This window comes from Janthinobacterium sp. UMAB-60, from assembly GCF_900095235.1.
Classification (GTDB): Bacteria; Pseudomonadota; Gammaproteobacteria; order Burkholderiales; family Burkholderiaceae_D; genus Janthinobacterium.
Genome location: NZ_LT607483.1, coordinates 1 through 50,084 on the forward strand (window position 1 = coordinate 1; position 50,084 = coordinate 50,084).

The window sequence follows — 50,084 nt, forward strand, 5'->3', positions numbered from 1 at the left end:
GCTTGTTATACGCAGTAGAGAAAAACCCCGCCAGCAATGGTGGGGTTTTTTTTCGTCTGGCGGTTTGAGTGTTAGCCCCAAGCGAAGGCTGGGGTCAGACCCGGCGGGTCTGACCCCGATATCAGCTACCGCGATAGGTCGAGTATGACCACGGCGACACCACCAGCGGTACATGGTAGTTTTCATCCGTATGCGCGATACCGAAGGACAGGGTAACCAGGTCGATGAAGCGGGGCGAGGGCAGTTCCACGCCCTGGGCGGCGAAATAGTCGCCGGCGTTGAATACCAGTTCGTACTGGCCCGCCTTCATGCTGTCGCCTTCCAGCAAGGGTGAACTGCAGCGGCCGTCGCTGTTGGTCATATCCATCTTCAATAACACTTTGCCTTCCGACGTGACTGAAAACAGGGCCACCTTGACGCCGGCTCCCGGCCTGCCGTGGGCGATATCGAGTACATGCGTGCTGAGTTTTCCCATTTGCTATCCTGTATATAGGGTGAGTGAATGTGCTTATCGTGCAAATCATATACCGGTGACTGCGCCTGGCTATATGATTGGGCATATAGCCAACATTGTCCTCCTATAGGCGCGCCTCCGCATGAACAATTACGAACATTATCCACGCGACTTGATCGGCTATGGCCGCACGCCACCGCATCCGCAATGGCCGGGCAAGGCCCGCATCGCCCTGCAATTCGTCCTCAATTACGAGGAGGGGGCGGAAAACAATGTGCTGCATGGCGATGCCGCCTCGGAAACGTTTTTATCGGAAATGATCGGTGCGGCCGCATTCCCTGCGCGCCACCTGAGCATGGAGTCGATTTATGAATACGGTTCGCGTGCCGGATTATGGCGCTTGCTGCGCATGTTCGAGGAGCGGCGCCTGCCATTGACCGTGTTTGGCGTATCGATGGCCCTGAAACGCAATCCGGAAGCGGTCGCCGCCTTCCAGCAACTGGGGCATGAAATCGCCTGTCATGGCCTGCGCTGGATTTCCTATCAAAACATGGATGAAGCGACGGAACGCGAACACATGCGCGAAGCCGTGCAGATCATCCGCGAATTGACGGGTTCCGCCCCGCAAGGCTGGTATACGGGGCGCGATTCACCGAATACGCGCAAACTGGTGGTCGAGCATGGCGGTTTTCGCTACGATGCCGATTATTACGGCGACGATCTGCCATTCTGGGAGAAAGTGGCGTACACGGATGCCGCCGGCATGCCGGCCGTGCAGCCGCAACTGATCGTGCCCTACACCCTGGACACGAATGACATGCGCTTTGCCGCCATGCAAGGCTTTAATTCAGGCACGCAATTTTTTGATTATCTGAAGGATGCCTTCGATGTGCTGTATGCGGAAGGCGATCCGAACGGCTTGAACCAGCCGAAGATGTTGTCCGTGGGCTTGCATTGCCGTCTGGTGGGGCGTCCGGGACGGGCTGCGGCACTGGCGCGCTTTCTCGACTATGTGCAGGGCCATGAGCAGGTGTGGATCACGCGCCGCATCGATATTGCCGAGCATTGGCATGCGACGCATCCCTATACTGTCTGACAGTGCCTTATAAGTATTGATATTGGATGATAAGTAAAATCAGTCTTTGCATATAGTTGTCGCATATGCCGGTGTTAATCTCCTATACTGGGACTATACCGAGGCCAGCATGTCAGAACCGATCCGCTTTTATTACCGTGGCGCCGTACAGGAAGTACGCAACGCCGCCCCTACGCAGACTGTGTTGCAGCACCTGCGCGAGGACTTGCATTGCACGGGTACCAAGGAGGGTTGCGCCGAGGGCGATTGTGGCGCCTGCACGGTGGTCATCGGCAGCCTGGTTGACGGCCAGGTCGAGATGAAGGCCGTCAACGCCTGCATCCAGCTCACGCCTACCCTCGATGGCAAGGCCCTGTTTTCCGTGGAAGACTTGCAACAGCCCGATGGCGCCTTGCATCCGGTGCAGCAGGCGATGGTCGAGTGCCACGGTTCCCAGTGCGGCTTTTGCACGCCCGGTTTTGTCATGTCGCTGTGGGGCATGTATCTGGAGAAAAATGGCGCCACGCCCACGCGCTGCGAAATCGACGACACGCTGTCTGGCAATCTGTGCCGCTGCACGGGCTACCGGCCCATCATCGATGCGGCCAGGCGCATGGGCGAATTGCCGCGTGTCACGTTCGATCGCGATGCCCTGGTGCAGCAATTGCAGGCGCTGCAGCGCGGCAGCCTGAGCACCTATGAACACGGCGGCCAGCACTTCCACGCGCCGCGCACCATTGATGAACTGGTGGCGCTGCGCGCGGCAAAGCCGCAAGCGTGCCTGCTGGCCGGTTCCACCGATATCGGCTTGTGGGTGACCAAGCAACTGCGCGACCTGGGCGACATCATTTATCTGGGCAACGTGGCCGCCCTGAAAACCATCGCCATCGTTGACGGCAAGCTGCAGATTGGCGCCGGCGCCAGCCTCAACGATGCGTATGCGGCGCTGTGCCAGCACTATCCTCAAGAATTGTCGGAACTGTGGCAGCGCTTTGCTTCCTTGCCGATTCGCAACGCCGGCACTTTGGGCGGCAATGTCGCCAATGGTTCGCCCATCGGCGACTCGATGCCGTGGCTGATTGCGCTGGGCAGCGAGATCGTACTGCGCGGGCCCGGCGGCCAGCGCATCATGCCGCTGGAAAATTTTTATCTCGGTTACCAAAAGAAAGATCTGCAGCCAGGCGAATTCGTCGAAGCCGTGCGCGTGCCCTTGTCCCGTACCGACGTGCAATTCCGCACGTATAAACTGGCCAAGCGCTTCGACCAGGATATCTCGGCCGTGTGCGCAGCATTTGCCTTCCAGCTCGACGGCGAGCGCATCGTCGATGCGCGCATCGCTTTTGGCGGCATGGCGGCCACGCCGCAGCGTGCCGCGCAAACGGAAGCGTTTCTGCGCGGACAAGCCTGGACGGAAGACAATTTGCTCATTGCCATGCGCTTGCTGGCCGACGATTACGCACCGCTGTCGGATATGCGCGCCTCGAATACCTATCGCATGACGACGGCGCAAAACCTGCTGCGCCGTTTCTGGCTGGAAACACGCCCCGGTGCGCCTTTGCTGCGCACCGCCGTCAACGCCTACGCTTGCCGCGCCTGAAAGGACCAGCATGAATCATCCTGTCACGCCCGAACTGCAAGCGGCCGCCTGGGCCGCCGTGGGCAAACCCAGCCCCCATGAATCGGCGCAATTGCATGTGCTGGGGCAAGCGACGTACACGGACGATATCGCCGAATTGCAAGGTACCTTGCACGCGGCACTGGGCCTGTCGCAAAAGCCGCATGCACGCATCACGGCCATGGATTTATCGGCCGTGCGCGCCGCTACCGGTGTTGTCGCCGTCTACACGGCGCAGGACATTCCCGGCACCAATGATTGCGGTCCCATCATCCATGACGATCCCATCCTGGCTGCGGAACTGGTGCAATACGTGGGCCAGCCTATCTTCATCGTCGTGGCCGATACGCATGACCATGCGCGCCGCGCCGCCCGCCTGGCGCAAGTGTCGTACGAGGAATTACCTGCCATCATGACGCCGCAAGCGGCCAAGGCGGCGCAATCGTATGTGCTGCCGCCCATGCAACTGACGCGCGGTAACTACCAGGCCGCGTTCGAGGGCGCGCCGCATGTGGTCAAGGGCCAGCTGTATGTGGGCGGGCAAGAACAGTTTTATCTGGAAGGACAGATTTCCTACGCCATCCCGAAGGAAGCGCAGGGCATGCTGGTGCTGTGTTCGACCCAGCATCCGAGCGAGATGCAGCACGTGGTGGCGCATGCGTTGGGCGTGCATTCACATAACATCACGGTCGAATGCCGGCGCATGGGCGGTGGTTTCGGCGGCAAGGAGTCGCAGTCGGCCCTATGGGCGGCGGCGGCATCGATTGCGGCGGCCAAACTCAAGCGTCCCGTCAAATTGCGCGCCGACCGCGACGACGATATGCTGGTAACGGGCAAGCGCCACTGTTTTTACTATGAATACGAAGTGGGCTACGACGCCGATGGCCGGATCCTGGCCGCCAGGGTCGACATGACCACGCGCGCGGGCTACTCGGTCGACTTGTCCGGCCCCGTCGCCACGCGCGCCGTCTGCCACTTCGACAACACCTACTATTTGTCCGACGTGGATATCCGCGCCGCCTGCGGCAAGACGAATACGCAGTCGAACACGGCTTTTCGTGGCTTCGGCGGGCCGCAGGGTGCCATTGCCATCGAGTACGTGATCGATGAAATCGCCCGCCATTTGCAACGCGATGCGCTCGATATCCGCCTGCTTAATTTCTATGGCCGCAACGATGCGGAAGGGCGCAATGTCACGCCGTACGGCCAGAAAATCGTCGACAACGTGATCCATGAACTCGTCGCTGAACTGGAAGACAGCAGCGATTACCGCGCGCGCCGCCGCGCCATCGATGCGTTCAACGAAGCCAGCCCGATCCTGAAGAAGGGCCTGGCATTCACGCCCTTGAAATTCGGCATCGCCTTCAACGTCACGCATCTGAACCAGGCGGGTGCCTTGGTCCACGTGTACGTGGATGGCTCCGTGCTGGTCAACCATGGCGGCACGGAAATGGGGCAGGGCATCAATACCAAGGTCATGCAGGTGGTGGCGCACGAGCTGGGCCTGGACCTGGACAAAGTGCGCGCCACCGCCACCGATACCAGCAAGGTGGCGAACACGTCGGCCACGGCGGCGTCCACCGGCGCCGACCTGAACGGCAAGGCGGCGCAGGATGCGGCGCGCCAGATCCGTGAACGCCTGGCCGATTACGCGGTCAAACTGTACGGCGGCGAGGTGGCTTGCGTGCGCTTCTTCGATAACCATATCCACGTGAATGGCCATGTCGTCGCGTTTGCCGAGCTCGTGCAGAAGGCGTATCTGGCGCGCGTGCAACTGTGGTCGGACGGTTTTTATGCCACGCCCGGCTTGTCGTGGGATGCGAAGACGATGACGGGCCATCCGTTTTCGTACTACGCGTATGGCGCGGCCGTGGCTGAAGTGGTGGTCGATACCCTGACGGGCGAGTGGAAATTGCTGCGCGCGGACGCCTTGTATGATGCGGGCCAGTCGCTCAATCCCGCGATTGATCTGGGTCAGGTAGAAGGTGCGTTTATCCAGGGCATGGGCTGGCTGACGACGGAGCAGCTGTGGTGGAATGCGGCGGGCAAGCTGATGACGCATGCGCCATCGACGTACAAGATTCCCGGCATTTCCGATTGCCCCGAGGATTTTCGCGTCAAGCTGTTCCAGAACCGCAATGTGGAAGACAGCATCCACCGCTCCAAAGCCGTGGGCGAGCCACCTTTATTGTTGCCGTTTTCCGTGTTCTTCGCCATCCGCGACGCCATCTCCAGCGTTGGCCATCACGCCGTGCAGCCACCGTTGAATGCGCCCGCCACCAGCGAGGAAATCCTCAAGGCGGTCATGGCCGTGCAAGCGGCGCATGCCGGCGCCTAGGAGCAGACGATGAGCGACTGGCTGGCAGCGATCGAGAATGACACGCAGGCATCCGTGCTGGTGACGGTCGCCCTGGTGGAAGGTTCCGGGCCGCGCGAGGCGGGCGCGAAGATGCGCGTCACCCTCGATGGCCAGGTCGACACCATCGGCGGCGGTCACCTGGAATTGCGCGCCGTGGAAATCGCCAAGACCATGCTGGCGACAGCAGACACGCATACGCGGCTCGAGCGTTTTGCACTGGGCCCCAGCCTGGGACAATGCTGCGGCGGCGTCGTCCACCTGGCGTTTGAGTATGTCGATGCCAGCTTGAAAACATTGCTGGCCGCCTTGCGCGAACGGCGCCAGCAAGACAGCTGGAAGGTAACGGCGCTCGATGGCGAGAGCGCGTCGGCGCTGTTCGATACCGCCGGTAGCTTGATTGCCGGCACGCCAAGCCAGGCGCCCGACACGTTTTCACGCGAGCGCGCAACCCATGTCGCGCAGGGGAGTGAAGGGCGGCGCTGGCTGGTCGACCCCTGCCTGGCGCCGCGCGCGCACCTGACCCTGTTTGGCGCCGGCCACGTGGGCGCGGCCATCGTGCGCGCGCTGGCCGATTTGCCCTGCACTATCACCTGGGTCGATGAGCGCGAAGACATGTTTCCCCTACAAATGCCAGATAATGTGTGCATCGCCGCCACCGACACGCCCGAGGAATTTGTCGCCATGGCGCCGCCGGGCGGCAGTTTTCTCGTCATGACGCATAGTCATGCACTCGATCAACGCCTGACGCAAGCCATCATGGCGCGCGAGGATGTGGGCTGGTTCGGACTAATCGGGTCGCAAACGAAACGCAAGCAATTCGAGCACCGCCTGCAGGCGCGCGGCGTGCCGGACCAGCGCATTGCCGCCATGGTGTGCCCGATCGGCATGCCCGGCATCCGCAACAAGGCGCCGGCCGTGATCGCCGCTTCCGTTGCCTGTCAATTATTGATGGTGTGGGAGCAAGCCGCCAGCGCGGCCCTGGCCGCACCGCTGCGGCTGGCCTCTGCCAGCGCGCCACCGCGCCGCCCGACACGCGCCGCCATTCACCCGTTATAGAAAGAAGTCATGCCGATTGTTCCCGCCACATTGCAAGCTTACCGTGCCAGCTTGCTGCACTTCCACGCCGATCCCGCTGTCACCGAGGAGGCGCACGCCTGGCATGCCGATGGCTTGCTGATCGTGGTCGATGGGAAAATCGTGGCGGCTGGCGATTACGCACAGCTGCAAGCGACTTTGCCGCCCGGCACCGAGATCGTCGACTACCGGGGCAAGCTGATCGTGCCCGGCTTCATCGATACGCATCTGCACTTCCCGCAGACGGAAATGATCGCCTCGCCCGCGCCCGGTTTGTTGCCGTGGCTGGAGACGTACACGTTTCCCACCGAGCGCGCATTTGAAGACCCTGTGCATGCGCGCGATGTCGCCGAGTTTTTCCTTGATGAACTGCTGCGCTGCGGCACCACCACGGCCATGGTGTATGGCAGCGTGCATCCGCAATCGGTCGACGCCTTCTTCGGCGCCAGCGAGGCGCGCGGCTTGCGTATGGTGGCGGGCAAGGTCATGATGGACCGCAATTGTCCCGAGTTCCTGCGTGACACAGCCGAGTCGGGCGCGCGCGAAAGCGAAGAGCTGATCCGGCGCTGGCACAAGCACGGCCGCTCGCTGTATGCGATCACGCCCCGTTTCGTGCCGACGTCGACGAATGAGCAGATGCACCTGGCGGGTGAACTGGCGCGCGCGTATCCGGATACGTATCTGCAGACGCACGTATCGGAAAACGAGGATGAATGCCGCTGGGTGCGCGAACTGCACCCGCAGGCGCGCAGCTACCTCGATGTGTATGACCAGTACGGCATGCTGCGCCCGCGCGCCATGTTCGGCCATTGCATCTGGCTCGATGAGCGCGACCGTGCGCGCATGGCGGAAACATCCTCGGCGGCCGCCATTTGCCCCACCTCCAACTTGTTCCTCGGTAGCGGCCTGTTCGATTTCGAGCGGGCCGACGCGGCGAAAGTGCTGCTGTCGCTGGCCACCGATGTGGGTGGCGGCACCTCGTTCTCGATGTTGCAAACCATGAACGAAGCCTATAAAGTAGCACGCTTGAAAGGCAGCTATCTGCCCGCCTTGCGCATGTTTTACCTGGCAACTTTGGGTGCGGCGCGGGCCATGCAACTGGAAGGCACTTTGGGCAATTTCGCGGCAGGCACGGAAGCGGATTTTATTGTGCTCGACAAGCAATCGACGCCGCTGCTGGCGCGCCGCACGGCGGGCTGTCAAAGCCTGGAGGAATTGCTGTTTGCCTTTGCGCTGCTGGGCGACGACCGCGCCGTGGCCGCCACCTATTCAGGCGGGCAATGCGTGCATGTGCGGGGGCAGGGCTGACCTACCCGTTGTTCAACACGAATTATCCTGAGCGAGAACGCGAATGCACAAGAAACTCACTGGCCTGGCGCTTGGCGCCGCGCTGGCATTGACCGGAACGGCGCAGGCCACCCCGTCTTCCAACGAAGCGGCCACCGCGCGTCATTTTGCCGCCCTGGTTACCGGCGCGCAGCCGAAGACAGCCGAGTTGAGCCTGTTCTTTTCCATGATGCCCAAGGGCGGCGATTTGCATCACCATTACTCGGGCGCCATTTACGCCGAGCAATTCCTTGACTGGGTCGACAAGGAAAACTATTGCGTCAACAAGACAACCTACCGCATCGAAAGCAACAAGGACGTCGTGGCGGCCGAGCGCGCCAAGCCGGCCGCGCAGCGTGGCTGCCTGTCGTCCACGGAAGTGTTCGCCGACGCGGGCCTGTATGCGGAATTGCTGCAGCGCTGGTCGACCAAGGATTTTTATAACCACGGCGCCATCCAGACGCCGCCGGACCGTACCTTCTTTGATACCTTCGGCTACTTCGGTCCCGTGGCATCGAGCAACACGGCCGATGGCCTGAACACCCTGAAGCAGCGCGCCATCGCGGAAAACCTCAGCTACATCGAGACGATTTTCGAACTGTCGCCGTTCGTACAAAACGCGCAGTTCGACCAGCAAGTGCTGGCGCCGGGTTTGCCGCCAGCAGCGTTGCAAGCCGTGCTGGCCAAGTGGACAAGCAGCCTGGAACAGGATGCCAGCTTCCAGAAAAGCATCACCGCCTATAACGATAACGTGAACGCCAGCAGCGCCGGCATCGACGATGCGAACTTCACCATGCGTTACCAGGCGTATGTACTGCGTTTCCTGTCGCCATCGCAAGTTTTTTCCTCGATGGTGGCCGCGTTCAAGGCAGCCAGCCTGAATCCACTGCTGGTGGGCGTGAACATCGTGGGCCAGGAAAGCGTGAATGTGTCCATGCGCGACTACAGCCTGCACATGGAAATGTTCAAGTTCCTCAAGGCAAAATATCCGAACGTCAAGATCGCCCTGCACGCGGGTGAGCTGGCGCTGGGCATGGTGCCGCCGGAAGGCATGGCTTTCCATATCGCCGAAGCCGTCGATGTGGCCGGCGCGGACCGGATTGGCCATGGCATGGATATCGCTTACGAGCACAATGCGCTGGTGACCATGCAGAAGATGCGCGAACGCAATATTCCCGTGGAAGTGAACCTGACCAGCAACGATTACATACTCGGCATCAAGGGACAGGCCCATCCGATCACCCTGTACCGCAAATATGGCGTGCCGTTCGTCATCTCCACCGATGATGCGGGCGTGTCGCGCAATACCCTGTCGAATGAGTACGTGCTGTTTGCCAGCCAGTACAAGACCGATTATGCGGAAATCAAAAAGCTGTCATACAACAGCCTGCGCTATTCCTTCCTGGCCGAAGCGGACAAGCAACGTTTGCTGAAAGCGCTCGATGCCCGTTTCACCCGTTTTGAAGCGCAAATTGCCGCTGCCGACAAGGCAGGCAAGAGCGGAAAACCGTAAGTTGCGCGACGTTCACAACTAATACTGTCAAGACGGCCGGATTCTCCGGCCGTTTTCCATTTTTCTTCCAAATTTCCCATGCTGTTGTTTTGTTAATTTTGTGGCGGCCATGCGACACAATTAACGGCAGATGCACGACTTTATCCAAATTCATGGATGAATCAATTTCAAGTACATATTGCTCATTTATAATCTCGCGCCATAAGCCCGGACGCTGTCAGCACGATATCAATCCAGCTAGTTACCACATGCTATTTATACTTTAAATATATAAATATGTAAAAAAAAACGTATTTGTCATCCATTTTTTGATGATGCATAGTGGGATGAGTGTGATATTAAAAAGTCACAATTCATATGGCTGATAGCGTATGAAGATGGGTATTTGCAGTAAATAAAGGTGAGATGCAGGGTGAAAACGCACAGTCAATGGAATAAATGACGACATTTTCCTGCTTCTTGCCGCCGTGTCACAGTCTTGAAATATTTAACAATTACACTCGCGGCTTGCCATGTTAGCCGGGTAGGCATGTCGGGTGAATGACACAGGTGCTAGCGCCCTGGGTCGTACGGATCGGTCGCTATTTTCCGCCGTTATTGTCTGGATAAGAATAGTTGTGATGTGTGGAGCGGCGTTTTGTAATGGTCTTGTCAGGACCACAGCCAGTCCAGCCGGCGTAACAGTTGCAGTATCGTAAAGAGGAAATGTTGTGTTTGTGTTGCTGTGCGGCGCAGCCGGACAGTGGGGCAATCCAGGATTTTCAAAAAATAATAGTCTTTTCTGGGGTTAAAGATGATCAATCACAAGCGACTTCGGCTAACGCAAATCGCGTTCAGCCTGTCTATTGCACTGGCGGCGGCACCATCGTTCGCACAGAACACTACGTCTTCCATCGGCGGCCGTATCTCGGCCACCGACGGCAAGCCGGCAGCTGGTGCCACCGTTACCATCGTGCATACCGAATCGGGTTCCGTGAATAACGTGACGACCGATGCGGAAGGCCGCTACGTCGCCCGCGGCTTGCGCGCTGGCGGTCCTTACACCATCACCATCACCAAGAATGGTGAAGTGGAAAAACGCGAAGGCGTGTACGTGTTGTTGGCGGAAACGGCCAACGTGGACGCCACCCTGGGCGCACCAATGCAAACCGTGAACGTAACAGGTTCCGGCGCGCGCGCGCAGATATTTAATCGCAGCAATATGGGTGCCGGCACCAATCTCGGTCCGACGGAATTGGCTACTCTGGCATCGGTTTCGCGCAGCTTGCAAGATTATGCCCGTATCGATCCACGTATTTCGCAAACCGACAAAGGCCGTAGCGAAATTTCGATGGGTGGTCAAAACTCCCGCTATAATTCGATGACGATTGACGGCGTGGCAGTGAACGATACTTTCGGACTGGAAGCTTCTGGTACCGCTACCGGCAAACAGCCTATCTCGATCGAAGCGATCCAGTCGGTGCAAGTGAACGTTGCGAACTATGACGTAACGCAAAAAGGTTACACGGGCGCCAACATTAATGCCGTCACCAAATCGGGCACCAATACGGTCAAGGGCAGTGCGTATTTCGCATTCCGTAATGACAAGATGTCCGGTGACCGCTATAACGACACCTCCAATAGCTACTACGCACCGCCACCGTCGAAAGATACTACCAAGGGCGTCACGTTGGGCGGACCGCTGATCAAGGACAAACTGTTCTTGTTCGCTAACTACGAAGAAACGTCGAGTTCGCGTAGTACCCCGACGTTTGGTCCGATTGGCAGTGCATTGACGAACGTTGCCATTTCGCAGCCCGCAATCGACGGTATTGCAGCTATTGCTAAAGATAAATATAACCTGGATATCGGTACGTCGGCGATCCCCGCTGGTACCAAATTCACGTCCAAGGATAAACTGCTCAAGGCTGACTGGAACTTGACGGACAGCCAGCGCCTGATGTTGCGTTATGCAAAGACTGAACAGGCGGAGCCATTCTTCACAGGCTTCTCGTCTACGGGCCTTTCCCTGAGCTCCTACTGGTATAACCAGAAGAAAAATCTGGAAACCGTGGTTGCCCAATGGACCGCAGAGTGGACACCAACGTTTTCGACCGAGTTGAAATTGTCGACGCGTAAGTATGACAGCATCCCTGAAACTAGTTCCAAGATGCCATCGATCGGCTTCCGCTTCTTCGGCGCCTTGCCGGATGGCGCGCCATCGAGCTTGGCGACTGGCAGTCGATACCTCAATTTCGGTACCGAAGCCAGCCGTCAAATGAACGTGCTGCGCACGGACACGAAAGATATTTACGCAGGTGCTAACTGGAGTCTGGGCGATCACGATATCAAGTTCGGTACGGATTACAGCGAAAACAAGATTTACAATGCATTCCTGCAAAACGTCAACGGCACTTACACCTTCGCTTGCCTGGACAAGATTTCGTATACGTTTGATACAACGGGCAATTTCACCTGCAGCGGCAAAACCGCTGCCGTGATCCAAGCCGCGACACTGGAAAACTTCAGCCGTGGACGCCCTGATGTCTATAATTTGCAAGCTCCAATCGATGGCAAATCTTTGGATGATGCCGTTGCTCGCTTTACGCTGAAAAACATCGGCTTGTTTGTCCAGGATACCTGGAACGTGAACAAGCAATTGACCGTTAGCGCCGGTTTGCGTATTGATGGTACCCGCGTCGGTGACTCGCCACTGAAAAATGAGGCGGCAGCATTGCCGGTCGGTCCACTGGTAAAAGGTCGCCAAACGGGTGGTTTTGGTGTTGATAATACGCATACCGTTGACGGTCAAAACCTGTATCAGCCACGCGTGGGCTTCAACTACAAGATGGACACCGCACGTCCGACGCAGATCCGCGGTGGTGCAGGCTTGTTCCAGGGTGCAGCATTGGCCGTGTGGCTGGGTAACCCATACCAAAACACTGGCGTGGTCATGCGTAACATCAGCTGCACGTTCACCGCACGTACTTGCCCAACCAATGGTGGTTTCTTCAGCCCGGATCCGACAAATCAACCAACAGGTGTGATCAGCAACATTCCTGCAGCCAAAGTCGATGTGCTGAGCACTGACCTGGCACAGCCTTCGGTCTGGAAGAGCAATCTCGCGATCGAGCATGAATTGCCATGGTTTGGTCTGGTGATCGGCGCGGAATACCTTCGTACGAAGACCAAGGATGCGATTTACTACAAAGAGCTGAACCTGGGGCCTGCGACGGCAACCGGTACCGATGGTCGTCCTCTGTACTACTCGGCTAATGGGTATCTGCAAAAATGCTGGAATGAAAATGGCGCGACGGGTGGCGCACCTTGTGCCTTTACACCTAAGGGCGCAAATAATCCAGCCTTTGCGCAGGTACTGCAGGCAACCAAGACCAAGGAAGGTCAAGGCAATATGCTGACCTTGAGCTTGCGCAGCCCTATGCGTAATGGCCTGTCGTGGGGCAGTTCGTACACCTACACTGACGCCACCGAAGTGTCGCCACTGACCTCGTCGACTTCCAGTTCGAACTTCGCTAGCCGCGCTTCGTTCGATCCGAATGAAAACGTTGCTTCGAATTCGAACTACCTGGTCAAGGACCGTTTCACGGCTCACGTTAGCTGGCAAAAGCGTTTCTTCAGCGAATACAAGACGAGCTTCGGTGTGTTCTATGAAGGTCGTAGTGGCAAGCCCTACAGCTGGACCATCAAGAATGACTTGAACGGCGACGGCTTGGCTGGCAATGATTTGATGTACATTCCCAAGGCACCTGGTTCGGGTGAAGTGGCTTTCTACGGTGCGACCGCAGAAGCCCGTGCAGCCAACGAGGCAGCTTTCTGGAAAATCGTGAACGCCAATGGCGACTTGCGTAAGGCCGCCGGTAGTGTGGTTGGCCGTAACCAGAGCTTTGCTCCGTGGACCAATAACATCGATATGCGTATCAGCCAGGAATTGCCAGGTTTGTTCAAAGGCAATCGTGGTTTGCTGACTCTGGACTTTATGAACGTTGGTAACATGATCAACCGTAAATGGGGTCATATCAATGAAGTATCTTTCCAGACCAACGGTGGCCTCGTGCGCAACTTCGTTGACTATGCTGGTCTGGATGAAAAGGGTCGTTACATTTACAACACCCGCGATGTATCGAGCCTTGAAACTCGTCAAACCAAAGGCGAATCTCAATGGGCAATTCAAGCCACGGTTAAGTACGAGTTCTAATCTCGTCCTTGCCTCGTAGCTTGGCAAGTTAAAAACGGCTGGTGGCGACACCGGCCGTTTTTTCGTTTATGTTCTGCTTTCTTGGATACTCTGATGGGCTTGCGGCGCTTGGCGTCCCCCGGACGAGACAGATTTTTTTGACAACGATGACTACGTGGGAACCATGAAACATCATCTGACACCGCTGGCCGCCGCGGCGGCCCTGACCTTGCTGCTGGCCGCCTGTGCCGCACCTTCCACGCCTCCCACGCCTTCCGTGGCACCCGTCGATATCAACCTGGTCGCCCTGAACGACTTCCACGGCAATCTCGACCGCAGCAAATTCACCTACACGAGTGTCGCTGATGCCGAGCGCAAGACGGTGCTGGCGGGCGGCATCGATACTTTGTCCGGCGCCTTGACGGCGTGGCGCCGCGAGGACGCGCAGCTGATTTTTGTCGGCAATGGCGACCTGGTCGGTGCCAGCCCCGCCATGTCGGCGCTGTGGGCCGATGAACCGAGCATCGTCGCCATGAATATGCTGGGCATGAAGGCCAGTTCCGTCGGCAACCATGAATTTGACCAGGGCAAGGCGGAACTGCTGCGCCAGCAGCGCGGCGGTTGCGCGTCGTCGCGCGCCGACAAGGCATGCAAATTTACGCCCGACTTCAAGGGCGCCAGCTACACCTACATGGCCGCCAATGTGATCGACACGCAAACGGGCAAGTCGCTGCTGCCCGCCTACAGCATCGAAGAGGCGCATGGTGTCAAGGTGGGCCTGATCGGCGCCGTGCTGAAAGATACGCCATCCGTGGTGACGGCCGCCGGCATTGCCGGCCTGCGGTTTGGCGATGAGGCCGACGCCATCAACGCCACCTTGCCGCAGTTGCGCGCGCAGGGCGTGGGCGTGTTCGTCGTGCTGCTGCACCAGGGCGGCGAGACAAAGGAGGCCGTCGACCAGCCCGATTGCAGCCACCTGAAGGGCGAAGTGGTCGATGTCGTGAAACGCCTCGATCCGGCGATTCAGCTGGTCATCAGCGGCCATTCGCACCAGGGCTATCTGTGCCGTGTCGATGGCCGCCTCGTGACGCAGGCACAGATGGGCGGACACATGTTGACGCGCATCAAGCTCAAGGTTGATCCCGTCAAGAATGCCGTTGTCGATGCCAGCGCGCACAACGTCGTCATGCTGCCAGGCATGTATGAGCCGGACCCGGCCGTGGCTGCCTACCTGGAATCTGTCAAGCAGCGCAGTGCGGCCGAATTGTCGCGTCCCGTGGCCGCCATCGCCGTGCCCAGTGTGGGCCGCAGCACCAAGGGCAGCGGCGCTTCCGCGCTGGGCGACCTGGTGGCCGACAGCACCCTGTTCGGCGCGCTCGCCGCTGGTGCGCAAATCGGCCTGATGAACAATGGCGGCATCCGCAAGGACCTGGAAGCGGGCACCGACCTGATGACGAATGTGGGCCAGAACCAGGCGGTTGTCCCGTTCGGTAATACCCTGATCGTGGTCAGTCTGTCCGGCGCGCAAATCCGTACCTTGCTTGAGCAGCAGTGGCCGGGCGCGGTAGCGGAAGACAACAACCTGTTGCAGGTGTCTGAAGGTTTTACTTACCGCTGGGACAGCACGCAGCCGCAAGGCCAGCGCGTGCTGCCGGGCAGCATCATGCTGAATGGCGTCGCCATTGATGACAATCAACAATACCGAATCGCCGCCAACAGTTTCCTCGCCGGCGGCGGCGACCGTTTCACCGTGCTGGCGGCCGGCACGCGCCGGTTCGACACGGGCGTGCGCGACATCGATGCCTTCAGCGATTACCTGATCGCCCGCGCGCGCGCCGGCAAGCCGGCAGGCAGCGCCACGGCGGCGGGCCGCATCGTGCGCGTCAAATAATCTTTACAAGGAAAAACCATGCGTCGTTTATCTGTTTCCCTGCTCGTCACTACCCTGTTCGCGGGCACGGCCCACGCCGATTTCACCATTCCCGGCTTTGAGCTGGTGCACACCTCGCCCGTGGAAACGAGCTTGACGAATCCCGACCTGCGCGAACCCGTCGCCGTGTGGCGCGAGCTGTTCGATGGTGCGAAAAAAGAGATCGTCATCGCCCAGTTCTATGCCGTCAGCAAACCGGGCACGGCTTTTGAAAAGGTGCTGGCCAGCCTGACGGCCGCCGGCCAGCGTGGCGTGAAAATCCGCTTCCTGCTGGACCAGAAGGGCGTGGGCCTGTCGGAAGCGGCCACCATCGCCCGGATCAAGGCGATTCCGAACCTGGACTTGCGCCTCATCGATTTCAATAAAATCACGGGCAACGGCATCGTGCACGCGAAATACCTGGCCGTCGATGGTGAGGTCGCGTACATCGGCAGCCAGAATTTCGACTGGCGCTCGTTCGAGCACATCCATGAAACGGGCTTGAGAATCACGGAGTCGGCCATGGTCAGCCAGGTGCAAGCGATCTTCGAGCAGGATTGGCAGGCGCAGGCATTGACGTCGCAAGGCAGCCGCGCCACGGTGCTCAACAGCAAGGTCGTGCCCGCCAACTACGCGCAAAACGCTTTCCTGCTGGCGAGCCCGAACGCCTACAACCCGGCCGGCGTGGGTGATTCGGAAACGGGTTTGCCTGCCTTGCTGGCCGAAGCGAAAAGCGAAGTGCGCATCCAGCTGCTCGATTACGCGCCGCTGTCCTACGGTCCGAACCGCACGCGGCCGTACTACGCCGTGATCGACAACGCCGTGCGCGCGGCGGCCCAGCGTGGCGTGAAAATCAAGCTGATGGTGTCCGCCTGGAACACGGAAGCGCCGGCCATCGCCTACCTGAAAAGCCTGGCCCTGGTGCCGAACGTGGAAATCCGCATCGTGACGATTCCTGCGGCCTCGACGGGGTTCATTCCATTTGCGCGCGTGATCCACAGCAAGACCATGAGCATCGACGGCAAGCTGGCCTGGGTCGGCACGAGCAACTGGGCGGGCGGCTATTTCGACTTGTCGCGCAACCTGGAAGTGGTGCTGCGCAACGAGCCGATGGCGCAGCGCATCGCCGCGCTGCATGAGCAGACGTGGAGCTCGGCGTATGCACAGCCGATCGACATCAACCGGCAGTATCCGAAGCCGGCGAAAGCCGCGCCGCAAGGCAAGGAGTAAGGGTGAGCATGAAAAAAATACTCTGCGTGCTGGCGCTGGGCGCCGCATTCGCTTCTGGCAATGTGCTGGCCTGGGGCAATGACGGCCACCGCGCCGTCGGTGCCATCGCCGATCAATTGCTCAAGGGTAGCGCGGCCCAGGCGCATATCGCCCAATTGCTGTTGCCTGGCGAAAGCCTGGAAAAGATCGCCAACTGGCCCGATTGCGTGAAGGGTACGTATTGCGGCCCGCAATCGCCGGAAATGCTGTCCTACGTCGCGGCCAATCCCAAGCATGGCGAATTCCATTACACGAACGTGCCATTCCAGAATGCGCACTACCATGACCATGGCGTGGGCACGGCTGACGACGATATCGTGCAAACGCTCAAACAGGCGATCCTGGTGCTGCAGGGCAAGGCTGATGCGGCCAGCAATCCGCACGGCTTCAGCCAGCGCGAAGCACTGATTCTGATCACGCATCTGGTAGGCGATATCCACCAGCCTTTGCATGTGGGCAATGCGTTTCTCGGCAAGGATGGCCAGTTTTTCGTGCCCGCCACGCAGGCGCAGATCGACGATGTCGCCGTTTTCAATGCGCGTGGCGGCAACGACTTGCTGCTCGACGATGCGAAGATGACGGCCCTGTCGGACGCCGTGATAGCCGCGCCGTTGCCAGCGGAAGAGGGGACAGCAAAAGCTCCAGCGTATCCGAAGTCGCCCACCAGGCCCCTGCATTCGTATTGGGATACGACTGTCGTCGATTACGCCATGCGCCGCCTGAGCACGCGCACGCCGCAGCAGTTCGCGCGTACCGTGATCGCCAGCGCGCCTCTGGTGAGCGCCAATAGCGGCGACCCTGTCACCTGGCCGTATCAGTGGGCCGATGCCTCGCTGGCGGCCTCAAAGATTGCTTTCACGGACGTGGTGGCCGGCCCGGCCACGCAGCAGACCAGCCGCAAGGGGGATGTCTACAACGTCTGGAGCTTGACGGTGCCGGACAATTATCCTGTGCCCAGCTCGGCGTTGGCGAAGCAGCAACTGATCGAGGGCGGCTATCGCCTGGCCGCCGTGCTGCAGGCGATTTGGCCGCAGTAAAGATGTCATGCGAAAGCGGCCTGCGGGCCGCTTTTTTCATGCCAGGGTGATGGCGATGCCCATCTCGCGGTACGGAGCGAGCAGGGCGTCGTCCACGTCGCGGTGCACGATGATATCGCTGACCTGGCTCAAGGGCGCGATCTGGAACGGCGAGGTTGTGTTGAACTTTTCCGGCGAGGCCAGCACAACGGTGCGTGCGGCGGCATCGCTCAGCGCGCGTTTCACGCACGCTTCTTCATAGTCCCCGGTGGTGATGCCCGCCTGCGGATGCAGGCTGGACACGCCCATGAAATACAGGTCGGCGCGGATGCGGCCGATGGCTTCCACGGTGGCCGCGCCGACAGCCACGATCGAGTGCTTGTACAGGCGTCCGCCCAGCATCAGCACGTCGATCGATGGGTGATTCACCAGTTCGACGGCAATCGACGGGCTGTGCGTGACGACGGTGGCGCGCAAATCGCGCGGCAACTGGCGCGCCAGTTGCACGGTGGTGGTGCCGCCATCGAGAAACACCACTTGCCCCGTTTGTATCATGGCGCCCGCCGCGCGGCCGATGGCGGGCTTGGCTTCGGGCGAGATCTGTTCGCGCCCCGCAAACGGCGCCAGCGCGGGCGAGCGGGGCAGCAAGGGCAGGGCGCCGCCGTGCACGCGCTCCAATAAACCCTCTTTCGCCAGCTCGCGCAAGTCGCGCCGTATCGTGTCTTCCGACAAGCCCAGACTATCGCTGACGGCCTTGGCGACGAGCTGCCCTTCGCGCTGGAGCAAGTCCAGCAGATATTGTTTGCGTTGATGTGTCAGCATGGTTTTTCTTGTATTTTCTTGATATTGCACGAGTTTGCATGATAAAGTTGACGAACGCAAGCACAAGGAGACACTATGCGCGAAGAAAATAGCAAGCAGCAACGGGTCCGCATCCACGACGTGCAGACCCTGTCGCACGACTGGTATCTGTTGCAAAAGACCACATTCGATTACCTGCGCCATGATGGCGAATGGCAGACACAGACGCGGGAAACCTATGACCGCGGCGATGGCGCCACCATCCTGCTCTACAACAAGGAACGTCGCACGGTGATCCTGATCCGCCAGTTCCGCTTTCCCACGTATCGCGCAGGCCACGATGGTTTCCTGATTGAATCAGCGGCCGGCTTGCTGGAAGAGGCCAGCGCGGAGCAGCGCATCCGTGCCGAGGTGGAAGAGGAAACCGGTTACCGGGTGGGGCAGGTGCACAAGATATTTCAGGCCTTCATGAGTCCCGGCTCCGTAACGGAGCGCCTGCATTTCTTTGTCGCCGAATACGATCCGGCCAGCCGCATCGGCGACGGCGGCGGCCTGGCGCACGAGGGAGAAGATATCGAGGTGCTGGAACTGCCGCTGGCGCAAGCAATGCGCATGGTGGCCGATGGCCGCATCTGCGATGGCAAGACCATCATGCTGCTGCAGCATGCGCAGCTGCACCTGATGCCGCGCAAACTTGGCATGCAAATCCTCGTTGCCGGCCCCTACCGCTCGGGCACGGGCGATGATCCCACACTGATGGCGGCGAATGTCGCGGCCATGCAAGCCGTCTGCCTGCCTCTGTATGCCAAGGGTCACATGCCCGTGCTCGGTGAATGGCTGGCCTTGCCCATGCTGGCGCTGGCCGGCTCCACCCGGGTGGGCGATGCCGTGTATGAAGACCTGTTCCACGCGCACGCGACGCGTCTATTAAGCCACTGCGATGCCGTGCTGAGAATCGGCGGTGCGTCTGGCGGAGCGGACCAGATGGTGGCTGTAGCGCGCAGTCTGGGTTTGCCCGTGTATTGTTCGCTGGACGAGATTCCACAGGCATAAAAAAAGCGAAGCCCGGGGGCTTCGCTTTTGCATTCGCTCGTTGAAATTTAACGAGATTTGACGAACGGGATACCGATCGCTTTCGGCGCGATGGATTTCGCCATCAAGCCCGCCAGCACGATCACGGTGACCACGTACGGCACCATCTGGATCAGCGAGCCGGGGATGCGGCCCACGACGGGCAAGTCCACGCCTTCAATCTGGATCTGGATGGCGGCAAAGAAGCCGAACATCAGGCAGCCGAGGAAAGTGTAGACGGGACGCCAGTTGCCGAACACCATGGCCGTCAGGGCCAGGTAGCCGGCGCCGGCCGACATGTCGCGCAGGAAGAAGCCGCTTTGCACGATGGCCAGGTACGCGCCCGAGAACGAGCACAGGATGCCGGCCACCAGCATGGCCAGGTAGCGCGTCGCTTCCACGCTCACGCCGGCCGAGTCGGCCGCGTGCGGGTTTTCGCCGCAGGCGCGCAGGCGCAGGCCGAAACGCGTGTGGTACAGCAGCCAGTGCACAAGCGGGATCAGCAGGAACGCCACGTAGACGAGGATGGAATGGCCGCCGATCAGGTGGGCATACACCCAGCCGATGAAGGGGATGTGCTCCACGTATTGCGTGCCCGGCAAGACCACGTCGAACAGCCGCGCCGAACCGAGGTCGGGCGTGCGGCCGCCTTGCTGGAAGAAAAATTGCGCCAGCACGAAGGTCAGTCCGCTCATGGCGATGTTGATCGCCATGCCGGCCACCAGCTGATTGCCCTTTTGCGTGATGCTGACATACGCCTGCAGCAAGGCCAGGGCGACGCAGACGAGCATGCCGGCGGCCATGCCGTAATACGGGTTTTGCGTCGTGTAGGCCACGGCGGCGGAAGCGAAGGCGCTGGCCAGGATCTTGCCTTCCAGGCCGATGTCGATCATGCCGCTGCGTTCGGCGAACAGGCCGGCCATGGCGGCAAAGATCAGGACGGGCGCATTGCGCACGGTCGATACCAGGATGCTGGCGAAATGAAAGTCGTCGAGTGTCATGGTGTTAGCCTTTGGTGCGCTTGAGCAGGGCGGAAATGGCTGGTGCGTAGAAGTTTTCCATGGCGCCGCAGAACAGGATGATCAAGCCCTGGATGAAAATGAACGTTTCCGTCGGGATATTCGGTTTTTCCAGCGACAGGTCGAAGCCGCCCTGGATCAGCGCGCCGAACAGCACGGCCGACAAAAAGATGCCGACCGGATGCTGGCGGCCCATCAGGGCGATGGCGATGCCGATGAAACCGGCGCCACCGACGAAGTTGAGCGACAGATAATGCGTCGAACCCATGATGGAATTGACGGAACCGAGACCCGCCAGCGCGCCGGAAATCAACATGACGATGATGATCATCTTGCTGATCGACACGCCCGCATAGTGGGCCGCATGCTTGTTCAGGCCCGTGGCGCGCAGCTTGAAGCCCCACGACGAGCGCCAGACCATCACGCCGTAGATCACCAGCGCGGCGATCGCCAGGATAAAGCTGATGTTCAGCGGCGTGTCGCCCAGCGACGGGAACCAGGTGGAGAGGCGCGGCATTTCGCCGCTTTCCGCAAACACGCGGCTGGCCGTGTTCTGCTCGCCCGGCGGAATCAGGTACTTCACGATAATGAAGTTCATCAGGCTGGCGGCGATGAAGTTGAACATGATGGTGGTCACCACGATGTGGCTGCCGCGCTTGGCTTGCAGATAGCCGGGCAAGAAGCCCCACAGCGCGCCGAACAGGGCCGCGCCGATCATGGCGGCAGGAATCAAGAGCCAGGCGGGCAGGGTCTGGTCGAAGGCCAGCATGGCCACCGTCAGGCCCAGGCCGCCGATATACATCTGGCCTTCGGAACCGATATTGAACAGGCCGGCCTGCATCGCCACGGAAACCGACAGGCCCGTGAAAATGAAGGTGCTGGCGTAGAACAGGGTGTAGCTCAAGCCTTCCGGATTGAGGATGGCGCTGTGGACCAGGATCGACAGCGATTCGGCGGGGTCTTCGCCCAGCATATAAATCACCAGGGCGGCGACCAGCAAGGCCGACAGCAGGTTTAACATGGGCATGACAAAGGCTGTCGCCCAGCGTGGCAAGTCGTTATTCATGATTTATGCATTCCCCCCATCAACAGACCGATGCGGGTGGTATCGAATTCTTCAATTTTCAGTTCGCCGGTGATGCGTCCGCCGCACATGACGAGAATGCGGTCGGCCAGCGCCCGCACTTCTTCCAGTTCGACGGACACCAGCAGGATCGCCACGCCCGCGTCGCGCAGGGCCAGCAATTGCGTATGGATGCTTTCGATGGTGCCGATGTCGACGCCGCGCGTGGGTTGTCCCACCAGCATCAGTTTCGGCTTGGCCAGCACTTCGCGCGCGATCACCACCTTTTGCTGGTTACCGCCCGACAATAAGCCGATGCGCAGGTCAGGGTTCGCCGGACGCACGTCGAAGGTTTTCAGCAGTTCCGCGCAGCGCGCGCCGATGGCCTTGAAGTTGAACAGGCCCCAGCGGTTTTTCAGGTGATCCTGGTAACCGAGGATGGTGTTTTGCATGACGGAAAAATTCTTCACCACGCCGTCGCGCAAGCGGTCTTCCGGAATGTGGGCGATGCCCAGCTCGCGGAAGGCCAGCGGCAAGCCGTCGGCATCGTGGCGCTTGGCAAACGGCAAGTCCTTGTCCAGGAAGCGCAGCTTGCCGGACGTTGGCAAGCGCATGCCCGACAAAATTTCCAGCAGTTCGCTCTGGCCATTGCCGGAAACACCCGCGATGGCGACGATTTCACCGGCGCGCAAGTTGAAGCCGATGTCGGCCAGCAGCTTGACTTGCTGCGCGTCGGCCAGTTGCAGACCGTCGACTTCCAGCACCGTGGCGCCCGGATTGTAGGGTGCACGGGGCAAGTGGCTCTGGATGGGGCGGCCCACCATCATGTTGGCCAGCTCCTCTTTCGAGGTAGTCGCAGTGGCAACGGCGCCCACCACCGTGCCGCCGCGCATGACGGTGACGTTGTCGGTGATTTCCAGGATCTCTTGCAGTTTGTGCGTGATCAGGATGATGGTCTTGCCTTGCTCCTTGAACAGGCGCAAAATTTCAAACAGCGACGCCGTTTCCTGGGCCGTCAGCACGGCCGTCGGCTCGTCGAGGATCAGGATATTGGCGCTGCGGTAAATCTGCTTGAGGATTTCCACGCGCTGCTGCGCCCCGACGGACAGGTCTTCGATCTTCGCCAGCGGGTCGACGTCGAGGCGGTAGCGCGCGCAAATCTCGCGCAGCTTGGCTTCCGCTTCGGCACGGTGGCTGGCCAGGCGAAAACCGCCTTCCGTGCCCAGCATGATATTGTCGAGGACGGTGAAGTTCTCGACCAGCATGAAATGCTGGTGCACCATGCCGATGCCGAGATTGATCGCTTCCTGGCTGTTGCGGATAGGCTGTACTTTTCCGTCGAGCAAGATTTCTCCGCCGTCGGCACGGTAATACCCGTACAGGATGCTCATCAAGGTCGATTTGCCGGCGCCGTTTTCCCCCACCAGGCCATGGATACTGCCCTTGGCGATGGAGAAACTGACGTCGGCGTTCGCCTTCACATGTCCAAACTGCTTGGAAATGCTGCGAAATTCTACTGCTGGCTGCATAGGTTCATAACTGGATAGTTTCATGGAAACGCGCCGCGCGGAGACAGGCCCCGGCGGCGCGCTAGAAGATACGGAGAAAAATTAAACCGGGCAGCTGCTGCCGACGCGGTAATCGATCACTTTGATCTTGCCATCGATAATGTCCTTACGCGCACCCAACACGCGCTTTTCGATTTCCGGCGTAATCAGCTTGCGGTTGTTGGCGTCGAGCGCCCAATCCACGCCGCCTTCTTTCAAGCCTTTATAGCTGACGCCACCCTTCCAGGTGCCGTTCTTGACTTCCATGAAGCTGTCATACACCGTGTTGTCGACGCGCTTGACCATCGAAGTCAGGATGCTGCCCGGATACAAACCATTCTGGTTCGAATCGACGCCGATGGCCAGCTTGCCTTTTTCCTTGGCCATTTGCAGCGTGCCCATGCCGCTGCCGCCGGCCACGGCGAAGACGACATCGACGCCGCGCTCGAATTGCGAGCGGGCCAGTTCGCCACCTTTGGCCGGGTCATTCCAGGCGCCGGACGTGGTACCGACCATGTTTTGCGTGATTTCCGCTTTCGGATTGACGGCCTTGACGCCTTGCGCGTAGCCGCAGGCGAAGTTGCGGATCAGCGGGATATCGATGCCGCCGATGAAGCCGACCTTCTTGCTCTTGCTGGCCATGGCTGCAGCCACGCCCACCAGGTAGGAGCCTTCTTCTTCCTTGAAGACGACGGAATTGACGTTGCTGCCGGCGGCCTGGCCGTCGATCAGCACGAATTTCACGTTCGGGAATTCTTTTGCGACTTTTTGCACGGCTTGCGTTTGCGCAAAGCCGATGGCGGCGATCATGTCGAGTTTCTTGCGGGCCAGGCCGCGCATGACTTGCTCGGCTTGCGTATCGCTCGATGCCTGAACTTCGATGAAGGAAATGCCTGTGTCTTTTTTGAAGCGCGAGGCACCTTCGAAAGCGGATTGGTTGAACGACTTGTCGAACTTGCCGCCCGCGTCATACACGACACCCAGTTTTGGGGTAGCCGCGGACGCTTGAGCAGTCAACAATACGGCTGCGATCGTCAAACTAAATTGTGTAAGTTTCATGAATTGGCTCCTGGAAGATCGATATTGTATATTTTTTATAGGTGAAACATATAATTTGGGGCCGATTTAGCCTGTTTTTGATGCACGAGATGATAATTCCTTATCAACATTGCACCGTATTGAACAAGATCATTGCCGGCCTTGTGTGCTTTTATGTCGACAGTGTGATGCTCATGCAACAGTCGCGCCCCGTCTCTTTTATAGTTACAACATCGAATGGGGCTGCCGGAGCGGGCTGGGATGCGCCGTCAATGGACGGGCAGGGCAGGCGCAGGACCGGCGCCACGATGGGCGTCCGAATCACTATGCATCATGCCAGATATGTATGACAAATACGTTTTTGTTTAACTATTTATATGAAAGTCATATAAATTGGCATGCAAACCCAAAACGAAGGGCTGGGGTCGGACGGGGACGCCGAGTCCCTGAGGGTCCGACCCCGGTCTTGCTGCTTTTCGGGTTAGCGACGCTTGAGGCTTTGCCTCAATTCGCTGGGGGATTGATGATGTTCAGGAAGGCCCGCACGACGGGAGCGTCGTCGAGCGTGGTGTAGCTGATGTACAGGTTGGCCGATGGCGGATTGGTCTTGATCGGTAGAAACACGACGCCGGGCCAGCCGATGCGGCTCGTCGTTTCAGGCACCAGGGTCACGCCCAGGCCGGCACCTACCATGGCCAGCAGGGTTTGCGGCTCGCTCGCTTCCTGGAAAATCACGGGTTCGAAACCGGCATTGACGCAGCATTGCACCAGGTAGCGGGGAAACGCGGATTTATCGAGGTTCAGGGTGAGCATGGGCTCATGGGCGATGTCGATCAGCTCGATGGCCGTGTTTTTTGCCAGCGGATGGTGTTCGTTGACGGCCACGCAGACGTTTTCACGGAAGCACAGCTCCTGGCGCAGGTTGTCGTGGCGCAAGTCGTCGTCATTGAGTTTCGGTTCGCGCCAGAAACCCACGTCGATCTGCTTGGCGCGCAAGGCTTCGTATTGCACCGTGGGCCCGAATTCATGGATGGTCCAGCTGACGCGGGGAAATTTGGTCTGGAACTCTTCCAGCAGGCTGGGGATGGGACCCCACATGGCCGAGCCAACGATGCCCACGCGCAAGCGGCCCACTTCGCCACGGTCGATCTGGCGGATGGTATCGATGGTCATGCGCATCTTGGCCAGCAGCTCGGCCGCCTCGTTCATCAGTGCCTTGCCTGCCACGGTCAGCTCGAAGGTGCGCGTGGTGCGCGCAAACAGGCGCACGCCCAGTTCGCTTTCCAGTTTCATGATCTGTTGGCTCAGGGGCGGCTGCGAGATATGCAGGCGCTCGGCGGCGCGGCTGAAGCTTTTCTCCTCGGCAACGGCAAGAAAATACTTTAACTGTTTCAGATCGATGGACATGCTTTCCTTGCATTACCTGATGCTAAACGGGAACGGCGCGCGAACCTGAGGGCCGCGCGCTTTTTTACGGCAGTCCTATTATCGTGCCACGACCGCCTGCATGGCAATGGCCAGCGCGGTGCCCACCTGGGCATTGTGCTTGACGAGGGCGATATTCGTCGCCAGGCTGCGGCCATCCGTCAGTTGCTTGATGCGCGACAACAGGAAAGGCGTGACTTGCTTGCCTTTCACGCCGCCCGCGTCCGCTTCCTGCAGCGCCTGCGTGGTGATCGCGTCGATTTCTTCCTTGGGCATCGCTTGCGCGGCCGGCACCGGGTTGCTGACGATGACGCCGCCTTTCAAGCCCAGCTGCCATTTCGTGCCGATGAAGGCGGCCTGCTCGGCGGCCGTGTCGAGGCGGAAATCGGCCTTGAAGCCGCTTTCGCGCGTAAAGAAGGCAGGAAAACCTTCCTGGCCCACGCTGATGACGGGCACGCCGTGGGTTTCCAGGTATTCCAGGGTCAGGCCGATGTCGAGGATGGATTTGACGCCCGCGCAGACGACGGCGACCGAGGTCTGCGCCAGTTCCTGCAAGTCGGCGGAAATGTCGAAGCTGGTTTCCGCGCCGCGGTGCACGCCGCCGATGCCGCCCGTGACGAACACGGAAATGCCGGCCAGTTCCGCGCAGATCATGGTGGCGGCCACGGTGGTGGCGCCCAGCTTACCCTGCGACAGGACGAACGGCAGGTCGCGGCGGCTGACTTTCATGGCGTCGGGCGAGGTGCCCAGCAATTCCAGCTGCTCTGGCGACAGGCCCACGCAGATCTTGCCGTCGATGATGGCGATGGTGGCCGGCACGGCGCCGCCGTCGCGGATGATCTGTTCCACTTCGCGCGCCATTTCCACGTTTTGCGGATACGGCATGCCATGCGAAATGATGGTCGATTCCAGCGCCACGATGGCCTTGCCGGCGGCGCGCGCGTCGAGCACTTCTTGCGAGAACAAGAGGAAATTCTGTAATTGGGTCATGTGTCAATCCTGTTGAAAGAGGGTAGGGGGAGGGGGCGCCAGGTCGGCGTCGTCAATGTCGTCGAGCGCGCCGGCCGACACCAGGGGCGAGACGGTGGCGGCCGATTCCAGTGTCATGGCGGCCAGCTTCAGGCCGCGCCGGCACGCCAGTTTCAAATCGCTGCTGTCGTGGTACAGCGACCAGCAGACGGCGGCGGAAAACGCGTCGCCGGCGCCCGTCACGTCGACGGCGTCCACTTCGCGCGCGGCCAGGTGCACGATGGACGCGTCCTGGCTGTCGCCATCCGTGAAGTACACGCCTTCGCCGCCGCAGGTGACGATCACCTGGCGCGCGCCCTGGCGCAGCACTTCGCGGCAGGCGGCGCGCACCTCAAACGCCGTGGGCAAGGCCCGCGCCACGCGCGTTTCCAGTTCGCCCCGGTTGAGGATCAGCAGATGCAAGCCCGTCAGGTCTTGCGGCAAATGCGCCATCTTCGGTTGCGAGACGGCGACGATGACCAGCGGCGTGGCGTGGGCCGCGTCCTGGCGCGCGTCGGCCAGCAGTGCCTGCACGCTGTCGTGGCCCAGGTTCAGGTCGCAGACGGTGAGGGCGGCGGCGGCGCGCTGCGGCTGGCGGCTGTGCAAGAAGGCCGGGGTCAGCTGTTCGTAGAGTTGCATATTGGCCATCGCCAGCAGCATTTCGCCATGTTCGTCGAGCACGGCCGTATAGGTGCCGCTGCTGGTGTTGCTCAGATGCAAGCTGCCGCGCATGTCGATGCCCGCATCTTCCGCATGCGTCTGCAGGGCGTGGCCGGCCGCATCGTCGCCCAGCGCCGTCAGCAGGGCCACGGGGATCGACAGGCGGGCCAGGTTTTCCGCGATGTTGCGGCCCACGCCGCCAAATACTTCTTCCGAGCGCACGGGATTCGAGGTGCCCATCTGCAAGGTCGCCAGGGTGCGCATCTTGCGGTCGAGGTTGGCGGCGCCGATGCACAGCACGGGGCGGCTGTCGGGCAGCACGTAGGCGCGTCCCAGCAGGCGGCGCTCGCGGATCAATCCGGCGATGTGGCCGGCGACGGCCGAGCGCGACAAGCCCAGTTCGCTAGCCAGGTCTTGCTGCGAGATGAAGGGATTGTTGCGGATCAGTGCGTACAGCTGGTCTTTTTTATTGGTATCGGTCACAAGGTTTTCACTGAAGGTATAAACATTTGTTTGCGACTTTAAACATTTGTCTTGCTGGTGTCAAGCCGGTGTCAAGCAGGGTTGAAAAACCTTCGTATGGAGCTTGTATGCATGGATTTCCCGGGCATGGCAGGCCTGGGCTAGCCTCGACTATAATATCGGCCATTTATATTTGAATTGTATAAATGGGTAAGAAAAATGGTATTTGCCATACATATTCCGTTTGATGCATAGTGGCGGCAAATAAAGGCAATACGCATCTGGATAGTCCAGCAACACCCATACATACCCGATACCTGGGCGCGATACTTTGCGTACCCCGCCGCGCAGGCAGCAACCATCATCATTAGTCAATCAGAGGATAACCATGTCGAACAACACCCCTTTCCACGCCGCCGAAATCATCCGCGCCCGCGCTCCTGAAAATTTCAAGCCGCGCGTGGCGATGATCCTCGGCTCCGGCCTGGGCGTGTTGGCCGAGCAAATGACGGACGCCGTCAGCATCAGCTTTGACGAATTGCCAGGCTTCCCGATCAGCACCGTGCACGGCCATGCGGGCGAACTGGTGGTCGGTACCCTGTCGGGCGTCGCCGTCGTCTGCATGAAGGGCCGTGGCCACTTCTATGAAGGCTATGGCATGGGCGTGATGACGAGCGCCATCCGCACCCTGAAGCTGCTGGGCTGCGAAATGCTGTTCGTCACCAACGCCGCCGGTTCCCTGCGCCCTGAAGTGGATGCCGGCAGCCTGGTGGCCATCAGCGACCATATCAACCTGCTGCCAGGCACGCCGATGGTCGGCCCGAACGACGACCGCTTCGGCCCGCGCTTCTTCAGCATGGCCAACGCCTATGACGCCGAACTGCGCCAGCAAGTCAAGGACACGGCGGCCGCGAATGGCATCACCCTGCACGAAGGCGTGTTCGTCGCCTACCCTGGCCCGAACTTCGAGACGGCCGCGGAAATCCGCATGATGGCCCGCCTGGGCGCCGACACGGTCGGCATGTCCGTGGTGCCGGAAGTGGTCTCGGCCCGCCATTGCGACCTGAAAGTGGTGGGCGTGTCCGTCATCACCAACCTGGCCGAAGGCATGTCGCCATTCGCCCTGTCGCACGAGCAAACCCTGAAATACGCGGCCATCGGCGCGAAAGACCTGGTCAAGCTGATCCTGGCTTTCCTGGCCAAAGTCGCTGAAAAACCGCAAGCCTAAGCACTTTTTTACGCAGTAGCGGCGCGCCGGCCACCGGCGCTGCCGCGCGGCAGGCCCGGAAAATCCGGCCTACACTGTCCGCATCATTCCGCATCACTCCATAAAGCGAGCCTTATCATGTCACGCGCATTTATCCTCCTGCTTGATTCCTTCGGCCTTGGCGCGACGCCAGACGCCGCCAAGTATGGCGACGCAGGTGCCAATACCTTTGGCCACATTGCCAGCACTGTCGCCAAAAGCGGCAAGACCTTGAAACTCCCGAACATGGAACGCCTGGGCCTGGGCGCCGCGGCGCACCTGGCCAGCGGCGAATGGGCCACGGGCTTCGACCAGCGCGACGGTTTCACCGGCGCCTACGGCGCGGCGCGCGAGCGCTCCACCGGCAAGGACACACAGAGCGGCCACTGGGAAATCGCTGGCGTGCCCGTCGAATTCGACTGGGGATATTTTCCCCGCACCACGCCATCGTTCCCGGCCGACCTGACCGACAAGCTCAAGGCCCTGTCCGGCGTGCCCGGCTTCCTCGGCGACTGCCATGCCTCGGGCACGGACATCATCAACAAGCATGGCGACGAGCACGTCGCCACCGGCAAGCTGATTATCTATACCTCGGGCGACTCGGTGATGCAGATCGCCGCGCACGAAGAATCGTTCGGCCTCGAGCGTCTGTATGAAGTGTGCGAAATGGCCTTCAAGCTGGTCGAGCCGTACAACATCGGCCGCGTCATCGCCCGCCCGTTCACGGGCAGCAATGGCAACTACACGCGCACGTCGAACCGCCACGACTATGCGGTGGCGCCGCCAAGCAAGACCCTGCTCGACCACGTCAAGGATGCGGGCGGCGAAGTCGTCGGCCTGGGCAAGATCAGCGACATTTTCGCCACCCAGGGCATTTCCAGAGTCGTCAAGGGCGTCGACAATATGGCGCTGTTCGAAGCGCTGTTGAAGACGGTCGATGAAGTGCAGGACAAGTCGCTCACCTTCGTGAACTTCGTCGATTTCGACCAGGCGTTCGGCCACCGCCGCAACGTCGAAGGCTATGCCGACGCGCTGCGCGAAATGGATGGTCGCCTGCCGGAATTCATGGCCAAGCTCAAGGAAGGCGACCTGGTCGTGATCACCGCCGACCATGGCTGCGACCCCACCTGGCACGGCTCCGACCACACCCGCGAACACATTCCGATGATCTTCTTCGGCCCCGGCGTCGCCCCGCGCGCACTGGGCATTTCCGAGACGTTCTCCGATATTGGCCAAACCCTCGCCAAGCACCTTGGCGTACCACCACTTGCTAATGGAACCAGCTTGTTATGACACTCATGCACCCCGAATTCAAGCGTAACGAGGCCGTCGGCCTCGACCTGGGCTGGATCAACCAGATCCGCGTCAACCGCGCCGCGACGGACCGCCGCGCGGCCAGCCTGGCGAACCGCCGTACGGTGAAAAAGGAATACCAGGCCGCCTGGCTGGTCAAAGCCATCCAGATGATCGACCTGACCACCCTCGGTGGCGACGATACGCCGGGCCGCGTGGAACGCCTGTGCATGAAGGCCATGCGCCCGCTGCGCGCCGACCTGATGGATGCACTGGGCCTGACGCAATTGAGCACCGGCGCCGTGTGCGTGTACCACGAGATGATTCAACCGGCCGTGAAAGTCATCCAGGGCCGTTTGCCTATCGCCGCCGTGTCGACCGCCTTCCCGGCGGGCCTGACGAACATGGAAACGAAGCTGCGCGAGATCGAACTGTCGGTCGCCGCCGGCGCTTCGGAAATCGATATCGTCATCACGCGCCAGCATGTCCTGAACGGTAACTGGCAAGTGCTGTACGACGAAATGCTCGCTTACCGCAAGGCTTGCGGCGAAGCGCACGTGAAGGCGATTCTCGCCACGGGCGACTTGCTGACCATGGAAAACGTGGCCAAGGCGTCGTGGGTGTGCATGATGGCCGGTGCCGATTTCATCAAGACCTCCACCGGCAAGGAAAGCGTCAACGCCACCATCCCCGTGGCCCTGACGATGGTGCGCACGATCCGCGAATACCACGAGCAGACGGGTTTCCAGGTGGGCTTCAAGCCGGCCGGCGGCGTCAGCTCGGCCAAGAGCGCGCTGCAATACCTGACCCTGATGAAGGAAGAACTGGGCAACGAATGGCTGCAGCCGCACCTGTTCCGCATCGGCGCTTCCAGCCTGCTGACCGACATCGAGCGCCAGCTCGAGCACTACGTCACCGGCAGCTATTCGGCCAATCATCGTCACGCACAACCTTAAAGAACAATCGTCATGCCAACAATTAACGAGATTCTCACTACTATGGACTACGGCCCTGCTCCCGAAAGTCAAAAAGAAGCGCAGGCGTGGCTCGACGGCCACCAGCGCACATTCGGTCTGTTCATCGACAATGCCTGGAGCGAGCCGGCCGAGCTGTTCGCCTCGACCAACCCGGCCGACGGCACGCAGCTGGCCGAACTGACGCAAGCCACCGATGCCGACGTGGAACGCGCCGTGGCAGCGGCGCGCCGCGCGCTGCCCGTATGGCAGGGCATGGGTGGCCACGGTCGCGCGAAAGTCATGTACGCGCTGGCCCGTTTGCTGCAAAGGCATTCGCGCCTGTTCGCCGTGCTGGAAACCCTGGATAACGGCAAGACCATCCGCGAAACGCGCGATATCGACCTGCCGCTGGCCGCGCGCCATTTTTATCATCACGCGGGCTGGGCGCAGCTGCAGTCGGAAGAATTCGCCGACTACCGCGCCGTCGGCGTGGTGGGCCAGATCGTGCCGTGGAATTTCCCATTGCTGATGCTGTCGTGGAAAATCGCCCCGGCCCTGGCGGCCGGTAACACGGTCGTCTTCAAGCCGGCCGAATTCACGTCGCTGACCGCCATGCTGTTCGCCGAATTGTGCCTGCAGGCAGGCATGCCGGCCGGCGTGGTCAACATCGTCACGGGCGACGGCAGAGTGGGCTCGGCCATCGTCAACCACCCTGGTGTCGACAAGATCGCGTTTACGGGTTCCACCGAAGTGGGCCGTTTGATCCGCATCGCGACGGCCGGCAGCGGCAAGAAGCTGTCGCTGGAACTGGGCGGCAAGTCGCCGTTCATCGTCTTTGAAGACGCGGACCTCGACGGCGCCGTGGAAGGCCTGGTCGATTCGATCTGGTTCAATCAAGGGCAAGTATGCTGCGCCGGTTCGCGCCTGCTGGTGCAGGAATCGATCCAGGAGCGCTTCCTGAACAAGGTGCGCGCGCGCATGGAAAACCTGCGCCTCGGCTCGCCGCTGGATAAATCGATGGACGTGGGCGCGCTGGTCGACCCCGTGCAGCGCCAGCGCATCGCCGCGCTCGTCGATTCCGCCCGTGCCGAAGGCTGCGACGTGTGGCAACCGGCGTGCGAACTGCCGGCTGACGGCTCGTGGTTCCCGCCGACCCTGATCACGGGCGCGTCGACGTCGGCCGCCGTGGCGCAGGCTGAAATCTTCGGTCCCGTGCTGGTGGCCATGAGCTTCCGCACGCCGCCTGAAGCGGTGCAGCTGGCGAACAACACGGTGTACGGCCTGGCCGCCAGCGTGTGGACCGAGTCGATCAGCCTGGCGCTGGACATCGCTCCCGCCATCAAGGCCGGCGTGGTGTGGATCAACAGCGCCAACCAGTTCGATGCCGCGTGCGGCTTCGGCGGCTACCGCGAATCGGGCTTCGGCCGTGAAGGCGGCCGCGAAGGCATGCTGGAATACATGACGGCCCTGGCCGAAGATGCGCGCCCGGCCCTGCCGGTGGTGGAAACGAAGGCCAAGGCCAATGTGAAACCGGCGGCAGCCGACCCATTCGCCATCGACCGCACGGCCAAGATGTACATCGGCGGCAAGCAGGCGCGCCCCGACAGCGCTTACAGCACTCCCGTGTTTGGCGTGAACGGCGCCCTGCTGGCCGAAGTGGGCGTGGGCAGCCGCAAGGATATTCGCAACGCCGTCGAAGCGGCCCATAAAGCGTCCGGCTGGACCAGCGCCACGGCGCACAACCGCGCGCAAGTGCTGTATTACATCGCCGAAAACCTCGCCGCGCGCGCCGACGAATTCGCCGCCCGCATCGCCGCCATGACGGGCAGTAAAAATCCCGAGAAGGAAGTGCAGGCTTCGATCGAGCGCCTGTTCTACTACGCCGCCTGGGCTGACAAGTACGACGGCCTGGCGCACCAGCCACCCACCAAGGGCATCACCGTGGCGCTGAACGAAGCGGTCGGCGTGATCGGCATCGTCTGCCCGAATGAAGCGCCGTTACTCGGCTTCATTTCACTGGTGGCGCCGGCCATCGCGCTGGGTAACCGCGTGGTGGTGGTGCCGTCGGAAGCGCATCCGCTCTCCGCGCTGGACCTGTACCAGGTCTTCGACACGTCCGACTTGCCGGGCGGCGTCGTCAACATCATCAGCGGCAACGCCGATGAACTGGCGCGCACCCTGGCCACGCACGCCGACATCGATGCCGTCTGGCGCCATGACGGTTCCGCCGACGGCTGTGCGGAAGTCGAGCGCCTGTCGGCCGCTACCCTGAAGCGCACCTGGGTCGGCGGCGCCAAAGGCCGCGACTGGTACAGCGCCGCGCAAAGCGGTGGCCGTGCCGTGCTGGCGCATGCGTCGCAAGTGAAAAACGTGTGGATACCTTACGGCGTCTGATAAGTAACTAGCGTTACAAAGCTGGGGTCAGATCCGCAGGGACTGACCCCAGATCTCATGATTGGAGTTATTCGATGTTGTTAACCCAGGAAATCATCCGCAAGAAGCGCGACAAGGGCGTGCTGAGCGCCGAGGAAATCCAGTTTTTCGTGCGCGGCATCACTGACGGCAGCGTCAGCGAAGGCCAGATCGCGGCGCTGGGCATGGCCGTCTTTTTCAACGACATGAACATGGACGAGCGCGTGGCGTTCACCCTGGCCATGCGCGATTCCGGCCAGGTGCTGGACTGGCGCTCGCTGAACCTGCCAGGTCCTGTTGTCGACAAGCATTCGACGGGCGGCGTGGGTGACGTGGTCTCCCTGCTGCTGGGCCCCATGGTCGCCGCGTGCGGCGGCTACGTGCCGATGATCTCGGGCCGCGGCCTGGGGCACACGGGCGGCACGCTGGACAAGTTCGACGCCATTCCCGGCTATTGCACGGTGCCGGACAATGAACTGTTCCGCAAGGTGGTCAAGGAAGTTGGCGTGGCCATCATCGGCCAGACGGCCCAGCTGGCGCCGGCCGACAAGCGCTTCTACAGCATCCGCGACGTCACCGCCACGGTGGAATCGGTGGCCATGATCACCGGCTCCATCCTGTCGAAGAAACTGTCGGCCGGGCTGGACGCGCTGGTGATGGACGTGAAAGTGGGCACGGGCGCCTTCATGCCGACCTACGACAAGTCGGTGGAGCTGGCCGAGAGCATCGTCGCCGTGGGCAATGGCGCGGGCATGCAGACCTCGGCGATTTTGACGGACATGAACGAGTCGCTGGCGCCATACGCCGGCAATGCGCTGGAAGTGCGCGGCGCCATGGATTACCTGACGGGACGTTCGCGTCCCGCGCGCCTGCACGAAGTCACCTTGTCGCTGTGCGCCGAGATGCTGGTGCTGGGCGGCCTGGCGGCCACCGAAGAGGAAGCGCGCGTGAAATTGATGGCGGCCCTCGATTCGGGCGCGGCGGCCGAGCGCTTTGCGCGCATGGTGTCCGCCCTGGGTGGCCCGGCGGATCTCGTCGAGCATCCTGACAAGCACCTGGAACAGGCGCCGTTCATCGTGCCGGTACCTGCGTTGTCGGCCGGCTTTGCCAACGTGCGCGATTGCCGCGCCATCGGTCTGGCCGTCGTCGCCCTGGGCGGTGGACGCCGCCGTCCGACCGACAGCATCGACTTCGCCGTCGGCCTGACGGACCTGGTGGGCCTGGGCGAGCAAGTGGCCGTTGGCCAGCCGCTGGCCATGGTGCACGCGCGCACGCAAGCGGCGGCGCAGCAAGCCGTCAGGGAAATCCAGGAAGCGTATGCCATCAGTGCGGTGGCGCTGGCGGCCAATCCGGTGATTTATCGTACCATTCGACCATAACTTAACCCTAGAAGCAAAATCTGGGGTCAGACCCTGAGGGTCTGACCCCGGCCTTTCGCGGGTTTTACAGATAGATAAGCAAATGAACAACCAAGAACTGATCGCCGAAGCCAATGCCGGCCGCGAACTGGCCTACGCGCCCTATTCGCGTTTCAAGGTGGGCGCGGCGCTGCTGTGCAAGGATGGCCGCGTCTTCCGTGGCTGTAACGTGGAAAACGCCGCGTATGGCCTGTGCAACTGCGCCGAGCGCACGGCGTTTTTCAGCGCCATCGCGCATGGCTGCAAGCCGGGCGACTTCGCCAGGCTGGCCGTCACGGGCGACACGGCTGAACCGATCTCGCCATGCGGCGCCTGCCGCCAGGTGATCTTCGAGATGGGCGGCGCCGATTTGCCGGTGATCCTGACGAACCTGAAAAACGATGTCATGGAAGTGACAGCGGGCTGGCTGCTGCCGCACGGCTTCGGCAATTCCGATCTGGACATGACGTAACAGGATACGCTTGAACAAGACGATCGACATCCAGGCCGCCGTGGCGATTGCCGCGGCCGAAGCCATGGCAGCGAAGACGCAGGGCACCTTCGGCGTGGGCGGCGTGCTGCTCGATGGCGCCGGCAACGTGCTGCAATCGATGCACAACAACGTCGTGCGCCAGGGCCTGGTGTTCGACCCCACCGCGCATGGCGAGCGCCAGCTGGTGGACTGGTATTTCGCCGAGCGGGCCAAGGGCACGCCTTTGCCGCCGCCGGGCGAACTGACCATCGTCACCTCGCTCGACCCGTGCTGCATGTGCGCGGGGGCGATTCTGGCGGCCGGTTTCAACGTGGTGGCAGCCGCGCCCGACGTCAAGGCGGGCATCAATTACGATGGTGCCGCCACGTTTACGGCCTTGCCGGCACCGCTGCAGGCGCAGGCCGGCCGCAGCTTTTGCTATCCGGCCGTGCGCGGCGCCACCGAGTATGCGCGCCTGCCTTCCGGCGCCGCACCCAAATCTTTTTTCATCGGCAAGAGCATCCATGAGGCGACGCAGGCACTGTGCTCGCTGGTGTTCGAAGCGACATCGGCGCAGGTGATGCAGTTGCTGAACGCGGGCGACGACGTGCACCGGCGCGATCCCGCCACCTTGCCGTCCGAGCATGCCGTGGTGCGTGCCCTGCGCCGCCGCTATCCCGATGCCCTGACCTACCGCTGCGCGCCGCATGCGCCCGACGCGGGCCTGGCGCCCTTCCTGCAGGCGGCCATGGAGCAGGATGCGCGCGATGGCGGGCAGGGCGATGCGGCCGCCTTGCTCGATTCCTTCGGCAACCTGCTGCTGTGCATGCCGGGAAAACTGGCGCAATCGGCCATCCGCACGCCGTTCATGGAGTGCACGCGCCAGTACGCGCAGCTGCGCTATGAATTGATGGCGAATGCGGCGCCGGCTGGGCAGGAAGAAATCAAAAGCTATCTGGGCCACCCCAAGCACGGCACCTTCGTGCTGGCCGTCGGCCCGGACGACAGCGCCGCCAGTTTCATGACGCTGGGTGCCTACGGCTCCACCATGGAAGGGGCGCTGCCGGAGAACAATCCCGGACAATTCCAGTACGTGCGCCCGGCCATGGCGCAAGACGCGCTGCTGGCGCTGTGCGACGCCATGCCGCCGCTGTACCGCAAGCTGATACGCATCCGGCCGCGCCAGGTGGCGGACCAGGCTTTGATCCGCGCACTGGGCTAGGCGTCGTCGTCGGGCAGATTCTTGAGTAAAAAGTCGCGCACGTTTTCGCCCGCCACGCGGCGAATTTGCGTTTCCGACAGGCCCGCGTCGAGCAGCGCCTGCGTCAATCGCGGCAAGCCGGCGGCGTCGATGGCCGTGGTGACGGCACCGTCGAAGTCCGAGCCATACGCCACGTGTTCGGCGCCGATCAGTTTGACCGTGTACTGGATGGCGCGCGCGATGGACGCCACGTCCTTGCCGCAAACGGCCGTATTCCAGAAGCCGATGCCCACCAGGCCACCCTGGGCGGCGATGCGTTTCAATTGTGCGTCGCTGAGGTTGCGCCCATTGGCGCAAGTGCCGCGCACCCCCGTGTGCGACACCATCACCGGGCGTTTCGCCATCGTCAGTACGTCGTCGATGGTGGCCGGCGAGGCGTGTGCCAGGTCGACGATCATCTTGCGCTGCTCCATGGCGCGCAGCCATTGCCGGCCCAGCGGCGTCAGGCCGCCTTTCTTCAGGCCGTGCTGGGAGCCGGACAGTTCCGTGTCGAAGAAATGCGTGGGCGCGGCCATGCGGAAGCCGGCCCGGTACAAGGTGTCGAGGTTGTCCAGTTTGCCTTCGAGCGCATGCGCGCCTTCCAGGGTCAGCCAACCGGCCACCAGATTTGGCTCTTTGTCGCGCGCGGCGATGAAGCTGCGCAGCTGGGCGCGGCTGCCGATGACCCTGACCTTGCCATGACTGTTGGCCGCTTGCTGGCGCAGCTCGTCGGCCTGCCAGGTGGCGCGCGCCAGCAGGCTGTTCCACGTGGCGGGCGGCAAGCCTTGCGCCACCACCAGGGCCGTGATGTTGTCCGTGTCGCTGTCATTGCGCTCGATATTCATCTTGCGCGGCGTCTTGGTGACGACGGAAAAGGCTTGCAGCGCCATGTTGGCCTGCTGCAGGCGGGGGAAGTCGACATGCCCGCGCTGGCTGTCGCGGTTCAGATTGCGTTGCCACAGCAAGCTGTCGGCGTGCAGGTCGGCGATCCACAGGCTCTGGTGCAGTGCCATGGTCGCTGTCGACGGCGGCTTGCCGGACGGCGGGTGGATACGGTTGAGGTGCTCGTCCACGAGGACGGGAGCGGACAGGAAACCGCCGATCAGCGCAAGGCTGGCGGCGGCCAGGGTACTGATAATCATTGTTCTCCGTTTTACCATGGATCGTAAGTGCCCAGGCTCCAGATATGGCCTTCCGGGTCGCGGCAGGTAAAGCCCCGTCCGCCGTAATCTTCATCCTTGATGTCGAGCACGATCTCGGCGCCCGCCTCGCGCGCGCTGTGGTAGACGGCATCGGCATCGCTGACGACCAGGTAGCAGTTTTGCGTGTTCGCGCCGCCGACGTCGCCAGGCAGTTTCATCAGGCGGCCATAGTCGCTGTCGATAGCCGGTGCCACCATGACCATGCCGTTGCCAAAGCTCAGTTGTGCGTGGGCGACACCACCGTTGCCGTCAGGCACGATCAATTGTTTTTCAAAACCGAGCGCCTTGCATAGCCATTCGATGGCGGCGGGCGCATCGCGGTAGCGCAGGCAGGGAATGGTCGTCGCAGTTGTCGCTTTTGCTGTCGTGGTCATCAGAAAACTCCTATGGCTGTGGGGGAGTAGCTTCGATCATGGATCCTGCGCGGCGTTCCCTATCCAACTCATCGATCGGGATGGGTTTGATGCCCGTCAGTGCCGCGCCCATCCATAGTGCCATAGAACAATCATTGCACTCTTGCCACGACGCAAATTTTTATTGCGGCGTCTGCGAAGCGTTCGCCGTCTTCGCGTCCGCGCCCGTATCGTCGCTGTTGCTTGCCCATCTCAGCAGCATGACGAGGACAAACAGCATGATGGCCAGCGGCAAGATGGTGATCACGAACGCCAGGCCCAGGCAGCACCCCAGCACCATGGGCCAGGACATGGCGCGCAGGGCGGCCATGCCCTGGTGCGCGTAAGCGCACAGTTCGCTCCAGAAAGCGCTGAAGGAAGTGCTGCCCGGTGCCGAATTGATGTCTTTCATGCCGTTCTCCTGTGGTTGCCGTTGCCGTATGCAGGCTGGCGATGAATCCACTATAGGCAAAACCTTGCTGCCGGGCATCGCGTATGCGACGAATGGCAGGAATGGCGGAGCGAACGGCGACAGGCGAAGACAAACGGTTACTCGAACACCTTCAGTTTCAGCTGGAAACTGAGGGCGCCATACAGGCGGTCCTTGTAGGACGGCACGATGGCGATATTCACGCCCACGCGCTGGTATTCATAGCTGATGGTGGGGACGAGGGCTGGGAACCAGCCGCCATCGCGCATCTTCGGATAGCCGCTGAAGCCGCCAACGACGGCGCCGATGCGCAGCGGGCCTACCTTGATGGGCTGGTAGTACACGCCCAGGTAGTTCGAGTAGGCGCGGTCACTATTGTAGAAGCGTCCGGCCGTGACCGACGCAACCGTGGAAAAGCGGTATTCGGCGCCCAGGCCCGGATTGCTGTCGTTCAGGTTCTTGTCGCGCTGAAAGTGATACGAATAAAAGCCCGCGTTGAGCCAGGTTTCGCTCAGCGGCTGATTGTCTATCATGCCCACTGTCTGCGCCTGTGCCGTGGACGCCACTGCCAGCAGCGCCGCGCAGGCGACCTTGCCCAGCAATGACGCGGTGCGCGCCGATGACCATTGTTTCATGCCTGTTCCTTATCCTGTGGGTATCGCGTCGCCATTGCAAACGCTCCAGCGCGCCATGCTATCACTGCTCGTTTGTTCCTTGGAAATTTCATCACGTGCCGGACACTGCCGCAGGCAGGGTGATGGCCGCCTGCACCATGTGCGTGAGCAGGATTTCCGCGTCCTCGTAATCCTTGCGCGTGAGCTGCTTGCGATCCAGCACCAGGGCCATCTGCGCCGAAAAATCCGCATACGACTGCGTCATGGCCCAGATGGCGAACATCAGGTGCGTGGCGTTGACGGGCGCGATCCGGCCGGCCGTGATCCATGCCTCGAAGACGGCGATATCCTTGCGCAGCAGCGGCACGACCCGGTCGCGTATCTGCGCGCCGTACAGGGGCGCGCCATTGATCACTTCCAGCGCATACACGCGCGAAGCCCACGGCTGTTCGCGTGAAAAACGCAGCTTGGCGCCGATGTACGCGCGCAGCACGTCGCGCGGCTCGTCGTGTTCATTGGCCAGCGATTCCATGCGCGCCAGCCAGTCGTCGAGCACATCGTCGAGCACGCGCTGGTACAGCAGCTGCTTGGACGGGAAGTAATACATCAGGTTTTGCTTCGACAGGCCGGCCCGCTCGGCGATGGTGGCGATCGACGCGCCTTCATAGCCGCTTTGCGCGAAGGCGCGCACGGCTTGCTCCAGGATGTCCGCTTCCAGGCGGTCGCGGTTTTGCAGGCGCCGGCCACCGGCATTTTTCACGGAAAGGGCAGGGGATTTGTCGCTGGCCATGGCGGGTTCTTTAGCGTGGACGGATCGATTGCAGGAAGGCTTGCAGCACGGGGGTATCGGTGTAGGCCACGTTGAAGCGGAACCACACCGTCTCGGGCGCGCGCAGCATGAAAAATTCGTTCGGCGACAGCAGGATGCCGGCCTTTAATGCCATGTCGGCGATGATCTTGCCATTCCATTCCGGCGTCTGCAGGTCGGGCCAGCCGGCGCTGACGAACATGCCGCCACGCGGTCGCGCCACGGGCGCCATGCCCGCCTGCGCCAGGCAGTCGATGCTGCGCTCGCGTGCCGCATCAAGCTGCGCCACCAGGCGTTCCACCATGCGCTTGTAGGGCCGCGCGGAGATGGCGTGGTAGACGGCGCGCTCGTTGATTTCCGACGTCGTCAGCCCCGCCAGCATTTTCACGCGCACCAGTTCGGCCACCAGCGACGGCGAGGCGCAAATCGACCCCACGCGCAGCACGGGCGACAGGGTCTTGGAAAAACTGCCCACGCGGATCACGCGGCGCAAGCCGTCCATCGCCGCCAGCGAGGCGTCGCCGCGCGCCGCCAGCTCGCGGTAGATATCGTCTTCGACCAGCCAGAAATCGAACTGCTCGGCCAGCGCCAGCAGGCGGTGCGTCTGCGCCTGGCTGAGCGAGGTACCGAGCGGATTTTGCAGCACCGTGTTGACGAACATGAGCTTGGGCTGCGTGCGCGCGGCTTCAACGGCCAGCGCATCGAGATCGAGGCCCGCCTCACCGCGCGCAATGCCGACGGGGATGCAGCCATGGTGGCGTATCAGCGACTGCAGATTGCTGTAGCCGGGGTCTTCCACCAGCACCGTGTCGCCCGGTTTGGTCAGGCTGCGCAGGATCAAATCGAATGCGTGCGTGGCGCCGTGCGTCAGCAAGACCTGGTCCGGCTCCACCTGGAACAGCTCTTCCGACAGGCTGCTTGCCAGGTGCTGGCGCAGCGAGGGAAAGCCGAGAGGGTGGCCGTAGCCGCGCAGCCGGCTGGCGGGAATGCGCATGGCCTGGCGCACGGCATCGAGCACGGTCGCTTCGCCATACATCTCGGGCGGCAGCCAGCCCGCGCCCACGGGCAGGGCATCGGATACGCCCGAATACAGGTCCGGCGTGAGGGCGTCGATGGCGGTGGGGCTCGCATAGGTGTTGGCAATGAGGGCAGCCTGCGGCGAGGCGGCGATATCGTGGCGCGCGACGAAATAGCCGGAACCGCGCCGCGACGACAGCAAGCCCAGGTTGACCAGGCGGTCATACGATTCGACGACGGTAAACGTCGACACCCCATTGCAGCGGGCGAACTGGCGCACGGACGGCATGCGCGTGCCGATGCGCAGGGTGCGGCTGCCCACCATGATGCTGATGGCGATGACGATCTGCTCGACGAGGCCACCTTTTTTCTGGCGGTCGATGTCCAGCACGGGCCAGCCACTTGCGTTACCTTCGCCCTCGTCCTGCTTCACGTTGTGCGTCACCGGTGGCTCCTTATGCTGCCTTGCACAAAACTGTAGTGGTTTTCCGACCTGTACGGTTGGGATACTTTGCCGTTTGTGTATCTGTGCCATTGGGGATGGCCTGTCTATTATTACATCAGCTTTTTGCCAACTGGTAAATTATTTTACGCTTCGTCAAAAACGATCCTGGCCCCGCGCCAGCCCATTCCAAGGAGAAGATCATGAACGAAACAAGGCCGGAATCGATGTCGGCATTCTGGATGCCGTTTACGAATAACCGTGATTTCAAGGCCAACCCTCGCCTGCTGGTGTCGGCCGAAGGCATGTATTACAAGGATGTCGATGGCAACGCCATCCTCGATGGCACGGCCGGCCTGTGGTGCGTGCCGTGCGGCCATGCGCAGCCGCAGATCGTCGGCGCCATCCGCGAGATGGTGGGCCAGCTCGATTTCGCCCCCACCTTCCAGATGGGCCATCCGGCTGCCTTCGACCTGGCGGAAAAACTGATGGACTACACGGGGCATAAATTTGGCCACGTGTTTTATACGAACTCCGGTTCCGAAGCCGTCGACACGGCGTTGAAGATCGCGCTGGCCTATCACCGGGCGCGCGGCGAGGGCGCACGCACGCGCCTGATCGGCCGCGAACGCGGTTATCACGGCGTGGGCTTCGGCGGCATTTCCGTGGGCGGCATCGGCGGCAACCGCAAGACCTTCGGCCCCCTGCTGCCGGGCGTCGACCACCTGCCGCACACGCACAACCTGGACAAGAACGCCTACACGGTGGGCGAGCCCGAATACGGCACCCACCTGGCCGATGAACTGGAACGCATCGTCGCCCTGCACGACGCGTCGACGATCGCCGCCGTCATCGTCGAGCCGGTGGCCGGTTCCACGGGTGTGCTGATCCCGCCGAAAGGCTATCTGAAACGCTTGCGCGAGCTGTGCACCAAGCACGGCATTCTGCTGATCTTCGATGAAGTGATCACGGGCTTCGGCCGCATGACGACGCCGTTCGCCTTTGACTATTTCGACGTCGAACCGGACCTGATGACGACGGCCAAGGGCCTGACCAACGGCATGGTGCCGATGGGCGCGGTGTTCAGCAAACAATATATCCACGACGCCTTCATGGACGCGCCACCGGGCATCGAACTGTTCCACGGCTATACGTATTCCGGCCACCCGCTCGCTTGCGCCGCCTCGCTGGCGACCCTGCAAGTGTTCGAGGAGCAGGACATCCTCGGCCACGCCAAAGCGATGCAGGGATATTGGAGCGACGCCGTGCATTCGCTGAAAGGTCTGCCGCACGTGATCGATTTGCGCAGCATCGGCCTGATCGCCGGCATCGAACTCGATCCCATCGCCGGCAAGCCAGGCACGCGCGCCTTCAACGCCTTCAAGCAGGCCTTCGCCGACGGCGTGCTGATACGCACGACGGGTGACATCATCGCCCTGTCGCCGCCGCTGGTGCTGGAGAAACAGCATGTCGACGAGCTGTTCGGCAAGCTGGCGACGGTACTCAAAAATCTCGATTGAACGGCAAACCCAAAACAAGAGCCGGGGTCGGACCCTGAGGGTCCGACCCCAGTCTTTGCCTCTGGGTTTAAAAATGGAAAACCAATGAACAACCTCGACACCATCACCCACTACATCAACGGCGCCAACGTCGACACGCAAAGTGGCCGCTACGGCGACGTCTACAACCCCGCACTGGGCGTACCCGTGGCCCGCGTGGCGCTGGGCACCGTGGAAGACGTCGACGCGGCCGTGCAGGCCGCAGCAGCAGCCTTTCCCTCCTGGTCCGCCACGCCGCCATTGACGCGCGCGCGCGTGCTGTTTCGCTACCTGCAGCTGTGCCAGCAGCACACGGACGACTTTGCCGCCATGCTCACGCGCGAGCATGGCAAGACCTTTGCCGATGCCCAGGGCGAAGTGGCGCGCGGCATCGAGATGGTGGAATTTGCCGTCGGCATCCCGCAACTGTTGAAGGGAGAATTCACGGACCAGATTTCGCGCGGCATCGACGCCTGGTCCATGCGCCAGGCGCTGGGCGTGGTGGCCGGCATCACGCCGTTCAACTTCCCCGTGATGGTGCCGATGTGGATGTTCCCGGTGGCGATTGCCTGCGGCAATACCTTCGTCTTGAAACCGTCCGAGCGCGATCCGTCGGCCTCGCTGCTGCACGCGAAACTGCTGAAAGAAGCTGGCTTGCCCGACGGCGTCTTCAACGTGGTGCAGGGCGATAAAGTGACGGTCGACGCCTTGCTCGACCACCCTGTGGTGCAGGCGATCAGCTTTGTCGGCTCGACGCCGATTGCCGAATACATCTATGCGCGCGGCAGCGCCAGCGGCAAGCGCGTGCAGGCGCTGGGCGGCGCGAAGAACCACATGGTGGTGATGCCCGATGCGGACATGGACATGACGGTCGACGCGCTGATCGGCGCGGCATATGGTTCGGCGGGCGAGCGCTGCATGGCCATCTCCGTGGTGGTGGCCGTGGGCGACGCGGGCGACAAATTGATCGATGCACTGGCAACGCGCACGGCCGCACTGAAAGTGCGCGACGGCATGGAAGATGGTGCGGAAATGGGACCGGTCGTGTCGCTGGCCGCCAAGCACCGGATCGAAAAACTCATTGCCTCGGGCGTGGAGCAGGGCGCGACTTTGGTGGTCGATGGCCGCAACCATGTGGTGGCGGGACGCGAGAACGGCTTCTTTGTCGGCGGTACGTTATTTGACCACGTCACGCGCGACATGAGTATCTACAAGGAAGAGATTTTCGGCCCCGTGCTGTGCGTGCTCCGGTGTCCTGACGTGGTGCATGCGGTGGAGCTGATCAACGCCAACGAGTATGGCAACGGCGTGGCCATCTACACGCGCGATGGCGGCGTGGCGCGTGAATTCGTGCGCCAGATTCAGGTCGGCATGGTGGGTGTCAACATCCCCTTGCCCGTGCCGATGGCCTTCAACAGCTTTGGCGGCTGGAAGCGCAGCATGTTCGGCGACCACCACGCGTATGGCCCGGAAGGCGTGCGTTTCTACACGCGCCACAAGGCCGTGATGCAGCGCTGGCCGAACACGGCAAGCGCTGGTGTGGAATTTGCTTTTCCCCAGATGAAGTAAAGGTTTCAAATTACGAGCCGGCCGCACATAACAAGAGGAATACGCGATGATCGAGTCTTTGAACTATTTGCCGCATCCCGCCCTGCCCAACGAGGAACTGGCGGGCCATTTCACGGACCTGGCGCCGCCGTTGACGGCGCGCCAGGCCGCCATCGAAAGCGCCCGCTGCCTGTACTGCTACGACGCGCCGTGCAGCCGCATCTGTCCGTCGGAAATCGACGTGGCCAGCTTCATCCGCAACATCCACGACAAGAACATCAACGGCGCCGCCGCCGGCATCCTGAAACAGAACATCCTGGGCGGCAGCTGCGCCCGGGTCTGCCCGACGGAAATCCTGTGCGAGGACGTCTGCGTGCGCAACCACGACGCCGAAGGCCAGCCCGTCAAGATCGGCCTCTTGCAGCGCTATGCCGTCGACCACATGCAGTTTGCGGCGCACCCGTTCCGGCGCGCGGCCGCCACCGGCAAGACGATCGCCATCGTCGGTGCGGGCCCTAGCGGCCTGTCGTGCGCGCACCGGCTGGCCATGCTGGGGCACGACGTGGTGATCTTTGAAAAGGAAGGCAAGGCCGGCGGCCTGAATGAATACGGTATTGCCAAGTACAAGCTGACGGACGACTTCGCACAAAAGGAAATCGACTTCCTGCTGGGCATAGGCGGCATCGAGATCCGATGTCGCCAGGTGCTGGGCGAGAACCTGCAGCTGCGCGACCTGCACGCGCAGTACGACGCCGTGTTCCTCGGTCTGGGGCTGGGCGCCAGCCGCAAGCTGGGCTTGACGGGCGAAGATGCGCCGGGTCTCCTGGCCGCCGTCGATTACATCGCCGCGCTGCGCCAGGCCGATGACCTGGCCGCGCTGCCCGTGCCGAAACGCGCCATCGTCATTGGCGCCGGCAATACGGCCATCGACATGGCCGTGCAGATTGGCCGCCTGGGCGCCGAGGAAGTCACCCTGGTCTACCGGCGCGGCTTCGACGCCATGACGGCGACCCACCATGAGCAGGATATCGCCAAGGCCAACCAGGTGCGCATGCTGACGTGGGGCCAGCCGCAACAGGTGCTGCTCGATACTGCCGGCAAGGTCGCCGGCATGCGCTTCGAGAAAACGCGCATGCAGGGCACGCGCCTGGCGGGCACGGGCGAAACGTTCGACGTGGCGGCCGACGCCATCTTCAAGGCCATCGGCCAGAGCCTCGATACCGGCGTGCTGCATGATCCGATGGCGTCGTTGCTGCAGCGCGAAGGCGACAAGATCGCCGTCGACGCGGGCTTTCGCACGGTGCTGCCGGGGATCTACGCGGGCGGCGACTGCGTGGCGCCGGGGCAGGACTTGACGGTGCAAGCCGTCCAGCATGGCAAGCTGGCCGCACTGGCCATCCATTCCGATTTATTGAATAAAGTGGAGGCTGCATAATGGCTGATCTCAGCATCGAATTTTGCGGCATCAAGGCGCCGAACCCCTTCTGGCTGGCGTCCGCGCCGCCGACCGACAAGGCCTACAACGTGGTGCGCGCGTTCGAGGCGGGGTGGGGCGGCGTCGTGTGGAAAACCCTCGGTGAAGACCCGGCCGCCGTCAACGTCTCGTCGCGTTATTCAGCCCTGTACGGCAAGAACCGCGAAGTGGTGGGCTTCAACAATATTGAGTTGATCACGGACCGCTCGCTGGAGATCAACCTGCGCGAAATCACGCAGGTGAAAAAGGACTGGCCCGACCGCGCCATGATCGTCTCGCTGATGCTGCCCTGCGAAGAGCACTACTGGGCCGACATTTTGCCGAAGGTGGAAGCGACAGGAGCGGACGGCATCGAACTCAATTTCGGCTGCCCGCACGGCATGCCGGAGCGGGGCATGGGCGCGGCCGTGGGCCAGGTGCCCGAGTATGTGCAGATGGTGACTGCCTGGTGCAAGAAGCACAGCAAGCTACCCGTCATCGTCAAGCTCACGCCGAACATCACGGACGTGCGCATGCCGGCGCGCGCGGCCAAGGCGGGCGGCGCCGACGCCGTCTCGCTGATCAACACCATCAACTCGATTACCTCGCTGGACCTGGACCGCATGGTGGCCTTGCCCATCGTGGGCGGCGCCAGCACGCACGGCGGCTATTGCGGGTCTGCCGTCAAACCGATCGCCCTGAACATGGTGGCGGAAATCGCCCGCGATCCGCAGACGCGCGGCTTGCCCATTTCCGGCATCGGCGGCATCGGCAACTGGCGCGACGCGGCCGAATTCATCGCCCTGGGCGCCGGCTGCGTGCAGGTGTGCACGGCGGCCATGCTGCATGGTTTCCGCATCGTCGACGAGATGAAGGATGGCTTGTCGCGCTGGATGGATGAGAAGGGGTATGCGCGCATCAGCGACTTTGCCGGCAAGGCCGTGACCAACACGACGGACTGGAAATACCTGGACATGAATTACCAGGTGATCGCGCACATCAACCAGGATGACTGCATCAAGTGCGGCAAGTGCTATGTGGCTTGTGAAGACACGTCGCACCAGTCGATTGCGCAACTGATCGACGCCGCCGGCATGCGCACGTATGAGGTCATCAAGGAGGAATGCGTGGGCTGCAACCTGTGCGAAATCACCTGTCCGGTGCAGGGCTGCATCACGATGGTGCCGCAGGTCACGGGCAAGCCATATATGAACTGGACGCAGGATCCCAGAAATCCACGGGCATTGGTGGAAACGGCTTAGGGCACGTTTTTTGCGTACGTTTATTTTATAAACTGTTGCCTGTCTTTGCAGTAAGCTAGACTGCCGCAGTTTACACAATGCCGTATCCCTGGCGTCATTCAAGATGCCGGCGGCCTAACCGATGGAGAATACCTGTGAACCACGACTATTCAGGCAATACGCAGCTGTGGAATGAAGACCTGGCGCCCACCACGGCGGCGCAGCGTACCTGGCGCTGGTATCACTTTGCCGCGCTGTGGGTGGGCATGGTGATGTGCATTCCCGCCTATACCCTGTCGGCCAGCCTGATCGACAGCGGCATGTCCGGTTACCAGGCGGTGCTCACGGTATTCCTCGCCAACGCCATCGTGCTCTTGCCCATGCTCTTGATCGGCCATGCGGGCACCAAGTACGGCATCCCATATGCCGTGCTGGCGCGCGCCTCGTTCGGCACCATGGGGGCGCGACTGCCGGCGCTGATGCGCGCCATCGTCGCCTGCGGCTGGTACGGCATCCAGACCTGGTTCGGCGGGCAGATGATCTATACCCTGATGGGCGTGTTGATGGGGCATGAACTGGGCGGCGAGAAGATCGCGGGCCTGGGCATCAACGGTAGCCAGTTGCTGTGTTTCCTGGCTTTCTGGGCCATCCAGTTCTATTACATCCTGCACGGCATGGAGTCGATCCGCAAGCTTGAAACCTATACGGCGCCTTTGAAAATCCTCATCTGCTTCGTGCTGCTGTACTGGGTGCACAGCAAGGCCGGCGGCGTCGCCAGCTTGCTGGACCAGCCATCGCAATTCATCCCCGGCGGCAAAAAGGCGGGCCAGTTCTGGAACGTCTTCTGGCCATCGTTGACGGCCATGGTGGGTTTCTGGGCCACCCTGGCGCTGAACATTCCCGACTTCACGCGCTTCGCCAAGACGCAGCGCGACCAGGTGATCGGCCAGTCGGTCGGCTTGCCCGTGCCCATGGGTTTGCTGGCCATGCTGGCCGTGATCGTCACTGCCGGCTCCGTGGTCATGTACGGCAAGGCCATCTGGGATCCCGTCGACCTGGCCAGCCGCATGACGGGCGCCGCCGTGCTGGTCGCGCTGATCATTCTGCTGATCGACACGGTCAGCGTCAACCTGGCGGCCAACCTGGTGGGCCCGGCATACGACTTTTCCTCGCTGGCGCCGAAGCAGATTTCGTACAAGATGGGCGGCTACATCACGGCCTTCATCGCCATCGTCATGATGCCGTGGAAGGTGCTCGAATCGACCCAGGGTTATATCTTCACGTGGCTGATCGGCTACTCGGCCCTGCTGGGCCCCATCGCCGGCATTCTCATCGTCGACTATTATTTTGTGCGCAAGACGCAGCTCGACGTCAGGCAGCTATACCGCGACGACGGCATCTACTCGTATGGCAATGGCTGGAACATGGCGGCGCTGATCGCCTTTGTCGTCGCCGTGCTGCCGAATATCCCCGGCTTTCTGAACGCGGCTTTTCCCACGGCGTTTCCCGGCGTGGCCGAAGGCTTTAAAACCATCTACACCTACGCCTGGTTCGTGGGTGTGGCCATCGCCGCGGTCGTATACGGCGTCATGATGAAGGGCAGGGTCGTAGCGCACGTGCAGCAGGTGCCGCAGTCCTGATCTTTTCGAGAAGGAGACAAGATGACTACATTGATACGTGGCGGTACCGTCGTCAACGCCGACCGCGCGTTTCGCGCCGATGTGCTGATCGAGGGCGACACGATTGCCGCCGTCGGCGAGAACTTGCCGGTGCCAGCTGGCGCCACCGTGATCGAGGCGGGCGGCCTGTACGTGATGCCGGGCGGGATAGACACCCACACGCACATGAATCTGCCCTTCATGGGCACGGTGACGTCCGACGATTTTTTCACGGGCACGGCGGCGGGACTGGCGGGCGGCACCACCACCATCATGGACTTCGTCATTCCCGCACCGAAGCAGTCGCTGATCGAAGCGTATCATCAGTGGCGCGAGTGGTCGGCCAAGGCGGCCGGCGACTACACCTTCCACGTGGCGATCACCTGGTGGAGCGAACAGGTGCATGAAGAGATGGGCATCCTCGTGCGCGAGCATGGCGTGAACAGCTTCAAGCACTTCATGGCCTACAAGAATGCCATCATGGCCGACGATGAAACGCTGGTGAAAAGCTTTACCCGCTCGCTGGAGCTGGGCGCGCTGCCCACCGTGCATGCGGAAAACGGCGAGCTGGTTTTTCAATTGCAGCAAGCCTTGCTGAAAAAGGGGATTACCGGGCCGCAGGCGCACCCGTTGTCGCGTCCTCCGGCAGTGGAAGCGGAGGCGGCCAACCGCGCCATCGCGATTGCCAATGTGTTGAATACCCCCGTGTACATCGTGCACGTCTCGTGCGCCGAGTCGCTCGACGCCATCACGCGGGCGCGCGCCAACGGTCAGCGCGTGTATGGCGAAGCGCTGGCGGGCCATCTGGTGATCGACGACAGCGTCTATCAGAGCGATGATTTTGATT

Annotated in this window: 38 protein-coding genes and 1 pseudogene; 24 read left to right on the forward strand and 15 right to left on the reverse strand. The window is 61.5% G+C overall.

The features are described 5' to 3' along the window. Positions 1-121: 121 nt before the first annotated feature. Positions 122-475, reverse strand: coding sequence for a hydroxyisourate hydrolase (gene uraH, locus K0F86_RS03375; RefSeq protein WP_219132964.1), 354 nt, complete (start codon positions 473-475; stop codon positions 122-124). Between the two features lie 121 nt (positions 476-596). Between uraH and puuE the strand changes: the two genes are divergently transcribed. From puuE to K0F86_RS03425, 10 genes are all read left to right on the forward strand, one after another. Next, on the forward strand, positions 597-1,550 hold the full coding sequence (puuE, locus tag K0F86_RS03380) for an allantoinase PuuE (RefSeq protein WP_219132965.1): 954 nt from the start codon (positions 597-599) through the stop codon (positions 1,548-1,550). A 109-nt stretch (positions 1,551-1,659) separates the two neighbouring features. Beyond that, positions 1,660-3,126, forward strand: coding sequence for a xanthine dehydrogenase small subunit (xdhA, locus tag K0F86_RS03385; protein WP_219132966.1), 1,467 nt, complete (start codon positions 1,660-1,662; stop codon positions 3,124-3,126). 10 nt (positions 3,127-3,136) lie between these two features. Beyond that, complete coding sequence (gene xdhB / locus K0F86_RS03390) at positions 3,137-5,482, forward strand: xanthine dehydrogenase molybdopterin binding subunit (RefSeq protein ID WP_219132967.1); 2,346 nt, start codon at positions 3,137-3,139, stop codon at positions 5,480-5,482. A 9-nt stretch (positions 5,483-5,491) separates the two neighbouring features. After that, the gene (gene xdhC / locus K0F86_RS03395) at positions 5,492-6,559 is read left to right on the forward strand and encodes a xanthine dehydrogenase accessory protein XdhC (protein ID WP_219132968.1); all 1,068 of its coding nucleotides are present in this window, start codon (positions 5,492-5,494) and stop codon (positions 6,557-6,559) included. Between the two features lie 9 nt (positions 6,560-6,568). Beyond that, on the forward strand, positions 6,569-7,885 hold the full coding sequence (guaD, locus tag K0F86_RS03400; RefSeq protein WP_219132969.1) for a guanine deaminase: 1,317 nt from the start codon (positions 6,569-6,571) through the stop codon (positions 7,883-7,885). Positions 7,886-7,928: 43 nt separating this feature from the next. After that, entirely contained in the window at positions 7,929-9,416 is a 1,488-nt protein-coding gene (locus K0F86_RS03405) for an adenosine deaminase (RefSeq protein ID WP_219132970.1), read from the forward strand. Between the two features lie 793 nt (positions 9,417-10,209). Then, a complete protein-coding gene (locus tag K0F86_RS03410; protein ID WP_219132971.1) occupies positions 10,210-13,611 on the forward strand; it encodes a TonB-dependent receptor in 3,402 nt (1,133 codons plus the stop codon). A gap of 163 nt (positions 13,612-13,774) precedes the next feature. Continuing rightward, entirely contained in the window at positions 13,775-15,481 is a 1,707-nt protein-coding gene (locus K0F86_RS03415; protein ID WP_257571968.1) for a bifunctional UDP-sugar hydrolase/5'-nucleotidase, read from the forward strand. A gap of 18 nt (positions 15,482-15,499) precedes the next feature. After that, on the forward strand, positions 15,500-16,729 hold the full coding sequence (locus K0F86_RS03420; RefSeq protein ID WP_219132972.1) for a phospholipase D-like domain-containing protein: 1,230 nt from the start codon (positions 15,500-15,502) through the stop codon (positions 16,727-16,729). 8 nt (positions 16,730-16,737) lie between these two features. Continuing rightward, positions 16,738-17,805: a S1/P1 nuclease gene (locus K0F86_RS03425; protein WP_219132973.1), complete on the forward strand. Its 1,068-nt coding sequence runs from the start codon at positions 16,738-16,740 to the stop codon at positions 17,803-17,805. Between the two features lie 36 nt (positions 17,806-17,841). Here K0F86_RS03425 and K0F86_RS03430 read toward each other — a convergent pair whose 3' ends face one another. Continuing rightward, positions 17,842-18,606: a DeoR/GlpR family DNA-binding transcription regulator gene (locus tag K0F86_RS03430; protein WP_219132974.1), complete on the reverse strand. Its 765-nt coding sequence runs from the start codon at positions 18,604-18,606 to the stop codon at positions 17,842-17,844. A 75-nt stretch (positions 18,607-18,681) separates the two neighbouring features. Between K0F86_RS03430 and K0F86_RS27915 the strand changes: the two are divergent. Next, a pseudogene (locus tag K0F86_RS27915) lies at positions 18,682-19,266 on the forward strand (NUDIX domain-containing protein); the annotation flags it as partial. 419 nt (positions 19,267-19,685) lie between these two features. On the opposite strand, the gene K0F86_RS03440 reads toward K0F86_RS27915, so the two are convergent. The 7 genes from K0F86_RS03440 to K0F86_RS03470 form a co-directional block, all read right to left on the reverse strand. Next, positions 19,686-20,657 carry an ABC transporter permease gene (locus K0F86_RS03440; protein ID WP_086145100.1) on the reverse strand — a complete coding sequence of 324 codons (972 nt, stop codon included), beginning with the start codon at positions 20,655-20,657 and terminating at the stop codon, positions 19,686-19,688. A 4-nt stretch (positions 20,658-20,661) separates the two neighbouring features. Next, positions 20,662-21,741, reverse strand: coding sequence for an ABC transporter permease (locus K0F86_RS03445; RefSeq protein ID WP_034754518.1), 1,080 nt, complete (start codon positions 21,739-21,741; stop codon positions 20,662-20,664). Continuing rightward, positions 21,738-23,267, reverse strand: coding sequence for an ABC transporter ATP-binding protein (locus tag K0F86_RS03450; protein WP_219132976.1), 1,530 nt, complete (start codon positions 23,265-23,267; stop codon positions 21,738-21,740). Before K0F86_RS03450 ends, K0F86_RS03445 begins: the two co-directional genes overlap by 4 nt. Positions 23,268-23,348: 81 nt before the next feature. Beyond that, the gene (locus K0F86_RS03455) at positions 23,349-24,344 is read right to left on the reverse strand and encodes a BMP family protein (RefSeq protein WP_219132977.1); all 996 of its coding nucleotides are present in this window, start codon (positions 24,342-24,344) and stop codon (positions 23,349-23,351) included. Positions 24,345-24,827: 483 nt separating this feature from the next. Further along, the gene (locus K0F86_RS03460; RefSeq protein WP_219132978.1) at positions 24,828-25,730 is read right to left on the reverse strand and encodes a LysR family transcriptional regulator; all 903 of its coding nucleotides are present in this window, start codon (positions 25,728-25,730) and stop codon (positions 24,828-24,830) included. A 78-nt stretch (positions 25,731-25,808) separates the two neighbouring features. Beyond that, on the reverse strand, positions 25,809-26,738 hold the full coding sequence (locus K0F86_RS03465) for a pseudouridine-5'-phosphate glycosidase (RefSeq protein ID WP_219132979.1): 930 nt from the start codon (positions 26,736-26,738) through the stop codon (positions 25,809-25,811). A gap of 3 nt (positions 26,739-26,741) precedes the next feature. Next, positions 26,742-27,899 carry a carbohydrate kinase gene (locus K0F86_RS03470; RefSeq protein ID WP_219132980.1) on the reverse strand — a complete coding sequence of 386 codons (1,158 nt, stop codon included), beginning with the start codon at positions 27,897-27,899 and terminating at the stop codon, positions 26,742-26,744. Between the two features lie 367 nt (positions 27,900-28,266). On the opposite strand from K0F86_RS03470, the gene xapA reads away from it, so the two are divergent. The 7 genes from xapA to K0F86_RS03505 all read left to right on the forward strand — a co-directional run bounded on the left by xapA (position 28,267) and on the right by K0F86_RS03505 (position 36,876). Further along, on the forward strand, positions 28,267-29,106 hold the full coding sequence (gene xapA, locus K0F86_RS03475; protein WP_219132981.1) for a xanthosine phosphorylase: 840 nt from the start codon (positions 28,267-28,269) through the stop codon (positions 29,104-29,106). A 117-nt stretch (positions 29,107-29,223) separates the two neighbouring features. Beyond that, the gene (locus K0F86_RS03480) at positions 29,224-30,417 is read left to right on the forward strand and encodes a phosphopentomutase (protein WP_219132982.1); all 1,194 of its coding nucleotides are present in this window, start codon (positions 29,224-29,226) and stop codon (positions 30,415-30,417) included. After that, on the forward strand, positions 30,414-31,373 hold the full coding sequence (deoC, locus tag K0F86_RS03485; RefSeq protein WP_219132983.1) for a deoxyribose-phosphate aldolase: 960 nt from the start codon (positions 30,414-30,416) through the stop codon (positions 31,371-31,373). The genes K0F86_RS03480 and deoC overlap by 4 nt, the downstream gene beginning before the upstream one ends. 12 nt (positions 31,374-31,385) lie before the next feature. Beyond that, complete coding sequence (locus K0F86_RS03490; RefSeq protein WP_374197260.1) at positions 31,386-33,767, forward strand: aldehyde dehydrogenase family protein; 2,382 nt, start codon at positions 31,386-31,388, stop codon at positions 33,765-33,767. Between the two features lie 74 nt (positions 33,768-33,841). Then, positions 33,842-35,164, forward strand: a complete 1,323-nt coding sequence (deoA, locus tag K0F86_RS03495; protein ID WP_219132984.1) for a thymidine phosphorylase — start codon at positions 33,842-33,844, stop codon at positions 35,162-35,164. Positions 35,165-35,246: 82 nt separating this feature from the next. Next, on the forward strand, positions 35,247-35,654 hold the full coding sequence (locus K0F86_RS03500) for a cytidine deaminase (RefSeq protein WP_219132985.1): 408 nt from the start codon (positions 35,247-35,249) through the stop codon (positions 35,652-35,654). A 4-nt stretch (positions 35,655-35,658) separates the two neighbouring features. After that, positions 35,659-36,876 carry a nucleoside deaminase gene (locus K0F86_RS03505; protein WP_219133456.1) on the forward strand — a complete coding sequence of 406 codons (1,218 nt, stop codon included), beginning with the start codon at positions 35,659-35,661 and terminating at the stop codon, positions 36,874-36,876. On the opposite strand, the gene K0F86_RS03510 is transcribed toward K0F86_RS03505, so the two are convergent. From K0F86_RS03510 to K0F86_RS03535, 6 genes are all read right to left on the reverse strand, one after another. Further along, a complete protein-coding gene (locus K0F86_RS03510) occupies positions 36,873-38,036 on the reverse strand; it encodes a dipeptidase (protein ID WP_219132986.1) in 1,164 nt (387 codons plus the stop codon). The two genes, K0F86_RS03505 and K0F86_RS03510, sit on opposite strands and share 4 nt — an antisense overlap. An 11-nt stretch (positions 38,037-38,047) precedes the next feature. Then, positions 38,048-38,470 (reverse strand): VOC family protein, encoded by a 423-nt coding sequence (locus tag K0F86_RS03515; RefSeq protein WP_219132987.1) that lies wholly within the window; start codon positions 38,468-38,470, stop codon positions 38,048-38,050. A 160-nt stretch (positions 38,471-38,630) separates the two neighbouring features. Continuing rightward, positions 38,631-38,900 (reverse strand): hypothetical protein, encoded by a 270-nt coding sequence (locus K0F86_RS03520; RefSeq protein WP_219132988.1) that lies wholly within the window; start codon positions 38,898-38,900, stop codon positions 38,631-38,633. A gap of 137 nt (positions 38,901-39,037) precedes the next feature. Continuing rightward, positions 39,038-39,553, reverse strand: coding sequence for a hypothetical protein (locus tag K0F86_RS03525; protein WP_219132989.1), 516 nt, complete (start codon positions 39,551-39,553; stop codon positions 39,038-39,040). Positions 39,554-39,644: 91 nt separating this feature from the next. Then, a complete protein-coding gene (locus K0F86_RS03530) occupies positions 39,645-40,322 on the reverse strand; it encodes a TetR/AcrR family transcriptional regulator (protein WP_219132990.1) in 678 nt (225 codons plus the stop codon). A gap of 10 nt (positions 40,323-40,332) precedes the next feature. Then, complete coding sequence (locus K0F86_RS03535) at positions 40,333-41,802, reverse strand: PLP-dependent aminotransferase family protein (protein ID WP_219132991.1); 1,470 nt, start codon at positions 41,800-41,802, stop codon at positions 40,333-40,335. 200 nt (positions 41,803-42,002) lie between these two features. Between K0F86_RS03535 and K0F86_RS03540 the strand changes: the two genes are divergently transcribed. From K0F86_RS03540 to K0F86_RS27325, 6 genes are all read left to right on the forward strand, one after another. Beyond that, a complete protein-coding gene (locus tag K0F86_RS03540; protein ID WP_219132992.1) occupies positions 42,003-43,319 on the forward strand; it encodes an aspartate aminotransferase family protein in 1,317 nt (438 codons plus the stop codon). A gap of 84 nt (positions 43,320-43,403) precedes the next feature. Continuing rightward, the gene (locus K0F86_RS03545) at positions 43,404-44,906 is read left to right on the forward strand and encodes a CoA-acylating methylmalonate-semialdehyde dehydrogenase (protein WP_219132993.1); all 1,503 of its coding nucleotides are present in this window, start codon (positions 43,404-43,406) and stop codon (positions 44,904-44,906) included. 46 nt (positions 44,907-44,952) lie between these two features. Next, positions 44,953-46,320 (forward strand): NAD(P)-dependent oxidoreductase, encoded by a 1,368-nt coding sequence (locus K0F86_RS03550; protein WP_219132994.1) that lies wholly within the window; start codon positions 44,953-44,955, stop codon positions 46,318-46,320. Next, positions 46,320-47,600 carry an NAD-dependent dihydropyrimidine dehydrogenase subunit PreA gene (gene preA, locus K0F86_RS03555; RefSeq protein ID WP_219132995.1) on the forward strand — a complete coding sequence of 427 codons (1,281 nt, stop codon included), beginning with the start codon at positions 46,320-46,322 and terminating at the stop codon, positions 47,598-47,600. The genes K0F86_RS03550 and preA overlap by 1 nt, the downstream gene beginning before the upstream one ends. Positions 47,601-47,734: 134 nt before the next feature. Beyond that, the gene (locus K0F86_RS03560) at positions 47,735-49,219 is read left to right on the forward strand and encodes an NCS1 family nucleobase:cation symporter-1 (RefSeq protein WP_219132996.1); all 1,485 of its coding nucleotides are present in this window, start codon (positions 47,735-47,737) and stop codon (positions 49,217-49,219) included. Positions 49,220-49,240: 21 nt separating this feature from the next. After that, on the forward strand, positions 49,241-50,084 hold an 844-nt coding region (locus tag K0F86_RS27325; protein ID WP_374197261.1), incomplete at its 3' end, for an amidohydrolase family protein.

Excerpts from the sequence above, each read along its gene's own strand:
- xdhC (WP_219132968.1), top strand. The coding sequence starts at position 5,492 with ATGAGCGACTGGCTGGCAGCGATCGAGAATGACACGCAGGCATCCGTG.
- K0F86_RS03415 (WP_257571968.1), top strand. The coding sequence starts at position 13,775 with ATGAAACATCATCTGACACCGCTGGCCGCCGCGGCGGCCCTGACCTTG.
- K0F86_RS03515 (WP_219132987.1), bottom strand. The coding sequence starts at position 38,470 with ATGACCACGACAGCAAAAGCGACAACTGCGACGACCATTCCCTGCCTG.
- K0F86_RS03480 (WP_219132982.1), top strand. The coding sequence starts at position 29,224 with ATGTCACGCGCATTTATCCTCCTGCTTGATTCCTTCGGCCTTGGCGCG.
- uraH (WP_219132964.1), bottom strand. The coding sequence starts at position 475 with ATGGGAAAACTCAGCACGCATGTACTCGATATCGCCCACGGCAGGCCG.
- deoA (WP_219132984.1), top strand. The coding sequence starts at position 33,842 with ATGTTGTTAACCCAGGAAATCATCCGCAAGAAGCGCGACAAGGGCGTG.
- xdhB (WP_219132967.1), top strand. The coding sequence starts at position 3,137 with ATGAATCATCCTGTCACGCCCGAACTGCAAGCGGCCGCCTGGGCCGCC.
- puuE (WP_219132965.1), top strand. The coding sequence starts at position 597 with ATGAACAATTACGAACATTATCCACGCGACTTGATCGGCTATGGCCGC.
- K0F86_RS03420 (WP_219132972.1), top strand. The coding sequence starts at position 15,500 with ATGCGTCGTTTATCTGTTTCCCTGCTCGTCACTACCCTGTTCGCGGGC.
- K0F86_RS03410 (WP_219132971.1), top strand. The coding sequence starts at position 10,210 with ATGATCAATCACAAGCGACTTCGGCTAACGCAAATCGCGTTCAGCCTG.
- K0F86_RS03525 (WP_219132989.1), bottom strand. The coding sequence starts at position 39,553 with ATGAAACAATGGTCATCGGCGCGCACCGCGTCATTGCTGGGCAAGGTC.
- preA (WP_219132995.1), top strand. The coding sequence starts at position 46,320 with ATGGCTGATCTCAGCATCGAATTTTGCGGCATCAAGGCGCCGAACCCC.
- K0F86_RS03545 (WP_219132993.1), top strand. The coding sequence starts at position 43,404 with ATGAACAACCTCGACACCATCACCCACTACATCAACGGCGCCAACGTC.
- deoC (WP_219132983.1), top strand. The coding sequence starts at position 30,414 with ATGACACTCATGCACCCCGAATTCAAGCGTAACGAGGCCGTCGGCCTC.
- K0F86_RS03425 (WP_219132973.1), top strand. The coding sequence starts at position 16,738 with ATGAAAAAAATACTCTGCGTGCTGGCGCTGGGCGCCGCATTCGCTTCT.
- K0F86_RS03460 (WP_219132978.1), bottom strand. The coding sequence starts at position 25,730 with ATGTCCATCGATCTGAAACAGTTAAAGTATTTTCTTGCCGTTGCCGAG.
- K0F86_RS03550 (WP_219132994.1), top strand. The coding sequence starts at position 44,953 with ATGATCGAGTCTTTGAACTATTTGCCGCATCCCGCCCTGCCCAACGAG.
- K0F86_RS03450 (WP_219132976.1), bottom strand. The coding sequence starts at position 23,267 with ATGCAGCCAGCAGTAGAATTTCGCAGCATTTCCAAGCAGTTTGGACAT.
- K0F86_RS03465 (WP_219132979.1), bottom strand. The coding sequence starts at position 26,738 with ATGACCCAATTACAGAATTTCCTCTTGTTCTCGCAAGAAGTGCTCGAC.
- K0F86_RS03445 (WP_034754518.1), bottom strand. The coding sequence starts at position 21,741 with ATGAATAACGACTTGCCACGCTGGGCGACAGCCTTTGTCATGCCCATG.
- K0F86_RS03510 (WP_219132986.1), bottom strand. The coding sequence starts at position 38,036 with ATGATTATCAGTACCCTGGCCGCCGCCAGCCTTGCGCTGATCGGCGGT.
- K0F86_RS03520 (WP_219132988.1), bottom strand. The coding sequence starts at position 38,900 with ATGAAAGACATCAATTCGGCACCGGGCAGCACTTCCTTCAGCGCTTTC.
- K0F86_RS03440 (WP_086145100.1), bottom strand. The coding sequence starts at position 20,657 with ATGACACTCGACGACTTTCATTTCGCCAGCATCCTGGTATCGACCGTG.
- K0F86_RS03405 (WP_219132970.1), top strand. The coding sequence starts at position 7,929 with ATGCACAAGAAACTCACTGGCCTGGCGCTTGGCGCCGCGCTGGCATTG.
- K0F86_RS03455 (WP_219132977.1), bottom strand. The coding sequence starts at position 24,344 with ATGAAACTTACACAATTTAGTTTGACGATCGCAGCCGTATTGTTGACT.
- K0F86_RS03530 (WP_219132990.1), bottom strand. The coding sequence starts at position 40,322 with ATGGCCAGCGACAAATCCCCTGCCCTTTCCGTGAAAAATGCCGGTGGC.
- K0F86_RS03540 (WP_219132992.1), top strand. The coding sequence starts at position 42,003 with ATGAACGAAACAAGGCCGGAATCGATGTCGGCATTCTGGATGCCGTTT.
- xapA (WP_219132981.1), top strand. The coding sequence starts at position 28,267 with ATGTCGAACAACACCCCTTTCCACGCCGCCGAAATCATCCGCGCCCGC.
- K0F86_RS03490 (WP_374197260.1), top strand. The coding sequence starts at position 31,386 with ATGCCAACAATTAACGAGATTCTCACTACTATGGACTACGGCCCTGCT.
- guaD (WP_219132969.1), top strand. The coding sequence starts at position 6,569 with ATGCCGATTGTTCCCGCCACATTGCAAGCTTACCGTGCCAGCTTGCTG.
- K0F86_RS03430 (WP_219132974.1), bottom strand. The coding sequence starts at position 18,606 with ATGCTGACACATCAACGCAAACAATATCTGCTGGACTTGCTCCAGCGC.
- K0F86_RS03500 (WP_219132985.1), top strand. The coding sequence starts at position 35,247 with ATGAACAACCAAGAACTGATCGCCGAAGCCAATGCCGGCCGCGAACTG.
- xdhA (WP_219132966.1), top strand. The coding sequence starts at position 1,660 with ATGTCAGAACCGATCCGCTTTTATTACCGTGGCGCCGTACAGGAAGTA.